At 43.1% G+C, this 57,671-nt stretch carries 39 protein-coding genes and 1 pseudogene (1 of these 40 running past the window's edge); 16 read left to right on the forward strand and 24 right to left on the reverse strand.

Annotated elements, in window-relative coordinates:
- The 8 genes and pseudogenes from ABD930_RS00005 to tssD form a co-directional block, all read right to left on the reverse strand.
- Positions 1-280: pseudogene (locus ABD930_RS00005) on the reverse strand (nucleotide sugar dehydrogenase); the annotation flags it as partial.
- Between the two features lie 321 nt (positions 281-601).
- Entirely contained in the window at positions 602-1,750 is a 1,149-nt protein-coding gene (locus tag ABD930_RS00010) for a glycoside hydrolase family 88/105 protein (protein WP_345229611.1), read from the reverse strand.
- Positions 1,751-1,795: 45 nt separating this feature from the next.
- Positions 1,796-3,937, reverse strand: coding sequence for a glycogen debranching protein GlgX (gene glgX, locus ABD930_RS00015; RefSeq protein ID WP_345229612.1), 2,142 nt, complete (start codon positions 3,935-3,937; stop codon positions 1,796-1,798).
- An 87-nt stretch (positions 3,938-4,024) separates the two neighbouring features.
- Entirely contained in the window at positions 4,025-5,515 is a 1,491-nt protein-coding gene (gene scpC / locus ABD930_RS00020; RefSeq protein ID WP_345229613.1) for a succinyl-CoA:acetate CoA-transferase ScpC, read from the reverse strand.
- A gap of 222 nt (positions 5,516-5,737) precedes the next feature.
- A complete protein-coding gene (locus ABD930_RS00025) occupies positions 5,738-6,274 on the reverse strand; it encodes a hypothetical protein (protein WP_345229614.1) in 537 nt (178 codons plus the stop codon).
- Between the two features lie 204 nt (positions 6,275-6,478).
- Positions 6,479-7,279, reverse strand: a complete 801-nt coding sequence (locus ABD930_RS00030; RefSeq protein ID WP_345229615.1) for a universal stress protein — start codon at positions 7,277-7,279, stop codon at positions 6,479-6,481.
- 184 nt (positions 7,280-7,463) lie between these two features.
- Positions 7,464-8,324 (reverse strand): DUF808 family protein, encoded by an 861-nt coding sequence (locus tag ABD930_RS00035; RefSeq protein WP_345229616.1) that lies wholly within the window; start codon positions 8,322-8,324, stop codon positions 7,464-7,466.
- Between the two features lie 332 nt (positions 8,325-8,656).
- Positions 8,657-9,181, reverse strand: a complete 525-nt coding sequence (gene tssD, locus ABD930_RS00040) for a type VI secretion system tube protein TssD (protein ID WP_345229617.1) — start codon at positions 9,179-9,181, stop codon at positions 8,657-8,659.
- Between the two features lie 347 nt (positions 9,182-9,528).
- On the opposite strand from tssD, the gene ABD930_RS00045 reads away from it, so the two are divergent.
- Positions 9,529-11,079, forward strand: a complete 1,551-nt coding sequence (locus tag ABD930_RS00045; RefSeq protein WP_345229618.1) for a family 43 glycosylhydrolase — start codon at positions 9,529-9,531, stop codon at positions 11,077-11,079.
- 56 nt (positions 11,080-11,135) lie between these two features.
- Here ABD930_RS00045 and ABD930_RS00050 read toward each other — a convergent pair whose 3' ends face one another.
- The 11 genes from ABD930_RS00050 to ABD930_RS00100 all read right to left on the reverse strand — a co-directional run bounded on the left by ABD930_RS00050 (position 11,136) and on the right by ABD930_RS00100 (position 30,088).
- Positions 11,136-12,323 (reverse strand): glycosyltransferase WbsX family protein, encoded by a 1,188-nt coding sequence (locus tag ABD930_RS00050; RefSeq protein WP_345229619.1) that lies wholly within the window; start codon positions 12,321-12,323, stop codon positions 11,136-11,138.
- A gap of 66 nt (positions 12,324-12,389) precedes the next feature.
- Positions 12,390-13,586: a glycoside hydrolase family 99-like domain-containing protein gene (locus tag ABD930_RS00055; RefSeq protein WP_345229620.1), complete on the reverse strand. Its 1,197-nt coding sequence runs from the start codon at positions 13,584-13,586 to the stop codon at positions 12,390-12,392.
- 41 nt (positions 13,587-13,627) lie between these two features.
- Positions 13,628-15,421, reverse strand: a complete 1,794-nt coding sequence (locus ABD930_RS00060; protein ID WP_345229621.1) for a RagB/SusD family nutrient uptake outer membrane protein — start codon at positions 15,419-15,421, stop codon at positions 13,628-13,630.
- A gap of 10 nt (positions 15,422-15,431) precedes the next feature.
- On the reverse strand, positions 15,432-18,839 hold the full coding sequence (locus ABD930_RS00065) for a TonB-dependent receptor (RefSeq protein WP_345229622.1): 3,408 nt from the start codon (positions 18,837-18,839) through the stop codon (positions 15,432-15,434).
- 211 nt (positions 18,840-19,050) lie between these two features.
- Positions 19,051-20,232 carry a FecR family protein gene (locus tag ABD930_RS00070; RefSeq protein WP_345229623.1) on the reverse strand — a complete coding sequence of 394 codons (1,182 nt, stop codon included), beginning with the start codon at positions 20,230-20,232 and terminating at the stop codon, positions 19,051-19,053.
- A gap of 83 nt (positions 20,233-20,315) precedes the next feature.
- The gene (locus ABD930_RS00075) at positions 20,316-20,873 is read right to left on the reverse strand and encodes an RNA polymerase sigma-70 factor (RefSeq protein WP_345229624.1); all 558 of its coding nucleotides are present in this window, start codon (positions 20,871-20,873) and stop codon (positions 20,316-20,318) included.
- A 208-nt stretch (positions 20,874-21,081) separates the two neighbouring features.
- The gene (locus ABD930_RS00080) at positions 21,082-22,335 is read right to left on the reverse strand and encodes a glycoside hydrolase family 76 protein (protein WP_345229625.1); all 1,254 of its coding nucleotides are present in this window, start codon (positions 22,333-22,335) and stop codon (positions 21,082-21,084) included.
- Between the two features lie 275 nt (positions 22,336-22,610).
- Positions 22,611-24,116, reverse strand: a complete 1,506-nt coding sequence (locus tag ABD930_RS00085; RefSeq protein WP_345229626.1) for a SusD/RagB family nutrient-binding outer membrane lipoprotein — start codon at positions 24,114-24,116, stop codon at positions 22,611-22,613.
- A 15-nt stretch (positions 24,117-24,131) separates the two neighbouring features.
- Positions 24,132-27,368, reverse strand: a complete 3,237-nt coding sequence (locus ABD930_RS00090) for a SusC/RagA family TonB-linked outer membrane protein (protein ID WP_345229627.1) — start codon at positions 27,366-27,368, stop codon at positions 24,132-24,134.
- Positions 27,369-27,927: 559 nt separating this feature from the next.
- Positions 27,928-28,116, reverse strand: coding sequence for an RNA polymerase sigma factor (locus ABD930_RS00095; protein ID WP_345229628.1), 189 nt, complete (start codon positions 28,114-28,116; stop codon positions 27,928-27,930).
- Between the two features lie 130 nt (positions 28,117-28,246).
- The gene (locus ABD930_RS00100) at positions 28,247-30,088 is read right to left on the reverse strand and encodes a carbon starvation CstA family protein (protein WP_345229629.1); all 1,842 of its coding nucleotides are present in this window, start codon (positions 30,086-30,088) and stop codon (positions 28,247-28,249) included.
- 209 nt (positions 30,089-30,297) lie between these two features.
- Here ABD930_RS00100 and ABD930_RS00105 point away from each other — a divergent pair, with 209 nt between their 5' ends.
- The 4 genes from ABD930_RS00105 to ABD930_RS00120 are packed head-to-tail and all read left to right on the forward strand — an operon-like array spanning position 30,298 to position 32,858.
- Positions 30,298-30,723 (forward strand): hypothetical protein, encoded by a 426-nt coding sequence (locus ABD930_RS00105; protein WP_345229630.1) that lies wholly within the window; start codon positions 30,298-30,300, stop codon positions 30,721-30,723.
- Between the two features lie 2 nt (positions 30,724-30,725).
- A complete protein-coding gene (locus ABD930_RS00110) occupies positions 30,726-31,370 on the forward strand; it encodes a hypothetical protein (RefSeq protein ID WP_345229631.1) in 645 nt (214 codons plus the stop codon).
- On the forward strand, positions 31,367-32,215 hold the full coding sequence (locus ABD930_RS00115) for a sensor histidine kinase (protein ID WP_345229632.1): 849 nt from the start codon (positions 31,367-31,369) through the stop codon (positions 32,213-32,215). The genes ABD930_RS00110 and ABD930_RS00115 overlap by 4 nt, the downstream gene beginning before the upstream one ends.
- Positions 32,199-32,858 (forward strand): response regulator transcription factor, encoded by a 660-nt coding sequence (locus tag ABD930_RS00120; RefSeq protein ID WP_345229633.1) that lies wholly within the window; start codon positions 32,199-32,201, stop codon positions 32,856-32,858. Before ABD930_RS00115 ends, ABD930_RS00120 begins: the two co-directional genes overlap by 17 nt.
- A gap of 16 nt (positions 32,859-32,874) precedes the next feature.
- Here ABD930_RS00120 and ABD930_RS00125 read toward each other — a convergent pair whose 3' ends face one another.
- Positions 32,875-33,807 (reverse strand): hypothetical protein, encoded by a 933-nt coding sequence (locus tag ABD930_RS00125; protein ID WP_345229634.1) that lies wholly within the window; start codon positions 33,805-33,807, stop codon positions 32,875-32,877.
- Positions 33,808-33,975: 168 nt separating this feature from the next.
- Between ABD930_RS00125 and ABD930_RS00130 the strand changes: the two genes are divergently transcribed.
- The 5 genes from ABD930_RS00130 to ABD930_RS00150 all read left to right on the forward strand — a co-directional run bounded on the left by ABD930_RS00130 (position 33,976) and on the right by ABD930_RS00150 (position 43,653).
- A complete protein-coding gene (locus ABD930_RS00130) occupies positions 33,976-34,572 on the forward strand; it encodes an RNA polymerase sigma-70 factor (RefSeq protein WP_345229635.1) in 597 nt (198 codons plus the stop codon).
- A gap of 64 nt (positions 34,573-34,636) precedes the next feature.
- Entirely contained in the window at positions 34,637-35,725 is a 1,089-nt protein-coding gene (locus ABD930_RS00135) for a FecR family protein (RefSeq protein ID WP_345229636.1), read from the forward strand.
- A gap of 55 nt (positions 35,726-35,780) precedes the next feature.
- Entirely contained in the window at positions 35,781-38,759 is a 2,979-nt protein-coding gene (locus ABD930_RS00140) for a SusC/RagA family TonB-linked outer membrane protein (protein WP_345229637.1), read from the forward strand.
- Positions 38,760-38,781: 22 nt separating this feature from the next.
- On the forward strand, positions 38,782-40,488 hold the full coding sequence (locus tag ABD930_RS00145; RefSeq protein ID WP_345229638.1) for a RagB/SusD family nutrient uptake outer membrane protein: 1,707 nt from the start codon (positions 38,782-38,784) through the stop codon (positions 40,486-40,488).
- Positions 40,489-40,848: 360 nt separating this feature from the next.
- A complete protein-coding gene (locus tag ABD930_RS00150) occupies positions 40,849-43,653 on the forward strand; it encodes a bifunctional aconitate hydratase 2/2-methylisocitrate dehydratase (protein ID WP_345229639.1) in 2,805 nt (934 codons plus the stop codon).
- Between the two features lie 129 nt (positions 43,654-43,782).
- Here the strand turns inward: ABD930_RS00150 and ABD930_RS00155 are convergent, their stop codons facing one another.
- The 4 genes from ABD930_RS00155 to ABD930_RS00170 all read right to left on the reverse strand — a co-directional run bounded on the left by ABD930_RS00155 (position 43,783) and on the right by ABD930_RS00170 (position 48,794).
- Complete coding sequence (locus ABD930_RS00155) at positions 43,783-44,277, reverse strand: hypothetical protein (protein ID WP_345229640.1); 495 nt, start codon at positions 44,275-44,277, stop codon at positions 43,783-43,785.
- Positions 44,278-44,390: 113 nt separating this feature from the next.
- Positions 44,391-44,615, reverse strand: a complete 225-nt coding sequence (locus ABD930_RS00160; protein WP_345229641.1) for a hypothetical protein — start codon at positions 44,613-44,615, stop codon at positions 44,391-44,393.
- Positions 44,616-44,715: 100 nt separating this feature from the next.
- On the reverse strand, positions 44,716-45,048 hold the full coding sequence (locus tag ABD930_RS00165) for a hypothetical protein (protein WP_345229642.1): 333 nt from the start codon (positions 45,046-45,048) through the stop codon (positions 44,716-44,718).
- Positions 45,045-48,794: a DUF6443 domain-containing protein gene (locus ABD930_RS00170; protein WP_425571085.1), complete on the reverse strand. Its 3,750-nt coding sequence runs from the start codon at positions 48,792-48,794 to the stop codon at positions 45,045-45,047. The genes ABD930_RS00165 and ABD930_RS00170 overlap by 4 nt, the downstream gene beginning before the upstream one ends.
- Between ABD930_RS00170 and ABD930_RS00175 the strand changes: the two genes are divergently transcribed.
- The 6 genes from ABD930_RS00175 to ABD930_RS00200 all read left to right on the forward strand — a co-directional run.
- On the forward strand, positions 48,694-48,960 hold the full coding sequence (locus ABD930_RS00175; protein WP_345229644.1) for a hypothetical protein: 267 nt from the start codon (positions 48,694-48,696) through the stop codon (positions 48,958-48,960). The two genes, ABD930_RS00170 and ABD930_RS00175, sit on opposite strands and share 101 nt — an antisense overlap.
- Positions 48,961-49,803: 843 nt before the next feature.
- Positions 49,804-50,400 (forward strand): RNA polymerase sigma factor, encoded by a 597-nt coding sequence (locus tag ABD930_RS00180; protein ID WP_345229645.1) that lies wholly within the window; start codon positions 49,804-49,806, stop codon positions 50,398-50,400.
- Positions 50,401-50,465: 65 nt separating this feature from the next.
- Positions 50,466-51,647: a FecR family protein gene (locus ABD930_RS00185; protein WP_345229646.1), complete on the forward strand. Its 1,182-nt coding sequence runs from the start codon at positions 50,466-50,468 to the stop codon at positions 51,645-51,647.
- Between the two features lie 181 nt (positions 51,648-51,828).
- Positions 51,829-55,194 carry a TonB-dependent receptor gene (locus tag ABD930_RS00190; RefSeq protein WP_345229647.1) on the forward strand — a complete coding sequence of 1,122 codons (3,366 nt, stop codon included), beginning with the start codon at positions 51,829-51,831 and terminating at the stop codon, positions 55,192-55,194.
- A 41-nt stretch (positions 55,195-55,235) separates the two neighbouring features.
- Positions 55,236-56,672, forward strand: coding sequence for a RagB/SusD family nutrient uptake outer membrane protein (locus ABD930_RS00195; RefSeq protein WP_345229648.1), 1,437 nt, complete (start codon positions 55,236-55,238; stop codon positions 56,670-56,672).
- A 165-nt stretch (positions 56,673-56,837) separates the two neighbouring features.
- Positions 56,838-57,671, forward strand: the 5' portion of a protein-coding gene (locus ABD930_RS00200) for a BNR-4 repeat-containing protein (RefSeq protein WP_345229649.1). 639 nt of this gene lie beyond the right edge of the window; 834 of the gene's 1,473 nt are visible here — the first part of the coding sequence; the start codon lies at positions 56,838-56,840; the stop codon falls past the right edge of the window.

The raw sequence follows: 57,671 nt of genomic DNA on the forward strand, positions 1-57,671 counted from the left end.
GCGTGTTTACCGAGATGAAGACCATGTCCGCTCCCGCTATCGCTCCGTCTACGTCTGTCGAGAAGAACAGGTTCCGGCCACGGGCCTCCGCCACCACTTCGCTCAGCCCAGGCTCGTAAACCGGTATACCGTTCACGTCAGGATCGTTCCAAGCCGCTATCCGTGACTCGTTCAGGTCTACAACCGTTACCTCGATGTGCGGGCATTGCTTCGCTATTACGGCCATCGTCGGGCCACCTACATACCCCGCTCCTATGCAACAGATTCTTTTTATCGTCATGTTTTAAACTAAATATTATACATTATATATTAATTAATTGCCAGTTTTCTTGATCATTTATCCATCATGAAAATCTCTCCTATTTCAGGGATCAAAGTAAGACCACCCAAATTTCTCCAACGAATTAAAATAACCGATTGCTTATCACCGCTAAACGTTAAACAGGTTGAATATCACTAAAATTTGCTCGGGACCCAAAAAATTTAAAATGCATACCAAAGAGGCTTTTTTGAGCACCAATATGGCAACAAAAACCGTACCTAAACATCTAATTTCAAGCGTTACTAATAAATATAAATGCTTAAACAATACCGATTAGCCTTATAAAGCAAGAACTTCACATCCCGCCAGCAAAAAAGCTCCTACCGCATACACCTCTGTGTCATCATAGCTCACATGGCCGGGCGCGGCTCCTATTTGCTGGGCATACCCTAATTTACCACCAGGATGTACTGCTTTTGTTAAGGCCTCCCAACCTTTCCATACTAGGGGTGCATATTGCGTTTTATTCAATAATCTGTGGTTTATACCCCATGCTAGGGCATAGGTATAAAAAGCCGTGCCACTAGTCTCTTTAGCAGGATAACTATCCGGATCCAGCAAACTGGCGCGCCATGTACCATCGGACTGCTGTAATGAGGCAATTTTAGCAGCCATTCCTAAAAACAGCTTTTCCCACTTTCCGCGATCGGGATAATTTTTAGGCATATTTTCCAATACACGTACTAAACCACCCATTACCCATCCATTTCCTCTTGACCAGAACACTTTCTTGCCATTTTTTTCCTTTTTATTTAGAAAACTACCATCCCGAAAATAAAGTTGCTCTGTAGGATCATATAAATAATCGGTGGTTTTCCACCATAATTTATTACACAAATTTAGATAGGCGTCATTTCCCGTCACTTTGGAAAGCATAGCAAGCGTAGGTGGCCCCATGAAAAGCGCATCACACCATGCCCATTCTCGCAAACCGATATTATTTTTCCATTCCAATGATTCGGTATGTGGTCTTGCCAATAAAGTATCGGCTAAGGCCTTTACATCTTGAATCATCTTTGGATCATGGTATTTTAAACAGAGCTGGCAATACAGCTGCCCAACACAATAATAATCGGCATGGTATCGATTTTCATTAGCATAGAGCATCCACTTATATTTATCCCCTACATTTTTCATAAAATCATAGTATGCTTCATTCTTTGACAATGCTGCATAGTTCACTAAACCAGCATAGAACGCACCATTGGTCCAGTCACGCTCAGGATGTCGCCAGCCATTTTTGGTTATACTGTCTATCTGCCAATCAGCCACCTTCTTCATCAATTGGATTATGGTATCACGGGATTGGTTAGTTGCGTGATCTGGTGTAACCGTTTTCCGCGCAGAGCCGCAGCCGTAACCAGCCATTAACAGCCAGCAGAAAGCGAAAGTAAGCCATACGTGATATTGAAATTGTTTCATCATCATTTTCTATTTAAAATATAAGGTAGTTTTACATATAAAGTTTTGGAATCAATCAGAAAAACTGGTTGGTACAAACGGTGCATGAAAGAGAACAACCGAACGATCTGCTATTACCACTTGGGTTCCGGGTTCATATAAAATACCTTCTATTTCCGTAGTCGCTGTATCTAAAAGCTTACTCCATTTTTCTCCATATCGTTCATCTGGGAGTTGATAGGTAATCGCTTCATCATGGGCATTAAAAATCACATAAAAATGATCATCATATATTTTATTTCCCTGCAAGTCTACCGATTGAATTCCACCCCCATTCAAATAGACCGCTAACGATTTCGCAGCATCATTGTCCCAAGCTTCGTCAGGCATAATCAGTCCTTCCGGCAAAAACCAGACAATATCTTCAACCTCATTACCTTTAATTTTCTGACCGATAAACCATTTTCGACGGCAAAAGGTAGGATGCTTTTTCCGAATTTGTATAAGCTTTTTAGTGAAAGTTATTAATTCATGATCGGCACTTTTCCAGTCATACCAAGACACCTCGTTATCCTGGCAATAGGCATTGTTGTTGCCGTTTTGCGTTCGGCCTTGCTCATCCCCGCCTAAAAGCATCGGAATACCTTGCGAAAGAAATAGCGATGTCAAAAAATTCCGCCGTTGCTTCGCCCGAAAAGCGATGATTACTGGATCATCCGTTGGACCTTCTGCGCCACAATTCCACGAACGGTTATGGTTTTCACCATCGCGGTTATTTTCTCCATTGGCTTCATTATGTTTTTCATTATAAGACACTAAATCATACAGTGTAAAGCCATCATGTGCTGTTATGAAATTAACACTTGCGGTTGGTGTCCGGTCATCGTCCCGGTATAGATCAGAACTTCCGGTAAAGCGGGAAGCAAATTCGCCCAGCTTACTCTCCTCACCCCGCCAGAAATCACGTATACAGTCTCGGTATTTCCCATTCCATTCAATCCATCCTGCTGGAAAATTTCCGACTTGATAGCCTCCCTCACCAATATCCCAAGGCTCAGCAATTAATTTCACTTGAGATATTAATGGATCTTGATGAATGATATCAAAAAATGCACTAAGCTTGTCTACATCATGAAATCCACGTGCCAAGGCCGATGCCAAATCAAATCTAAAACCATCGACATGCATATCCGTAATCCAGTAGCGCAAGCTATCCATTATCAATTGTAAAACATTGGGTAAGTTCGCATTTAACGTATTCCCAGTACCCGTATAATCAACATAATACCGCCCATCTTCCGTAAGACGATAATACGCTCGATTATCGATACCTCGAAAACTAAGCGTAGGTCCCAATTCATTCCCTTCGGCGGTATGATTATACACAACATCCAAGATCACCTCTATCCCGGCTGCATGTAAGCACTTCACCATTTGTTTGAACTCGGTTACCTGTTCGCCATTCACTCCACTGGCACTATATTTTACATCAGGTGCAAAAAAACCAATGGTATTATAGCCCCAGTAATTGCTTAATCCATTATCCTGCAAATGCCAATCACTTACAAAATAATGCACAGGTAATAGTTCAATGGCAGTAATACCTAAATCTTGCAAATACTGAATTGTTACCGGATGCCCAATGGCAGCATAGGTTCCCCGAATATTTTCTGGAATATCGGGATGGGTAAAGGTAAAGCCCTTGATATGCGCTTCATAAATAATGGTCTGATGGTGCATGATCTGTGGTTTGGTATCTCCTTCCCAATCAAATATACCGTCAATTACAACTGACTTGGGCACGTATGGCGCGCTATCCTGTTCGTTAAAACTTAGGTCTTTGAACTCCTCATTACCTATCTGATAACCGAAAATCGACTCATGCCAATTAATCGTTCCGGCAATTGCCTTAGCATAAGGATCTATCAGTAATTTATTTGGGTTGAATCGATACCCTTCTTCCGGCTTATAAGGTCCATATACCCGATAACCATAGTGTTGCCCTGGCTTCGCATCAGGCAAATAAATATGCCAAATATCATGTGTTCGTTCTTTTATCGCAATACGTTCCTCTTTGGCATCCGATCGTTCGGAATCAAAAAGGCATAATTCCACGCCTTCGGCATGTTTGGCAAATAAAGCAAAATTTATCCCTTTACCATCAAATGTGGCCCCCTGTGGATAGGGAACACCTGGATAAATCTTTCTTTCCATATGAGTATAATTTAAGATAACAACAGTTCAACGAAAATAAAAACAAAAAGTAGGAAAACATGATACGTCATAATGGCTATAGGCCAATTATTTCATACTGCCTGTTTCGCGAAAACGCGTATGCCAACTGAAAGCTTCCTCCAGCAAATGCGGCGTGTGCCCACCACGTTCTTGCTTGGCCCTTTCAAAATACGATTGTAATGCCTCCCGATAGTCAGGGTGTACACAATGGTCAATAATCACCTGCGCCCGTTCTCTTGGAGCTAAACCTCGCAAATCCGCTAGTCCCACATCGGTAACCAAAATATCTACATCATGCTCGGTATGGTCTACATGCGATACCATCGGCAAGACATGGGAAATTTGATTTTCCTTAGAAGCAGCCTGGGTAACAAAAATACTAAGATAAGCATTGCGTGCAAAATCACCCGATCCGCCAATACCATTCATAATATTGGTTCCACTAATATGTGTAGAATTTACATTACCATAAATATCAAACTCAATAGCCGTATTAATGGCAATCACCCCAAGACGTCGGATGAGCCCTGGGGTATTGCTGATATTCTGCGGACGTAATACGATCCGATCTTTATACTTTTGTAAATTACCAAAAACCCGATCGTAACAGGCCGAAGAAACGGTAATGGAAGATGCCGAAGCGAAAGTCAACTTGCCACTATCCAGCAAATCAAAGGTGCTATCCTGTAATACTTCAGAAAACATCCGTAGGTCATAAAAATTACTGTTCTGAAAACCCGAAAGCACTGCGTTTGCAACTTTACCAATACCCGCCTGCAAGGGTAACAAACGATCCGTTAATACGCCCTTCTTAACCTCTTGTTCAAAAAAGTGAAGCAAGTGTTGGGCGATTGCCGTTGTTTTTAGATCAGGCGGAGCAATATCAGCCGGACTATCCTGTACATCAGAAAATACAATCGCTACGACCTTTTGTGGATCTAAACGAATCGACCGTCTGCCAATCCGATTTTCCGGTGCCACAATAGGGATAACATTGCGGTGGGGATAATCTTCCGGTTGAAAGATATCATGCAATCCATAAATCTCTTCAGGCACCTTGGTATTGATCTCAATAATCACCTGCTTGGCTAACGCGGCAAAGGTAACAGAATTACCAACCGATGTAGTGGGTACTAGGCTACCGTCTCGTTCAATAAAAGCGGCTTCAATAATCGCAATATCCACAGGTGGTAAATTTCTATTATGCAGCAGTTCTGCACTTTCGCTGAGATGCTGATCAATAAACAGGACACTTCCATTGTTGATGGCTTTACGTAAAATGGGATCCACCTGAAAAGGCATCCGCTTGGCCAAAATGCCCGCGTTGGCTAATTTACCGTCCATCCCATGTCCCAAAGAGGCGCCCGTAACTAAGGTAATTTTAAACGGATCAGGCCGTACTTGCTTTGCCAACGCATCCAATACCAACTTACTATCGCCAGCTTTGGTAAATCCACTGGACCCAACCACCATACCATGTTTAATAAAGCTTGCCGCTTCTTCGGCTGTTGTTACTTTGTCTAGAAGCTGTGTTGCTTTTATTCGTTCGTATTGCATATGTTTCTGTTTCGATCAAAATGATTGTGATACAATACTAACAATTCAGCAACACTTTATAGCTTTGTTTTAGTAAAAAAATTAGGCGGTTATATACCATTTAACCTCAACGTCATTGCGAGGCTGTCTGAGCATGCGTGATTCATGTCTTTTGTTCACCATGACAACATCTTTTGTATTGGTCATGATTGGTATATAATCACCATAAATAAAGAAAAACGATTATATTCCAAAAGTAAAAGCAGCTCTTAAACCAAAGAAACGGTAAGTAGCAGCTTCTTTTGACCAACCTTCAAAACGGATACTGACATCCAGCCCATAACGATTGGCTAAAGGTAAATTTATGCCGATAGCAGGTGCATAAGCAAAAGCAGTACCACCACCTTTTGCCGTACTAAAAGAGGCCCCAATTTCTGCACCTCCATATAATTTATCAGAAAAATAATATTTCCCACCTGCCTTTAAGGGAATAGAACCGCTGCTACTCGTTTTTTCCCCCACCGCTTTTAATAGGTCTTTAATTTCTTTCTTATACGCAAAGGTTAAATAACCGATGGAGGCGGTAAGGTTGAATTGCTGTACCAACTGGTATTCTCCTTGAAGGCTTAACCCATACCCTAACTGATAAGCGTCTGCAGCATCTCCCATAGGAAGAGCAACTTCCGGTCCGATACTCAGTTTATTCTTTGCTCCTAATTGTGCATGGCACATCGCTGCGATGCCCATCACCATAATCGTACAAAATAATACGTTCTTCATTTCAGTCTAATTAATACTATATCGATTTTCGGCACAAAACTATTTTTTCCCTGATGACCATGGGATGATTTACGATCAAAAGAGGAAAAAGCAGTACCAAAAGACTGTTAATGACGATGAATGGTGTTCCTGGTAATTAAAAAGTGTAGTTCCCCACTTTTTGGATATCTTCTACAAATAATTATTCAAGGTTCGTTTTTGCTCCTAAATGGGTATAAGCAATAAAGGAAGATGTTTATAGATTTGGGCATTTTCTGAGGGATTATCTGTAAACAAATGATTAAAAAAATGATATTTACGATGATCTATTGCCAATATCCCTTCTTTACCACCTGCCGTTAAACGATCAATAGTGCTTTCGGCCTCCTTTTTATTGCTGTTATATAAGCTAGGGAGCTGATTTTTGACATAATGAGAAATCGTTTCCACAAATAATGTCCGTACCATTTTATCATCCATATCTGGCAAACCCTCTGTCGAAACATGTAATACGGCCACATGGCTACCAAGCGGCCTGGCTAGCGCAATCAATTCGTTGATAACATTGATCTTCATGTAACGAACATCAGAAACATAGAGTATATTTTTTATGGGTTGGAAATGTACCTGCTCAGGGATAAGCAATAAGGGATAGGTAATATGTTCTACCATAGCGCGTACTTTGTTTCCAAATAGATAGCCAGTGTGGTTTTTACCATCTGTTGCGCCCATAATAACTAAATCAACTTTCAATTCAGTAATCAATTCTTTTACAGTAGCGTTAAAATCACCGTCCTCTACACGGCATTTGATCAGCGGCTTAGGCATTGTCTTCGGCGCCCATTCCCTCAGCTTAACGCTCAGTGCATCCAATTGGTGCATTACTGCCTCCCGATCAACTTGCACACCTTCTTCTACATAGGTTAAGACCATTACCGCCTGAAGCTGAGAAGCTAGTTGTACGGCATAATGTAGTACATTTTCCTTCCCTTCAGCCAAATCGGTCATTACAAGTATTGTTTTCATGGTTATCCCTATTTATTTATACAGTTAAAGATATCGTTATTTTCGCATTTCCAAGGTGATCAATGGCATATTTTTTAGTAATTCTAATCAGTTTCAGCTGCTCACAAATCCTATCCGTTATACGTTTATGTTTTACGTTTTAAGCATCCCGCGAAATCCAGCACTTTAACATAGAACTTGCGACTTATAATTTACCACTTATAATTTTACTAAGCGTCAGCAAGGCCACAACGGTTAATCCCGCGATCAAACCGAAAGCAAATTCCTTGACTAAAGCAGGTATACCCGGGAAAACAGCATGTAAATAGCCAATATTGTGCACGAAAATACCCCCAGAAACTAAAAGCAAGGCAATGGTTCCGACAAAACCCAATATCTTAATGACCCAAGGTAACGATTTAATCAGTATATGACCGAGTTTTGAAAAAAATCCACGATCATGAGCGTCCTTAATAAGCTTAAAACCAACATCATCCATCCGAACAATAAGGGCAACAATACCATAAACACCGACGGTGGCCAAAAAAGCAATAACGGAAACAGTAACGAGCTGTATCGATAAACTTTCTTCTAAAACGGTACCTAATGCAATAATGACAATTTCTATAGACAGAATAAAGTCCGTTGTCACAGCTGATTTTACTTTAGCCTTTTCAGCAACACGGTCACCTTCTTCGTTTTTTACCATCACTTCGTGCCCTGATTTAGAACGATGAAAGCAATAGTCAATAATTTTCTCCACTCCCTCATATGCCAAGTAGAACCCTCCCAAAACTAAAATGACTTTTATAGCTAACGGAAAAAAAACATTGAGTAATAAGGCTATCGGTATAATAATAAGCTTATTGATAAAAGAACCCTTAGTTATAGCCCATAGCACAGGTAATTCACGTGAAGCTAAAAAGCCTGTGGCCTTTTCTGCATTGACGGCTAAATCATCGCCTAATATCCCTGCTGTCTTCCGCGCTGCCACTTTACTGGTAACAGCGATATCATCCATCAACGCCGCGATATCATCTAAAATTGCAAAAAATCCTGAAGCCATATATGTTGCATTCTTGTTACTGCCGTAAAAATAGTCCTTTTTATGTTACTTTCTTCTTCCGTAACAAATTAACCCAAGAACGTCGTGGGGGCATGCTGATAACACCCCGCTATCGGCTACGTATCAGCACAGACCATATATGGAGAAAAGATAAAATAGTGGCGTAATATTCAGTTTCACTTTCTCAACCAATACCTTCAAATTACGGCATCACCATTTTTCTTTCCAAATAAGTACCATATTAAGTGAAAGACACTTAGGAAACTTAAATTTTGGATTCTCCCCATAAAACACGAATACGGTGTTTTTATGGGGAAGACTCCAAATTGTCATTATAGTTTCATCACGACAGCGGTCGGCAAGACCTTATTTTTCGGTTTTTTTACCTGCGCATCATACATAGGTACCTTATCAACGGTCAAATTATTCACATAAAGTGTCAATTGTGTTGAAGAATAATCATAGCTGCCACCTGCGGTGAAACTTTCGGAAGTCGAATTCGCAATTCCGCCTTTAAACGCAATTGTTCGTAGGGGTTTTTCTACACCTTCCATCTCTACCGTAATAAAACCATCTAACGTATTCATTTCCCCTCCGATCCATCTCAATAGAAAATCATCGGCATTTTTTTTCAGTTCTAAACTGATCACATAGGCGTTATCCGCCAAATAACTCGCCTGAAGACTATCATTTACCTGCCTTTGAAAAGAATAAGCGACACTTGCCAATTCATAGCTTTGCGTCTTTTTTGTTTTCGGATTGGATAGCTTCAACAGAATTTTCCGATCACCTTGTTGGCCAAATGCAGCAACAGCAAATAGCATACATAGCAGTGTGTTCAATACCTTACGTTTCATTTTTTCATTGTTTAAATCAACGATCATAGGTAATGAAAGTAATATCCTATAATTAGCTATTCAGTACCTGGATCTACGGAAGCAAAGTTATCCGCAAAAAGGCCATAACCCAAAAAATAAGAGACTACAGTAAGTCTACCTTTACCTAATAGCAGCAACTACAAAACGTCTACAAAAGCACCAATAAACACCTTTGAACCGCATAAGTCTACTACCAAAACGATGTACTTCTTATCCTATTATAGGATATTGTATAGCATTTGTCCAAAATATATAAATCATATGTCAAAAAACATAAATCCTCCCTTTCCGTAAATTACTACTTTTGCTAGTAAAAAACAATCAACATGTGGTACTACCTTAGTTGTCTCTCTTTTCTGTTCTGTATATTCCAAGGAAACCTAATTGCTCAGAACCATGCAACTGTCGTTAATTTTGACGAGAATGGTCATCAAGTAGTGAAATTTACGGCTGATGGCGAAGCCGTTGACGCTCATGACGGTGAGATAGCCTACTTTGATGGTGTTTATTACCTATACGGCACCAGCTATGGTTGCGGTTTTGCCTGGAATGAAAAAGAAGCCCCTTTTTGTGGGTTCAAGGTTTATGCTTCTTCCGACATGGTGCATTGGACCGATAAAGGTTTTTTATTCGATGCCAACACGTCTGTTTGGCAATGCCGTTGTGATGGAAGCACTTATGGCTGTTTCAGACCTCATGTCATTTTTAATAAACAAACCCAAAAGTATATCCTCTGGGTCAATGTATACGATAACCGTGTTGGCTTTCGGGTGTTTACCAGCACCTCTCCCACAGGTCCTTTTAAGGAAGAAGCAGAACCCACACTCGCCGTCAACAATGATGCTCCCGTTGCAGGTCTCAACAATGGCGACCATGACACCTTCGTAGATGATGATGGCACAGCATACCTCGCTTATACAGACTGGCGAACGGGAGGAACAATTGTCATTGAAGAACTGAATAAAGACTATCTTTCGGGTACAGGAAGACATGTTAAGACAGTAACGAAAGGGAAGACTGAAGCACCTGGCTTATTCAAACGTAAAGGGATTTACTATATCACTTATTCTGATCCAAATTGTGGTTATTGTTCAGGCACGGGCACTTCTTACCGCACAGCTAAATCTCCGCTAGGACCATGGTCGACAGGCATCAAAATAAGCGACAACTCCTGCGGCGGACAACCTTCCTTTGTATCTACACTTGCCTTACCTACTGATACCGTATATTTATATGGCAGCGATTTATGGAATAATGCCGCCAAAAACGAAGCATTAGCCAACTTTTATTGGTCTCCATTGGAATTTGATCAAGATGGTGCTATCCGTCCAATGCGCTGCGTTGATCAATTTCAACTACCTCTACACCAAGCTGCTGATACCAAAAAGACGAAACACAATCCATCTTCCAGTACCATTTCATCAGGTATAGCCGGTTTTCATATCCGTTGTGGCATCGATAAGGATACCCAATGGCTACAAGGTTTCACTGCTACATCCAACGGTATATTAGATGAGGTTTCCATTACCACCTTTAAAAATGGATACCCCGATGCCGATTTACTAGTAGCCATATATCGGCTGGGAACAGATGTTACACCACAAGGCGAAGCCTTGTATACCCTATCGGTATCTGCAGACTCCCTTAAATGGTCGCCAAATTATTTCACTTTTCAACCACGTATACCTGTTAGTAAAAATACGCGGTATGCCATCGTTTTAAAATCAGCTACCCAAAAAGGTTGTTATGGACTTGCCTCGCGACAGCTGGTTAACGATGAAAAAGATAGCGCAGCCCACCGTTCAAGTCAAAACACTGCTTTTTCTGAAGAGAAAAATCAGTTGCTTATGTTCCGAGCGCAGATCAGTAAAAAATAAATATGCTATCCTATTTGTGAGAAAATCCACGAGTAGGACAGCATATAATACACCTTTTACTTTAAAAATACCTTCTTCACCGCTTCTAAATAGCCGTAACCGTATAGATTATCCGGTTGTAGGTAACTTGTCTCCGTCCATTCATTCCAGCTGTTGATGGTAATTAATGGTGCTTGGTCTGGATGGGCATCAACATAATCTTTTGCCATCCTTAATGCTTTTTCGAAATTAGCTGGCGTATTGTTTTTTACAACGGCGCTCTGTCCTGTACGCGGACTGTTATCCCAACCCACGCTGATATGCGGATAATAGGGAAATTCATACGTTGCATCAATACGTGCCCACTCCTTTTTCACATTTTCGAGGATATCCAGGTAATCTTTATTCACATCGGTAAAATGTACAAACTGATAATGTGTTGCACTGGTGAACCCCAACTTCTTAACAAACTCATTTTCGGGAGCCTTTCCTTTCCCTCCATCAAAGCCACTGTAGTTTACATTTTGTGACCACATGGTTAGCTGTAGTTCCAAATCTGGAAAGCCTGCTTTCTTGGTTTCTTCTTTAAACCACTGAAGCGCTTTAACCGTTTGTTCTATTCCCCCAAGACCTTGTATCAACTGTGGTACATCGTAAATCATAAACACCGGTTTACCATCAATTTTATAATATTGCGGTAGCTTAAAGTATTTCTCAATATTTCGTTTACAAATTTTTTCAAATTCATCCCGACTTACCTTCCCCGTCCATATCACATTGTCTTCATGGTATTTATTGAGCCGCGTATCCCATGTGTTCACCACTTCATGATTAGCCCACATCAGGTAAAACTTCATTTTATCTTTATTCTCAGCCTTTAAAAAGCCATTATCTAATGTCGTTTCCATGAATGGCCGACCATCATACCAATACCAGTCGAAAATAAAAACGTTAATACCATGTTTAGTGGCTTCATTAATCTCCATACTCATAATTGCTGGATCAGCTTCGTTAATCGGCCCCCAAGCCGGCTTCCTGTTCCAGTAATGCCCCGGATACCGTTCCTGCATCGTGGTAACGGTTTCCCATTCGCCATTACCTTCTGGCCAAAACGGCCGAAGTCTAGGGTCATCGTTAGCATAAGCTGGATACAAAAACGCAGCAACATCATAACGTTGCTTTCCATTCGAATGCTGCTGCCCATAGCTTTGTGAAATTCCTAAAATAGTGTAGCAGACTAAAACAAAATGAATTCTTTTGAACATATAATTGATTTTTTAATGGATTCTACTATAGGTATTTGATTATGTGCTTATAATTGGACTATTTATTCAACGCTTAAGAAATACTTTTCGCACCGCTTCCAGGTAACCAAAGCCATATTTTTTCTCCGGCTCAAGCATACTACCTTCAGCCCACTCATTCCAGGCATTAATAGTAATCAGCTTGGGTTGATTAGGATGTCCGTCTATATAATCTTTTGCTTGCTGCAAATAGTATTGAAAATATTCAGGCTTAATATTTTTGACGAAAGGCTGTTTTTCCGTAGGAAAGCGTGGATTGTTATCCCAGCCGATTGATACTTGGGGGCAATACGGTATATCAAATGTTTTATCCCACTCCGCCCAATGGCCAATGGCTTTTTTCCCCCAGTCTAGGTAGTCGGTACCTGGAGACACAAAATGTACCCATTGATAATTGGTCATGCTCTTGAAACCGAAATAATTTAAGGTGGTATTTTGAGTCTGCGCATGATCGCTGGGAACACCGGCTAGACCCGAAGGAACGTTACCCCAAAGAATGGACTGCAAATGCAAACCCGGAAATCCAGCCTTTATTGTTTCCCTACGAAAATAATCCAAAGCCTCTTTCGCTTGAGGAGCGCCACCCATACCATTAATGAATGTTGAAAGCTCGTAGATACTAAATACAGGCTCGCCATTTATTGTATAGTAATTTTCTTTTTTAAAGTAATCGTTAATGATGTGCTTGATCATTCCTTCAAACGTCTTACGGTCTACCCCTCCGCGCCAATATATTTTACTTTTATCCGGATCGGCTGGATCAAGATAAGCGGGCATATCATGATTGGCCCACATCAGGCAAAACCGCATATCATGGGTATTAGATGCTTTCAGAAAACCATCGTTTAATGCTCCTTCCAAAAAAGGTCGGTTATCGTACCAATACCAATCAAAGATCATGACGTTCACACCGTATTTCACGGCTGTCGCAATTTTCTTTTCCATCGCTTTTGGATCTGACTCATCCTCATATCCCCAAAGTGGCACTTTAGGCACCTCCTCATCAGCAAATTTTGGCTTAGCTTTGTAAATGGCTTCCCATTCTCCCTTTCCATCCGGGAAAATATGAATATCCTTAAATCTCAGTTCAGGATGGTAGCCCGGCCAATAAAATGCGGCAATATCGTATGTCGTATTGCCCGACTGCGCACCGACCTTTAAAAAGAATAGGACCAATTGCAAGGGTACCAGCAATAGGATCATTTTTGTTTGTATGGACATCATTGTTCTTTTAAAAATAAACATTTGTTTGTCTTATGGATCTATTAATAACCTGGATTTTCAACTAACTTCGGATTATTAGCTGTTCTGCCATTGGTAATCGGCAAATAATAATTCTCGTTTCTAAACTGTGGAATATTCGATGCACCGTCCACATTATTGATAATTTGTATTTGATATTTTCCGGAAGCGGCATCGAGAATATAACGAATACCTGACCAACGTACCGATAGCTCTTTTACCGCGGTACGCCATCTTCTAACATCCCAATAACGATGGCCTTCAAAAGCAAGCTCCACTTTGCGCTCGTTATGGATTTGATCACGACTTACACTGTTTAAAACAGCGATACCTGCCCGTGTTCTAATTTGGTTAATCGAACTTAACGCATCAGCGGTATTCCCCAATTCAAAAGCAGCTTCCGCATGGTTCAATAAAATTTCGGCATACCTAAAAATCAGCCAATCCTGTGCAGAAGTGGCCCAACCACTATTGGCTCCTGCCATATTATCGTGGTTTTCGTCCAAGTATTTTAAGACCCCTATCCCCGTTCCCTGATAATCCTGTTCACCAGTTGCAGGGATGCCATTATAGGAGCCATCTGTTTTGATCGTTCCATTTGGCAATCGTATACCTGCATGAAAATCCAACTGACTGCCTTTCCATAGGGTATTTTGGGTATAAAAGGTAGCATAAAAACGAGGATCTCTACTACCCCACAATTCTTCGGTTGTCAGCAACTTATTCGGTAAGGTATTTCGATCCAATTTTCCCGGGCTTCCATCAACATACTCAAAAGATTCGGCAAACTCCAAGTACGCTTGCTCATATAAACCACGGGCCCACGCTTGAGGTCTAGGACAATTGAAAAAATCCACACACCAGCCATTTCCACCACTCATTTGGTTCATACTATCGTGCCGCTTGGCAAAAATAACTTCACTGTGGTTTTTAACTAGAAAGATATTTCTAAAGTTGGTTGTTTTATCGGCATCGGCATTATAAAGAGCATATTTACCGCTCTCGATAATCGCCTGTGAAGCATCATACGACTGCTGATAATACGTTTTGGCCAAATTAGCCGGAATGCCGACTACGCCATTTAACTCGACTGAACCAAATTGGGCAATACTGCCTGCGTACAAGGCTGCCCGGCTTTTTAAAGCAAGTGCTGCATACTTCGATGGCCGGCCAATATTGTCACCATTTACAACCTCTGGCAGATCATTAGCACAGGCGTCCATTTCGGAAATGATAAAATCGTAAACCTGTTGCTCTGTTGCTCTGGGTGGATAAAGCTCGTCTTGCGGATCGCTTATCTGCTGAACGGCTGTGATCAAAGGGACACCTCCATATCGCTTAACCATAGCAAAATAACAAAAAGCCCTTAAAAAACGTGCCTCCGCTAGTTTCGCTTTAATCTCCTCTTCCGATAGTGGCGAAGCCGGCAGCTTCTCCAAAAATTCGTTGATCTTACGTATTACGCCATAGCCCCACCAATCGAGTAGACCTCCATTGATGGTCAGGTTGCCATATTTGTACGTAAATGCGTTGCTTGGATTCCAATCTCTCCATTGCGGAAAACTTTCGTCTGAAACATCATTAATATCAAAGGCATTCCATGCCGCATCTCCTTGTTGCCCAATTCCACTACAGTCGTTTCCCAGAAAGGTCATCTCTGCATAAACCTGAGTAAGGTAAGCATTAATAAGTGCTGGGTCTGTAAAAACATCCTCATCTGAGATAATGCTAAGCGGACGTTTATTAAGCACATCTTTATTGCAGGAAGTGAAAACCCCCAGACTAATCAAAACTATTATTGATATGATTTTCTTCATGATTCGTAACTTATAAGGTAACATTCACTCCTAATGAAATGGTTCGCTGTTGCGGATAGTAATATCCGGCTTGTCCGGATGGTGCTTCTGGATCGACACCGTATTTTTTCAAAGGGTTAACCGTCAATAAATTAGTACCTGCGAGGTACACGCGCACATGGTGTATACCAGCGCCAGCCAGTATGCCTTTTGGTAACGTATATCCTAGCGCTAAGGTCTTCAAACGCAAGTAGCTTGCTTTTTTAAAATAAAGATTAGAGAATAAGCTATTCGATGAGGCACCTGAAATCCGGGGAGCCGCATCGACCGAATTATGCTCTTCTGTCCACATATTTTCATAAAAGGCTTGCGAATAATTGAGTCCTCCATTATACAGGTAAGTGGTGCTGTAGTAATTAAACGCCCCCTGTAACAATGATTGCAGGTCAAAATTCTTATACTTAAGGTTAATGGTAGCTCCAGCCATCCAATTCGGCACCGTGCCTGCATTAACGGGCTTCTGATCTCGAAAATCCAGCTTGCCATCACCATTCAAATCAACGTATTTGACATCACCCGGCCGTAAAGCCGCATTGCCGCCCGGATAAGTAAAAGCCAAATTGTCGATTTCCTGCTGACTGGTAAACAAACCTTCTGCCACATAACCGACCATGACGTTTCCACCAGCATCGACAACATCAGCCCATCTTCCAGAAACCTTATTCAACCTAATTTGGTCCGGATCCGTGTAGACCGGTTCTTCATAATGATCCCACTTCGCACGCGACCAAGATAGATTTGCCGTTAGCTCATAGCTCAACTCGCCCATATGCCCTCGAGTACCTAAGCTTAATTCAAAACCACGGTTATTCTGGCTATTTAAATTTTCTTCTGGAAGCGTTGCACCGAATGAATTAGGAAGGGACAATATTCTAGTTGCCGGAATGCCAGATAACGTACGATAAAATGTTTCAGCGGTACCGAATAATCGTCCTCTCCACAATGAAAAATCAATGCCGACATTGTAGATTTTAATCTTTTCCCATGTCAGATTGGGGTTAGGTAAACCCGTAGATGCAATGCCAACCTGGGTACCATTACCGATCAGCCACTGTCTGTCAATTTGATAACCTGTTAGGTATCGAAAATCACCCACATTATCCACACCAGAGGTACCATAGCTCGTTCTCAATTTTAATTCGTCAACAAAGGTTAAGCTTTTTGCGAAATTTTCCTGATCTATCTTCCATCCGAGGGAGATGCTCGGAAAATATCCCCAACGACGATCAGAAGGAAACTTAGCCGATGCGTCTGCACGCAAAGTCGATTCCAAAAGGTATTTATCTTTATATGTATAATTTAAACGACCAACATAGCTTACACGTCCCATTTCCGTTGCCGAACTGTTTGCCTGGCTGGTTTGCACCGCACCGGCATATAATTCTTCAATAGCGGGCGTCAAAAAATTATCCCTACCAGCGGTAATACTATGTGTGTTATAATCAATCACCTCATATAATGCCAAGGCCGAAACATGATGGTCACGATTAAACGTATGATCATAGTTTAAGGAAAGCTGCCCAGTAATATTACGGCTTTGATCATCGCGATAAATCAGTCTCGCTTGCGTGCCAAGCGAACCTGCCAAGGTATAAGTATCTGTGGCATAATCGTACGTATAAAACTCAAACGGCTTGGAAAAATTCTTATTGGTCAAATAAGTTTTATCGTAATTGATAAATGCCTTGGCACTCAAGCCTTCAATAGCTCGTATCTTGTAATCCGCAATGAAGGTTCCTTTTAGGTTTTGAATATTGTTTCGGTCGTAACCGGCAATCTCTTCGTCAGATATTAATGCAATACTTCCCACGCCCTGCCCATTGGCATATGCATGTTTCGTTGGGTCGGGCAATGTTGATGGGTAAATCGGCAAGGAATTCCACAAATCTTGCCATAAGGTATTAATCCCTTCTCCTTGGCCGCGTACGGATTGCGATTTAGCCTCATTAACCGCAGATAGGTTCAACTGGATCGTTAAATTATCATTTACTTTAGCGTCCAGATTCGATTGAAGATTATACCTTTTGTAGCCACCCCCATTTTTCCGCCATATCGGATCCTGGTTCGTATAACCGAAAAACCCAAAATATTTGATGCGTTCACTTCCACCTCGTACCGACAAATTTTGCTGTGTTTGGGGTGCCCAAGGTCGGGTAGCTACCTTTTTCCAATTGGTATTGGGATAAGCTGGATCGTTACCGGCGTAGAACTTTTGGATTTGTTCATCCGTATAAGGCGCAGGTTTTCCCTGATTGGTGTAAAAGAGATTCGTAATTTCTGCATACTGGCCAGCGTTAACAGGATCAGTCATGGTCGTATTGCCCTGCAAGGTATAGGATGAATTCAGCGTAATGTCAGGTTTACCATCCCGCCCACGTTTGGTGGTTACCAATACGACACCATTGCCCGCGCGGGCACCATAAATGGAAGCAGCTCCATCTTTTAATATGCTAATGGTCTCAATCTGGTTCGGATCAATATTATTGAAATCCGACTCCACACCATCCACAATCCAAAGCGCCTGTCCAAAACCACGGATGTTAATAGCAGCCTGATCAGCTCCGGGCTGCCCACTCGACTGCTGCGAAATCAATCCGGGCAAGCGACCTGCGAGGGTATTAATCGTACTGCTTGATGGGGCTACCGTAATATCTTCGGTTTGTACCGCAGCTACTGATCCGGTTAAGTTCGCCTTTTTTTGGATACCATAGGCTACCACCACCACATCATCCAATAGGGATATATCGGAAACTAACCTTACCGAAACATTACGTTCCTCACCAACGGTAATTTCCTGTGTCTTATAACCAACCATGCGTACCAGCAAGACAGCCCCCTTTGGTACCGCAATCGCGAATCGCCCATTTTCATCTGTCGTCGTACCTGCCGAAGGCCTGTCTTTCGGGATGACCGAAACACCAGGTAATGCCACACCAGCTGAATCGGTAACCTGTCCCGTGATGGGACCTTGCCGCTCTGTATTACTGGATTGAGGTACATGCTGAGACATAGTAGATTGATCTAAGGTTTTTTTATGTAATACGATCAGTTCATCTAAAATTTCGTATCCGTAAGGTTGGCCTTGGAATAATTTCGTTAATACCTCTTTAATATTCGCCTTATCCACCGAAATGCTTATTAGTTGGGTGTATTGCACTTCTTTCTTGTTATAAAAAAAGGTGAAATGGCTCTGGCTTTCAATTTTACGTAGCACTTGGCCAAGCGTCGCGTTTTGCTCTTTGAGTGTAATTTGCTGTCCGAAAGCATGGGCATTAAGCTGTATGCAACAGACCGTGAGCAGTAAAACCGTTAGATTTATACGCATAATCAGTTCTTTGTTCACCCGTGATAATAAACACGGTAATAAATTAAAATCCATAAATTTGTGTGGTTTTGGGTTTAAAATTCGGTTCAATTGTTCAAGATGAAATCGACTTATGCCGGATATTCCGGATAAGGAATGTACCCAAGCTGTTTGCTGGCGGTGCTCGTAACACCGCCAGCTTTAGTGCTGGGACCATCCATCATTTCTACGTTATTCTTTCTGCTTCATGGGTTTGGAATTTATAGGTTCATCATTCGTTTTTTCTTTATTCAGCCTTTATTAATAGGCGGCGGTTTCCTATCAGCTCAAAGTTTACACCGGCTGTTTTAAGGGCCTTTAAGGCGGTTGATAGGTTTACCTTTCGGGGAATCCTTCCTACAAACCGGTCATCGGTATTCACCTTTTCATACTGTATATCTATATCATACCAACGCGCAAACTGCTTCATCACCATATAGAGGTTGGCATCTTCAAAATCAAAGTACCCGTCTTTCCAAGCCGTGAATTGCTCCGGTTGCACCTTTTGAACATGCAATCCAGCACGAGTGAGTACCGACTGGTTTCCAGGCTTTAACAGAACTGTCTGTAATGTTGTATCGGTTGTGTTGACCTGTGCATCATTACTCACGCGTATTGCACCGTTCACCAAAGTGGTTTTAATCGCAGTCTCGTCTTCGTAAGCATTAATATTGAAAGCAGTACCGAGCACTTCAACTCGTTGACCTTGGGTAAGTACTTTAAACGGCATAAGCGATGTGCTTTTACCTGGTTTATAGCTGGCTACTTCAAAATAAGCCTCTCCTGTCAATTCAACAATCCGTTCTTTACCATTAAAGTACAAGGGGTATTTCAAGCTAGAGGCAGCATTCAACCAAACTTTTGTACCATCAGCCAGAAGAACTTGATAAGTACCACCTTTTGGGGTTTTTAGCTGTAATTGAGCTGCAAGCGCTCCCTTAGTGACGACGGTTGATCCATCCGCATATCTAATATCCTCATCAACCACGATGCCTTGCTGCTTATCCCTCAGATTAATCGACTTTCCATTACCAAGAATCAAGGTTGCCTTATTCCCACCGGCTTGGATAGTATTTAGGTTTTTGGGAGCCTTTACTTGATGGAAATACCCGACTTGTTTATCGTAAATTAACCATATCGAAACCAGTAAAAAAGCTGTTACCGTTGCCGCCCATTGTATACTTAGTCTTCTTTTTCTCTTGTTAGCCGATGAACTTTTCATATTCTTTTTGATCTGCGCTAACATACGGTCACGAATTTCTTCCTCACTTGATGCGAAGGTCTCGGGTATGGGTAAAGGCTTATTCAGCTCTTGTTGATACCATTGCGAAAACGTCATTTTTTCCGTTTCCGTGATGGTTCCTTGAAGCCACTTGGATGCTAATTCCTCAAATCGTCTACTATCCTTCATGATGGGTTCTTTGCTCATAGGTATCACCAGTCAAGCAAATCCCTTAGTCGATTTGGATTTTTTTTAGCGATGGATAATGTTTCTGTTTTATAGTAGCTGACCTAAAGTAAGGTCATCATAAAGCCCGCTAATTTGGTACGGAGTATTTTGAATGCTTTGCCGAGGTGAGCCTCCACCGTTTTCTCCGAAATTTGCAATTCTTCGGCTATCTGTTTTTGGGAATAGCCAGCCTCCCGGCTCAATTTAAACACTAAGCGGCATTTTTCAGGCAATTCCTGAACATACTTCGCCAGTTCCTCACATAACTCATTAAAAGCCAAGGTATCCTGAGTTGAATTATCCAGGTGTTCCGAAAAAACTAACGAATCAATATAACGTTGCTGATTATAATATCGGTCTAATGTCCGTATAATACGATATTTGACTGAAACGGCTAGGTAGCTGGATAAATCAGCGGTAAGAACCAATGTAGAACGACGCCTCCATAAAGCAGTAAAAATGTCTTGAACCACTTCTTCCGCTTCCTCTAGGCTACGGAGTTTATGCCCCGCAATGACGAAAAGTTTTTTCCAATACCGTCGGTAAATTTCGGTAAAGGCCAATTCATCATCGTTCTTTACTAAAAGAAACAGTTCTACATCGGTAGTATTTTTATACATCGTTTATATGGCAGCAGCAAATGGTTATTTACAATGGTTATTCACTAAACAGGCAAATTTACCTAATGGTTCTTTGCACGGCTAGCGTTGATACAGTCGCATCAAATATGGGTAGAAAATTTAGCACTGGCAACCTGCTCTATGCTGCATGGATAAACGACAATTTTTTAAGGCCGTCCTGTCCTACTACCAGAAACGGCCTTGTATTTTATAAACCGCTTGCTTCTAAAGATGCCAATCTTGCCAACATCTCCACACAAGCACCTTCATGTAGAATTTCCCATTTATCTTGTGTAGTACCTCCCCGGAAATCACCATTGAGCAGATTAGTTCCTGCATTACGGCAATCCGATAACCACGCATGGGTAAGTGTTTTCTCATAGGCCGTAATATAGGTTCTATCGTTATCTATCTTATAGAGCTCGATATACCCTCGTAATAAAATCGCTTGAAACCACACATGCCCCGGTGTTAAAATCTGGAATGTTTCGTTAAAGATAGGAGAGGTAAAGGAAGTAAACCATTTAGTATACGCTGCCTGTGCTATGTTTTGGGCATCGCTAAGGTATTGTGCGTCATGCGTAATCGTATACAACAATGCCGCTGCTTGCATAGGCTGGCCGGCATTATACGTATATTTATTCTTATCAATCACCAGTTCGCTATTCGGGTCGTTTTCATCACTCAAATGCACATTGTCCCAATAAAGATAATCGTCTGGATCCTGCAAAGTGTTCTTCACCCAACTATACAGGTGTTTTGCACTTTCCAAGTAGCTGTTATCCTGAGTAGCCAAATAAAGCTTAGCCGCTAACACCGCAGCAGGAGCAGTAGAACAGGTATTTTTAGAATTGCCTCCTTCCTTCCAATATACACCACCACCCATCAGTGAATCGGTACCCGACTGTATAAAATTCCATACCAGCTGTGCTCGATCTAGGTATTTGGTATCATTTGTTAAGGTATATAGATCAACCATATCCAAGCCAACCCAGATATTATCGTCATAATAGCGTTCATCCCCTTCACCGGGGTAAACAGCATACGCTTCTGGTCCGCCATCCCTCGTATTCCGGAACATGTCGATGGCCGTTAACAAACGACTGTCGTATGCCGTTTCATATTTATTTTTATACGTTGGAAAATTTTCTGCTGCCTCTTTTAAGGCTGTATAACCTGAAAAAGCTGCACCATGTCCCCATATCACCGCTGCACCATCCCAATAGCCATCACTTTGTGGATAGGTGCTGCTCCAAATATCACGGGGTTTTCCGTCTAAAAACAACTGGGTGATCGATGTCATTAACGTATCCGCTCTTTTTAAAAAAATCGGCGTATCGATCGCAACGGATAGCTCATTTGCAGCCATCTGCTTATTTTCACTTAAATCAACTGTCTCCTTTTGACAGGACACCACACCAAACAGCATGATTAGTCCTGCAATGCATGTTAATTGTTTCATTATTCCTAAGTAGATTTATATAAATAATTGAATAGTAGGCAAAAGATGTGCTATATAAAGACAAAGAATTGGTTAACGTGATAGTATACTTCATAGCATTATAATTGGTCAAGGTAAAACGAACCTATAATGCTAAAACGATTTAAGTTTATTTTTGTTTTAGGCCAGATTGATTTTTATGCTACTAATAATAACAAACATCAGGGTATTTCCTGCGTTTGCCAAAGTCAAACGCAGGAAATACCCTGATGTTTAAGGTGTAATTATGCAAATGATTATTTAACACCGGTGCGTGTATCCCACCACATTTGCTTTCCCCAAACATAATCCGATACCTCACTCAGCGGAACATTGAGGTTTTCTTTGTTATAGAGGTATTCATTATTGGGATAGGGAAGCCGGAAGGGCTGATCGTTATGTGCATTGCCATATATGGATCCTTTAGAAGGATAATTTGTAGACGGAATACCTGTTCTACGGTATAAAGCCCAAGCTTCAAAATTATTCTTAAACAAGGCTACCCACTCGTCCCACCAAATGCGCTCCTTCGTATTATTCCATTTGCCCTTATCTGCAAGATAGGCCGCTGCCGCGGAGGCACTGATGCCATTATCTTCCATAGACAGGTTTACGGCTTTTTCATACGCTTCCTGAGCGCTGATACTTACATTATAACCCAGCATAGCCGCCTCTGCCATGATGTAATAGCTTTCGCATGATTTAAAGAAGGGAGTAAAGCCCGCAGCATTCTTCATATAGCGGTCTCCTATCCACGAAATACGCGCTACTACAGGAGGAGGATTTTTTGCCCCATTCTCATAACCGCGATATTCCCCGTCCGAAGCAGTATTGGCCACACTGGCAATACGCGGGTCTTCCGTTTCTTTTAGGTAGTCGATAAAGATATCCGACATACCAAAGTTATTGACCCGCGAGTCTCCTGTGTAGCCCGTTGCATACCATGGTTCATAATAAGGAGCGGCTCCTGGCCAGTACAAATAACAGTTATCTGCATTCACATCAATAAATGGGTATTTGTCTGGATTTGTTGCAATTTCCTCTATCGTACTTTTAGCTAGGTCAGGGGCTACGCCGGATACACGCATCGCCATCCGTAGCCGCAAAGAATTACAGAAACGTTGCCATTGTTTCATTTCCTTTTCCACATCTTCGTTATCATTTTTATAAATCAGGTCGCCGTCTCCAACGTAATCCGTACCAAAACCGGCAGCCATTTCATCCGCAACTACTTTTAAACTATCCATAATAGCCGGATAGATGTCTTCCTGCTTATCATACTTAGCCTTCAATATCCCGCCTTCATCCTCACCACCTTTTAAGGCTTCCGTATAAGGCACATCCCGCCAACCATCTGTCAGGTATTGCCACATATAACATTGCCATAGCCGTGCAACCAAACGAGTATTTTTGTAAGCTTCTGCCCCCTCTGCCGTCTTGGCAAGCAAATCCTTTAATTGTGTATTGTTATAATAACAAGCGTACCAACGGTTACCATAGGTATTATTGGTTGGGACAAGCCCAGCCATATAATCTAAATACTGTATTTTCACAATATATCCGGCAAAAGTACCATAACCATCTACATCTCCCCCAAATTGCTCACCGGTATTCCGGATAACGTTCGCCAACATATTGGTTGGCGGTACATCCGGCAATGCATCCGGATCTGTATTGACTTCATCAAAAGACTTCGTACATCCGCTTACCACAGTAAACCATGCAATGATAGCAATTGCTTTGAATCTATTTCTTATTTTCATGATTTCTTCTCGCTATTAAAATGTAACCCCTAACTTCAATCCGATACTCCGGGATGTTGGTACCGATGCCTGTTCGAAGCCCACACCCCGACTGTCGCTTGACACGCCGCCCGTTTCTGGGTCAAGCCGTAAGGTATTGGATTTATCTACCCAAAGTAAGGCTAAATTTGATCCAACAAGGGATATGTTGGCCCGTTTTATCCCTTTAAATCGTTGTAGGTATCGCTGCGGAACGGTATAGGTGATGGAAGCTTCCCGTAATTTCAGAAAAGATCCGTCAAATACATACATCTGATCAATACCTCCAGTTTCATACCATGTTTGCGCATCGGTAGCAATTGTATTCTCTACCCATGAGCCATCCGCTGCCTGCATGGCAAAACGCTCTTCGGGCATCACATCTACACCTGCAATAATTTGCCGTTCGCGAATACCGTTTTCCGCCGTAATAGCTGCCGTACCTGCTGCATAACTATGGCTCATGGTTTGCGACCAGATATCGCCTCCTTTACGCATATCCAGCATAAAGCCGAAGGTGAAGTCTTTAATGGTAAAATCATTACGCCAACTCAGTAGGAAATCTGGATTGATATTCCCTATATCCTGACTATCCTTACTTCTAACTAAGCCAGCGGAAGTTACTTTTATCGCTCCCTTCATGGGACCATCTTCAACACGGTCATACCCAGGACCCACTAACATTCCCCAGGCTTCTCCCTTTCTGGCCATTGTAGCAATGCCCCAAGTCCAACCAATTTGGTAATCTTCTAGTTCCAACTGTGGATACAGCTCAATGATTTTACTCCTGTTTTTGGAGAAATTTACCGTACTCCGCCAATTCAGGCCATTTTCTTTTTTCAAAATATCGCCATACACTAGTAATTCAATACCCTTGTTTTGTACTTCTCCCGCATTTAAAACCATCCGATTAAACCCTACCACATTGGACGTAGCTACATTTAGGATCTGATCGGTTGTTTTTTTGTAGTAATAGGTAAAATCGGCGTGCAACCGGTCATTTAAGAACCCTAATTCCGTACCCACTTCCCACGTAGTAGTATTTTCGGGTCTTAGGTTCTCGTTTGGATAGACCATACTTTTGTACATTTGTGCTACACCATCAAAGGAATTGTTTTGGGGATAATAATATAATTGATTCTGATAGGCCTCCGTTCCCGCACCTATCTCGGCCCAACCAGCTCTTAATTTCCAAAAAGACAACACTGGCCCACTTAAGCTTGGAAAGGTTGTCGTTGGCAACCAACTTAAACTAACCGAAGGATAAAAGAAGTCGTCCTTAACCGTTGAACTCCAATCATTACGCGCACTGGCATCGACGTATAATTGGTCTCGCCAACCTAAAGATGCCGATGCATACACGGAATTAGACCGGACATGCGTATGGTCCATTTCGGTAATAGCGTCTCCTTTCTTATTGGCAATGGTATAAACACCCAATACGGTTAACGCGTCCGCACCTTGCATCGTTCTTGACCATTTCGCATCCCGATAGTTGGCTCCTGCCATCGCAAACAAGTTGAAATCGTTCAACTGTTTATTGAAAGAGGTAATAAAATCCAAGTTCAATTCGGTATTATCCTGTTTGATGTCCCTGAACATCCCTTCACGATAAGAAGTGTTGTAGTAATTTTTTTCCAAGGCTTTTGATCCATAGTAATCAAAACCTGCCCTACCTTCAAACTTCAAAAACTCAAGGGGTTGATAATACAAGGAGGTTTTTCCAAAAAATCTATCCCGCTGATAGCTATTGGTATTTTCATAAACATTAAAGAATGGATTGATATGATAGCTCGTGTTCCAGTTATAATAGGTATAATCGCCTTTCTCATCCCGCTGGTCCCAATTGGCCTTTAAACTGGCCATATTCACTTGACGGCCAGACCAGATGAATCCGTTAATCGGATTATTCCCTTCATAACCCTGGTTGAGCATATTATCGCTTTCTGTTCTGGAATAGTTACCCATTACATCATATGAAACTTTATCGCTGATGCTCATGTTATTATTCAGTTGCAGACTATACCTCCGTTGATCGGTGTTCGGAACGGTACCTTTCTGATCACGATAAGACAATGATGCTCTGGTACTCGACTTATCAGTACGCGACAATACGGATAGGTTATGGTTCATCGAATAACCCGTCCGCAAAAATTCCTTCACATTGTTCGGATGCGAAACCCAATCCGTTGCTTGACGCACGCCATCTATTACCGGACTATCAAACTGGGGTAATTTTAAACCAATGTCTAAACGGGGGCCCCAAGATTCATCAAAACCATCATTAACACTATTCTCGTCTTCTCCCGTACCATCAACATAGGCAAAACTATTCTGGGCAGCATAGTCCTGATAGCTCAAACTGCCACCATCCAAACCATAATGGTATTCATCGCCGTCGTGGCCCTGACCATACAAATTTTGCAACTTTGGATAAGTATAGGCACGGTCCAGCGTAAAATTACCATCATACGAAATGCTCACCCCATTGTTTGCATTTTTTCCGGACTTGGTGGTAATTAGAATAACACCATTCCCTGCACGCATCCCATAAAGGGCAGCCGAACCACCTTTTAAAATATTAATCGATTCAATATCTTCCGGATTGATATCATTCAGACCCGAACCGTAATCAACACCTTTATAGGTATTGTCACCGGAACGTTGGCTATCCCCGTTAATCGGAACCCCATCTACCACAATAAGCGGTTGTTGCTCCGCCTTCATAGAAGAGTTTCCACGAATGGAGATGCGGGCAGAGGCTCCTACTGTTCCGCCAAACTGATTGACTTGGACCCCTGCAGCTTTGCCGGAAAGCGCCCCTGTAACGCTTAGCTGTGCAGATTTCGTCAGATCCTCCGATTTAACTTCTTGCACCGAATATCCCAGAGACTTCTTTTCCCGTGAAATACCCAAAGCCGTTACCACCACCTCATCCAATGTTTGATCTTCGTCTTGCAAAACGATTTCCAAATTGGTCTGATTGGAGATCGATATTTCCCTGGTTTGGTAGCCGATAGCGGATACTTTCAATTTTCCTGGAGAGCTGTAGGTAATCGAAAACTCTCCTTGAGGCCCTGTGGAGGTACCGGATCCATTTTCCAGGGATATGGAAACCCCAGGAATTGGGTGTTTCTCCTTATCGACAACCCGCCCACGCAATACTGTTTGTGCGTAAACGCTGGCCGACAAGAAAAAACTAAAAAGCAAGAGTGTAAAGCTTCTTTTTTTCATGTTTTTGTGTGTTTTTGTTAAATTGGGTTAAACTTTTTTGAATTATTTCAAAAGCTACAGTCAAATATACCCTACTTTAATGGTCAACGTTACCCATATTTTAACCTAAAACGACTGTATTTTAACAATAAAACGGAATACCAATCCAAATTTTTCACAAAATTTTACACAAAAACACAATTTACCCACGCCTTAAACAACAAACAAAATCACACAAACAAAATAAACAGCCAAATAATCAAATATAAATTGGTAAAAAAAACAAAAAACAATATTTTTTTCAAAAAAAGCACACATACTACAAAAAACAATGCAACAACATAAACAAATAGTGTAAAAAACACACCAAAAAAGTATAGATCTCCAAAATATACCTATAAAAAGCAACACCGAAGCCACAGGAATCCTTCCATTACGTTTGTTTGGTATCCTAATATGTCGATATACCATCGCTTGATATACCCTTTTCACTTACCTCTCTGCTAAGGTGATTTTTATAAATCAAGCGCAATAAAGCCTATTGATAGAACGCTTTTAGAATTCGGCGTACGGCAATGATCTAATCCCTACGGTGCCAAATATTCACAAAAACATCTTGCACTAACTCTTCCGCAAGCCAGCGGTCACGTGTTAAACGATACAGAAATAAGGCTAGCTTTTGATGGTAAGTGTTAAAGAGCTGCTTAAATGCTTTACGATCTCCGCCAGCTACTAATGACAATAGTTTTTGATCATTCCATAAATTCATAATTGGACCTCAACAATAAATAATGGGAAAGGTAAGTTGTTACATCGCAAAGATAACCAGTGTCTATAAATAAAACAAATCTATGCCTCCTGGCTGTTTCGTCCAAGTCTATCCTATTTAGACAAAAGCATCAACGCTCCACCAGTTCCTTAACCGATTCACCATAAAAATCGATTTCCTGATGATTTAGCTGTAGCAAGTGATACCATTTTCGAAAAGCGCCAACAAACACGACCAGCATTAATAACATGGCCAACGCTGCTAGGATGGCTAGTAAATATTGTCTATTGGGTAAGTAGCTATCGGTAATTTGAAGATAGCCCGCCCAAAAAGTAGTGCACGCCATAAAGACACCCGGTATGGCCGCGCACAGCGCATGTTTACCCCGATTTAGGCGAAGAAGCATGGTCGTACAAACAATTAGTCCGCAAGCAGCCAGCAGCTGATTGCTGATCCCAAATAACGGCCAGATGCTACTCACATTACCGGTATACACCAAATATCCCCAGGCAAAAGTAAAAAGTAGGCTACTGATCACAATTCCCGGTGTCCAATTTTTATCGTGGAACTTCGGCCAAACACCGCCCAACATTTCCTGTAAGAAAAAGCGGCCTACACGTGTCCCTGCGTCAATCGCGGTGAGTATAAAAACAGCCTCGAACATGATCGCAAAATTATACCAATAGGCCATGAGCGTATCCATCCCCGGAATCTTATTAAAAATATGCGCCATGCCCACCGCCAGTGAAACCGCTCCTCCCGTCCTTCCATGGAGGTCTAGCCCAATTTTCTCCGAGAAATAGTCGATTTCCACACCATGTAAATTAGGATGAGCTGCCAAAAAAGCGTCATATCCTTCTTTCGGCGTATTGATGGCAAAATAATCTCCAGGCACCAACGTACACGCAGCGATTAAAGCCATCAAAGCAACAAAACCTTCTACTAACATAGCGCCATAACCCACAAACAAAATTTCACGTTCATGGGCAATCATTTTGGGCGTTGTGCCTGTGGCAATCACGGCATGAAAACCGGATATAGCACCACAAGCAATGACAATAAAAATAAAAGGAAGTACCGGTCCGGCAATAACAGGGCCACCTCCGTGAATAAAAGAAGTGAGCGCCGGCATTTGTAAGGTAGGATGTATAAAAATTACACCTATCGCCAACATGACAATGGTGCCTATTTTGAGGTAAGTGGATAGGTAGTCCCGCGGCACTAACAGCAACCATACCGGTAATACTGAAGCAGCAAATCCATATGCCGGGATAGCCAAAGAAATGGTTTTCAGGTCCCAACTAAACCATTGATTGATCGCTTCATGCTGCATCAAGTTATGGCCGCCAATAATGCCGGCCAGCAGCAATACTCCACCAAGTATACTCGCAAAAAGCACGCTATTGGCCCTATACCGCATGATCAGGCCCATAATAACGGCTATGGGCATCGTGATCAATACCGTGAAAAGCGACCATGATGCTTCGTGCATTGCATTGATACAAGCCAAGGAAAGACCGGCAAGCGTTAAAATCAAGATAAATAAAATAGCAAAACCCGCTACCGTGCCTGTTACCTTTCCGATTTCCTTTGAGGCAATTGTAGCCAAACTTTGTCCTTTGTGCCGTACAGACGCAAACAAAACCACCATATCGTGTACCCCGCCTCCCAATACACAACCGATCAGTATCCATAGTGTGCCCGGCAGATAACCAAACTGTGCCGCCAACACTGGGCCTACCAGTGGCCCTGCGGCAGCGATAGCGGCAAAATGGTGACCAAAAAGCACATGTTTGTTAGTAACCACATAATCCTTACCATCGGCAAACTCAACAGCCGGTGTAGCATAATGATTACTTAATCTCAATGTTTTATTCGCTATATATATACCATAAAAACGATAAGCAATAGCAAAAAGTAGAATAGAAGTAAAAACTAAGGTTAGTGCATTAACGCCGTTTAACAGTTCCATGAATAATAAGCAGTAGATTTATAAAGCGGTGAAGCTACAAAATTAAAACGGAAAATGAGGACCTTTTTTTCTTCTTCTTTTTCCCTAACCATACAAATAAGCCGGTGAAAGGTAGGCTAGCGGAAAAAGATAAGAAAGCCAAGAAGGAACAGGGCATTTGCAAAATGCAAGCGATTCGTTACCTTTACCTATCATAAAACACATAAGCCATGCAAACACGTACAAACCGCAAACAAAACCGTATTCCGCTTAAAAAAGCTCAAAAGTTAACAAAACGTTGGCGTAAATTTCTGAAAAAGCAGAGCGGCGACTATGTATTTAAAACCTTGAACCGAGGTGCTTTTATACCCTTTGAAGATATTGATGCGCTGCGCCAGCTGGAATGGAAAGATAAAAATATTATTGGGGTTCGTGCCTATTTTGCACTAGAAAAGGAAAAAGGCCCAGATGATACCCCACTTCACCACGTGAAGCTTATTTTAGTTCCAGTGGAAAAAGATGGGAAAAACGGCCGGGATGTGTTGGAAATAACTACAGGAGAAGCAGGCGAAGATGCCAAAGGAAAAAAATCAAGCATTTATGATTTTACTACGCCTTGTCCTGACTGTTGTGATGACGACAGTCCGCTTTATTAGCCATGCCCAAGCCATATTTGCTTTATACAGCTATAGTTGTACCTATTAGCGTTTTACTGCCCATTAGTTCGGGCATTAGAAACTATGCGTACACCGACCGGCCGTTAAGAATTATGTTAAGCTATCTTGTTTTCGCAGGGCTGCTTAATTTCACCGCCTCCGTATTAGCTTTTGGTGGGCATAACAACCTATGGCTATTACATGTTTACTCTGCCATAGAGATGGCCCTCATCTCCCTGTATTTTTATTTCCTCTATCAAGAAAAATGGATGAAACGGGTGATTCTTTGGATAGCAATTGTTTATGTTATTTTTTGTATCGTAAATGCACTCTTTTTACAATCTATTAACTACTTCAACACCTATACCAGACCCTTGCAATCCCTGCTAATACCGCTGTACAGCATGATCTATCTGTATCGCGGAATTGGCAGTTTTTTCTCCAACCATAAGCAAGAGGCGCACTACTGGATACAGATTGGTTTGATCATTTATTTTCTAAGCTCCCTTATACAGTTTAGTTTATCGAATATTTTTTTAGTCCATTTCGACGTATCCATCCGTCAAGCCTTCTGGATATTCCATGCCACCATGGTATTGGTTATGTACCTATTGTTTACCAAAGCTTATCAAACCTGTAAAAAATGAATGATAACGCTGTTGTTTTAATCGCCATTATTTTCATCGGGCTCACCATAGCCCTTTGCGGATTTTTTTTTCTCTTTCACAAGAGTCAGCAAAAAATTGCCAGACAGCAGAAAAAACTACAGGAAGAAAAACTGCTGCATCATCAAGCATTGATCAAAGCGTCTGTTCGCTCCCAAGACCAAGAGCGTCAACGCATTGGTAGAGACCTCCATGACAGTATGGGCAGTGCCATAACCATGCTTCATTTACGTATGAGCTATTTTGAAGAACAACATCCACACCGATCACCGGAATTGACTAGCTTTTTTAACGATTTTCGAAGTCAACTCGATCAATTGCTACAATCTTGTCGCCAAATCTCGCATCAGTTGTCCCCAGAGATCCACCGTTTGTATAGCCCTAGTGAATCCTTGGAAGAGCTCTGCCAAAAAGCTGCTGCCCAGCATCAGGTAGACCTATCCATGACGGATGGTGCGCGACAGGTATTGGACGAATTCCAGGAAGAACAAGCCATCAATCTGTATCGGATTTTAGAAGAGCTGCTCCATAATACCTTACGACATGCACATGCCAACCGCATCCATATCCAATTGATGCATGAAGCCGATCAGCTATGGATAACTTATCAAGACAATGGTAAAGGTATTGATCCTGAAAATACAATTGCTGGTCACGGCATGCAACATATCGAAAGTCGGCTCCTAGTATTAGGTGGTCAAAAAGAGACGACACCCTTTACCGATGGCGGTTACAGACTACAATTCTCCATTCCGGTTGACCAACCGATATCGGCAGACCAACAGTTAACCATCACCCAAACCAAAAGCTATGCAGCCTCCTATTAAACTCGCCGTAATAGATGATCAGCATTTGCTACGGGATTTACTTGTAAGCACCCTATGTTTAGACCCCAGTTTGGAGGTCGTGCAAGAAGCTGCCAATGCTCATGATTTCTTAATCAGCCTCTCCAACGCATCTTCTTTACCTCATATTGCCCTACTTGACATGTCTATGCCTGGCATGAACGGCATGGAGTTAACCAAGGAACTCCAGCAAAGCTATCCTGAAATCCGGATCATGATCTTAACCGTCAATTATAGTCCATTACTTGTAGCGAAACTTATCGGCTTGGGTGTTTCTGCCTACCTACACAAAAATTGCCCTATTGCTACCCTTAAACAGGCAATCCACAGCGTATTTCAGCATGGGTTTTATATGGATCATGCCACCTTGGAGGCCCTTCGTCATCATCGTGGTCAAAGTGCCGGTGATACTTCCATTCATACACTCAGCAAACGGGAAATTCAGGTTCTTCAGCTTATTTGTCAAGAATTTACCGCAGCAGAAATAGCTGAAAAACTCTTCATCAGTATCCGGACGGTCGAAGGACACCGCAATAACCTGTTACTTAAAACGGGTTGCCGAAATTCCGCAGGTTTAGTCGTTTACGCGATTAAACATCAGCTTTTCGACTTGTTAACCGACTAATTTATCGCGAACAATATTAACCTATACCATGCATGCGCATGGCAATAAAACGTTTGGCCAACGGTTCATCACTGGCATCAAACAGATCAGCGACCGACAGCGATAACACATCTGGAGGCTCGGGTATACCGAAATCCGAAAAATTCAATCGCCCACAAAGCTGCTCCAATAACTCTTCTACTTGCTTATAACTTCTATAAAGTGCTGATAAATCATTCAAGCTCTTTCGAACAAACTGTATAACCATATCAAACTCCTGCTTCTTTGCGTTTACGCTAACCCCTTCTTTCTGCCGCATTAAAGCCAAATACGTTGCCTGCCGCTCGCGCATAGCCACCAGCTGATGGTTAATATCGGTTATTTCCAGACCGGTAAAGGCCAATTGTTGGGCTAAACCATCTTCCTCTTTCACATCTGCATCCGTTTCCCGTGCATAAACAGCAAATAAAACATCACCAATTCCAGTCGCTTTTTCAGGTAAAGAGGCCTTGTTTGTTGGAGACACCTGATAAGAAATGCCACAAAATAAGGTTAATTTACCAACCAGCGGCAGATCTACCAAAGCCAGTTGTAAGCCATCGTGATGATCGGTTACCGCTTGGGCATATGTCGCCGTCAAGGCAGCTTTAATACGTTGCATAATTAAGGTACCATCCGTTGTCAGGTTCTTCATACGACTATCGGTATGAAAACGCTTATTCCGTGGCAGCTCAACCAAGTCGGAGCGCCATGCATCCACCAGCTTAACCAGTTGGTTCAGGCATACCACCACATTCTCCGCTTTGAAACGATAAGATTTGAACAACAAATTGGTGTACGTCCATCCCTTGTGATCATAATAGCGATGTACCATTTTTTGCAACGCATAGGACAAACTATGTCGATGCCAGTTTACACATGCTGTTAGCATAATTGATCCTCCTTTAGGAGATCGCATTGATTGTTCCATAATGAGTCTGTGTTTCATAAAAGCCATGGATACAAATCTAGACGTGCTAACCGTCTTTTTTTAGCGTATAAACACCCAACTTGGTAAACCCGTATTTCTACCTATTTTAGGTAGGGTTTTATTTGCTGTTTTCTTTTTTAACTTTGTCAAGTCACAAGTATAGAATTTATGCATGAAGATGCAGCAGAAAAAAAGGAGATCGCCAATCTTTTGCTTGGTAAAGTAGGCTCGTTTAACGACGTATACCAAAAATATAGTCGGGCGGTTTACCAAAATATCATGAAAATTGTGAAATCCAGTGACCATGCGGAAGATATTCTACAGGATGTATTTGTTACACTGTGGCAAAAACGGGAAACGTTAGACCCTAAAAAATCAATTGGCGGTTGGTTATTTATGGTAAGTTATCATAAATCGATCACCTTTCTTAGGCATAAAATCAAGGAAAAACTTTCACATGTCGAATCCCTAGAGGCATTTGAGCAAATTGCATTGGAAGAAACAGTAGATGAAGAGCACTTTGAAAAGCAGCTTGCCATTATAGAAGAGGCCGTTAATCGTCTTTCTCCACGAAAACGAGCCGTGTATCGCATGTGCCGTTTCGAAGGAAAAACAAAAGAAGAAGTGGCCGAACGCATGGGAATCACACCCGAATCTGTGAAAGATTATCTCAAGCAATCGAATAAAGCTATTCGATTGTATATTACCTCTACCTACCCTTACGGCACCGCTGGTATCGTTTTACTGCTGTGCTACCTTAGCTAAAAAATTTCTTTACTTTTTTTATCCCCCTATCCTACCTCGTTGCGTATTTACAATACAACGAACCATGGAAGATATAAATCATTTAATAGAAAAATTCTGGCAGGGCAAAGCTACTACAGCAGAAATGGAATATCTGCTGGCGTGGCTGGATCATCATGGAAATGATTGGAAAGAGACACTCAATAAAGCTTTTTTAGAAGATATTGATGTGTCTACAAAGCCTCAATGGCAAGATGAACAAGCGCAGCGGCTTTGGGTCAGAATTAATCAGGCAATTGAAGAGGAAATCAATCTGAAACTCATCACAGAAAAAAAACGGAAAGCGTATGCGTGGTCCATGCGTGTAGCAGCCTCCCTTATATTAGCTCTTATAGCTGCTATCATTCTTTTTCGATTACAAACAGGCACAAAAGAACAAACGGTGTCAACTCAACCAGCAAAAATATTTAAAACGGTAAACCGCGATACAACTACCATAGCGCTAAGCTTGCCTGATCAATCAATTGTCAAGCTATCAAGTGCATCGTCCATACGTTACCACGAAGGTTTCGGAATCAGCAATCGCAATATTCAACTGGAAGGAGAAGCTTATTTTAAGGTACACAAGCTGGATACATTACCTTTTACAGTCTACGCAAACGGTATCGTGACGACAGCTCTCGGGACGGAGTTTGTGGTGCAAACAAAAGGGCAGGAACAAGTTGCTATACGATTGGTATCGGGCAAAGTAGTAGTGAGCTCACAAAAAAACAGTGGCCTGCAAATGAACAATATTTACCTCAAACCCGGGGAGGAACTCAATATAGACAAGAAAAAAGCACTTGCCAAACTAAGTACTATAAGACAACCTGCGCCTGTACATAGCCAATCGGCAAATCAGACAGAACGTTTTGCACCAAAAATACCGCTACATTTCGAGAAAGAGCCCTTATCACAGGTATTTGAACAACTCTCTGCCCGGTTCCATCGCCATTTTGTGTATGACGAAGAAAAACTAAAAACCATTTTCTTTACTGGTTCTTACGCTCCTGATGACAAGCTATTTCCTTTGCTAAAGGCTGTTTCCAGAATGAACGGTTTGGACTGTATACAGCGAAATGGTGTCATTTATATTTATCCTTTAAAAGAAACGCCACCTATTCCAACACCTTGATACTAAAAACAACGCTATATAACCTTCTTTTTTAACAACCTTTTATTATTAAACTATGGTAAAAAATGTAAACTATGAATCATTTGTTCGCATGTTTCTGTTATGGACTTGTTTATGCAGTTCCATATGGGCTTGGGGACAGGAAGGTGCTCAGGTAAGGGGCACGGTATTAGACGACAAGGGAAGCCCTTTAGAAGGCGTAACCGTATCGGCGCAGCAAAAAGGAGGTGTAACCTCCCAAACCACGTTAACCGACAAGCAAGGCTTATTTGTACTGAAAGGACTAAAAATAGGTGATGTCTATGACGTGCACTTTTCCAGAGTAGGTTATGAACCTTATCAAGAAAAAAATTTCATCGTCCGATCTGGCGAACAGAACTCCATGTTGATCCGTTTAACCCTCTCCACAGACGTATTAGACGAAGTGGTGGTCGTGGGTTATGGTACCATGAACAAAAAACAAGTTACAAGTTCCATTACATCGGTTTCCGGAAAAGATCTACCTATGGGTGTTGGTGGATCGAGCATTGCCACAGCGATGCAGGGTAAAGTTGGCGGATTGATCATCTCGGGCAACGCGAGTCCAAATTCAGGCAATAACTTTCAATTACGGGGCGTAGCCTCCGTAAACGCAGGTCAAACACCGCTTGTGGTTATCGATGGTATGCCCGGCGGTGATATCCGCTCCGTTATGCAAGAAGATATCGAGTCTATTGATGTTTTAAAAGATGCTTCGGCTGGTGCTATTTATGGTACAAGGGCTGCCGCCGGTGTTATTTTAATCACGACCAAACAGGCTGCCAAAAATGGTACAACAAGCTTTAGCTATACGAGTGAAACCTCGTTAAAACAAGTTTCTAAGCGGCCGGAAGTCCTTACGGCCGATGAGTATCGTGCCTATAACCGCGGGACAGACTATGGTTCTTCTACCGATTGGTTCGACGATCTGTTGGTTGATCATCCCATTTCGCAAAAACACCTCATTAACATTCAAAGTGGGGGAGAAAAGGCCCAACTGTATGCCACCTTAATGTATAACAACAATAAGGGTGTGGCCGTAGACGATGCACGCAAGGATTATGCAGGGCGTATTAACACTAATTTCAATTTACTAGATGGATGGCTTTCCATCGCTTCTCATGTAGATTATCGGCAAGCCCGCAGAAATAATAATATCCCCAATTTTCAACAAGCTTTACGAAATAACCCTACCCGTTCTCCCTATGACCCCAGTAGTCAAACCGGCTATAATATATGGCTAAACGAATCGTTGGATTACAATGTATTAGCCGATTCCAAGCTGTACGATTACGATGGATTGGATAAATGGTTTAAACCTGACGTAACCGCCAAACTAAACATATTACCGGTGCCGGGCCTATCTGTTAGTCAAACATTCGGTTATGAACATCGGCAATGGGAGCTGCATGAATATCAATCGAAATACCACCGCGACGAATTGGAGAATGGCCGAAAAGGAACCGCCCATCTTGAATTTAGCAAGACAGAAAACTTCTCATCCGAAGGTTATGTCACCTATGACAGAACCTTTAACAAGCATGCCATCAACGCAGTAGGAGGCTACAGTTACTTTGAATACAATGGAGAAAAATTTGGCATGACCAATTATAATTTTTCCAATGACGCCATTGGTGTTTGGAACATTGGTGAAGGATCCTTTTTGGATGATGGGCAAGCGGATATGTCATCCAACAAATCCATTACTGAACGGCTTTTCTCCTTATATGCACGTGCCAACTATGCATATGATGATAAATACTTATTAACCGCCACCATCCGTCACGAAGGCTCATCCAAGTTTGCCATCAACAGCCGCTGGGGTAATTTTTGGTCTTTATCCGGTGGATGGCGTATATCCAAAGAAGCCTTTATGCAAGATGTTTCGTGGTTAAGCGACCTGAAATTGCGCTTAGCGTATGGTATCACAGGGAACAATAATTTTGGAGCCGATTATGCCGCTACGCTTTACGGATCAGACGTTTATTGGTTATTACCAGATGGTACATGGGCATATTCTTACGGTAAAACCAAGAATATTAACAATGACTTGAAGTGGGAAGAAAAACGCGAATGGAACGTCGGTTTAGACTTTGCACTCTTTAATAATCGGATTACCGGTCGTTTCGATGCCTACAGGAGAAAAGTCGTTGGGCTTATCTATAACGTACAGGTACCCCAACCTCCTTATACAGAGCAGAAAATGTATGAAAACATTGGCAACCTGGAAAATAAAGGATGGGAATTTGAGTTAGGCGGCACAGTGGTACAAAACAAAGATTGGAACTATCATACCAGTCTCAATCTCAGCAGTAATAAGAGCAAAATCCTGACGCTATGGGGTAATCAAACCTATTACGATTATGCTGATTTCCCGGCGCCGGGAAATCCGGGCACAGCCATCCGCATTGAGGAGGGAACCGATATTGGCAGTTTCTATGTCTGGAAAAGCGCCGGGTTTGACGAAAACGGCGATTTTCTCCTCTATAATAAGAATGGAGAGGTCATACCTGCCAGTGAAAAAACAGCCGCCGATAAGCAGCATATCGGCAACTATATGCCCAAGATGATCGTTGCTTGGAACAATCAACTTTCCTGGAAAAACTGGGATTTATTAGTCAATATGCGCAGCTGGATTAACTTTGATGTATACAACACCATCAATATGTATTTCGGATTGAAAAGTGTAGACAACCTGAATGTGCTTAAAACAGCTTATACCAAATACGATCATATTACTGGTGAAAAACAGCTGAGTGATTACTTTATAGAAGATGGAACTTTCCTGAAAATTGATGCTGTTAGTCTCGGCTATACCTTACCACTTAAGAAATATGTCAAAGCTTTTAATAGACTACGCATTTACGGAACCGTGACCAACCTAGCCACCATCACCGGCTATAGTGGTTTGGATCCTGAAGTTAATATCACAGGGCTCGACGGTGGGATAGAATGGTTTAGTGGTCTATATCCGCCAACCCGCACGTATACCCTTGGTGTGCAACTTAGCTTTTAATATGGTAAAAATTATTTGAGCAATGAAGACAAAAACAATTATACACTTACGTAATCTGATCTTGGTCACCATCCTTGGCATGAGTGGCTGCAGTATTGACCCTTCCTACTATTCTGAAGTGGTTCCAGAAACCTTTTATGATTCCCAAACGAGCGTTTGGCAACGCTTTAACCGACCATTCACCCACTGGAGATGGTACGTAGCCAGTGATGCCGCCCGTTGGAACATGCAAGAGTTGGGAACTGATGAAATGTGCTTACCCACCCGTGGTAGTGATTGGTATAATGGGGGTGTTTATCAACAATACCACTACCATCAATTTACACCTCAGCTAGGCGATCTATACAATGGATGGTATGGCTTTTCCATGGGTGTAGCACTTGCATGGGATACCATGGAAGATATTGAAGAGCACGTAGACTTTGATGCCCTGGGTTTTGAACCTGGTATTCGCGAATCTATGAAGGCACAACAGCAAACCCTAGTAGCTTATTTCTATAAAGATGGTTTAGATTTCTTTGGCGGTGTGCCCCTTTACACGACCACCCAGTCGGAGGTAAAAGGTCGTAGTACCGCCGCTGAGACCTTTCAATTCATAGATTCCTTATTAGATGCGGCCATTCCTAATTTACCCATAAAAAGCACTTTAGGCGGTATGGAAACCGGTAGCATTAGCCAGGCTGCCGGAGCAGCCTTAAAGGCTCAACTCTATTTTAATGCCAACGCCTATATTGGTGAGGATAAATTTACGGAATGCGCACAAATTTGTCAGGACATCATTAGCGGAAAATATGGCACCTATGCCCTTGCAAATGATTGGACCAACATTTTTGGTTTCAAAAATGAAACATGTCCTGAAATTATTTGGACGGTACCCAGTGAAAATAGCAAGCTCGAAACCGATGGTGGCTATTATTCTACCATGCATCATTATAACCTTAAGAATTATTTAGGCGGTATTGATGCTGGTGCAAACAATGGTTACTGCCTAACCCCATCCCTCAAACCCAGTGGCAGTGTGTATACTGAATTCAAACTAGGAAAACCTTACGCTAAATTTGAAAGCGCCGATGTGCGGAAGCAGCCTTACGTATACACCGGAACCGAACAATATAAGGGTATGTTTATTGTAGGGAAGCTAGTCAATCCCCTGGATGGGGGAACCTGTCTCGGAAACCGGGAATATAATGGCGAAATTATCACTATGGTAGATCAGGTTGCACCATTTAAAAAATTAGGAAAAGATTATCAAGATGTGGCTAGTCTGCCCTCTAAAATTTCAACAGCAGAAGAAAATTCAGGTGTACGCCTAATGAAACGTAGCCCCATGCCAACCTACGCTGATCGTTTACTTCGGTACAATCCCGACGTTCCCATTATACGGCTTACCGAAATTTATTACATGTTAGCCGAATGCAAGATGCGTGCTGGAGATTTAACAGAAGCAGCCAACCTCATCAACCAAGTGCGTAAACGTTACTTTGCCAATGGGGTAGATCCCAACCCCGTGACGGCAGCTAACCTTGATAAATACCGCATGTTGGATGAATGGATGATTGAATTTTTAGGCGAAGGGCGTAGGCGTACTGACCTCATTCGATGGAATGCCTATACGACAGAAAATTGGTGGGATCACTCAGCAACGAATGATCCGAATAAAAATCATTTTCCTGTACATGAAACGATTCTATCTTCAAACAATCTCATCAAACAGAATGATGGTTATTGAGTGTTCATCTTCAATTTAATCTCAACATCATTTTTTATTGGTCGAAATGGTATATAACTACCATAAAAAATCCCTAGTCATAAGATTAGGGATTTTTTTATATCGTCAAAATACTGCTATTTTTTTATTCCTAATTATTCTAACGTTTGATCTACCTCATACACCAATAGCAAAAAATGCATCGGCTTATCCAGTAAAATGTATGGATGCATCGAGCTTTGCCGCCGTTGAAGAGCCTGGGAAAAACAGGTATACTATTCCAAATCCATAGAAACACCGTTTACTACTCCTTAGTTAACTTTGCGTAGATTTTTGTAAATTTGGCAAAATTTCATCCCCTTTTGAATTAAAGATTAATTTATGAGCAGATATACTGAATATCTCACGCAGATTACCGATAGAGAAACCCTAGGGCTTCATCCATTGCCGATTGATGATGCTGAATTGCTATATGAACTTATTGCGCAAATCAACGCTGTAAATCATGAACACCGAGAAGATTCGCTCCATTTCTTTATTTATAATGTATTACCCGGAACCACGGCTGCGGCTCGTGTAAAGGCAAAATTTTTGAAGGAAATCATCCTTGGGGAAGCTATCGTAAAAGAAATTTCGCCCGCGTTTGCCTTTGAGCAACTATCCCACATGAAGGGAGGGCCCTCTATTGAGGTATTATTAGATCTCGCATTGGGCGATGATCACACGATCGCAAAAAGGGCAGCCGAGGTACTGACAACACAAGTTTTTCTTTACGACGCGGATACCGATCGTTTGGCGAAAGCCTTCGAAAATGGCAACCCAATCGCCACAGCTATTTTGGAAAGTTATGCAAAAGCCGAGTTTTATACCAAGTTACCCGACATACCTGAAGAGATTGAGTTAGTGACTTTCGTTGCAGGCATCGGCGATATTTCTACGGACTTACTCTCTCCGGGAAGTGATGCACACTCCAGATCAGACCGTGAACTTCATGGCCAATGCATGTTTGAGCATAACAAAGCACAACAACAGGCATTACAGGCACTTAAAGAAAAACATCCGGACAAAAGGGTCATGTTGGTTGCCGAAAAGGGCACCATGGGCGTCGGCTCTTCCAGAATGTCTGGTGTAAACAACGTGGCACTTTGGATTGGTAAACCAGCAAGTCCCTTTGTACCCTTCGTAAACATTGCTCCAGTGGTGGCCGGAACCAACGGTATTTCTCCGATATTTCTGACGACCGTTGGTGTAACGGGCGGAATTGGCATAGACCTCAAAAACTGGAGGAAAAAGTTCGATGAAAACGGTAAGCTGGTAGTAGATGCTGAAGGGCAACCCGTTTTAGAGCAAGTTTATTCCGTGGATACAGGAACTGTCCTTACCATTAATACCAAAACCAAGAAGCTATATAAAGACGGACAAGAGGTTATGGATGTAAGCTCCTCGTTCACGCCGCAGAAGATCGAATTCATGAAAGCCGGAGGTTCTTATGCCATCGAATTTGGCAAAAAACTACAGACTTTTGCTGCGAAGACCCTTGGTATTGTTGCTCCAACGGTATATGCTCCGTCCAAAGAAATTTCAAATGAGGGTCAAGGTCTTACCGCGGTTGAAAAAATATTCAATAAAAATGCGGTAGGAACCTCTGGCGCTACCTTACATGCCGGCTCTTATGTTCGCGTGAAGGTAAATATCGTTGGCTCACAGGATACGACAGGATTGATGACTTCTCAGGAGCTAGAGGCGATGGCCGCAACGGTGATCTCACCAACAGTAGATGCAGGCTATCAATCGGGTTGTCATACCGCATCCGTTTGGGATAGTAAATCGCAACAGAACATTCCCAAATTGATGAAATTTATGCATGACTTTGGCCTCATTACGGCTAGAGATCCGAAAGGTATCTATCATTCGATGACCGATGTTATTCACAAGGTGCTAAATGATCTTACGGTGGATGATTGGGCGATCATTATTGGAGGCGATTCCCATACCAGAATGTCTAAAGGGGTTGCTTTCGGTGCAGATTCGGGTACGGTGGCACTAGCCTTGGCCACAGGCGAAGCCTCTATGCCCATTCCTGAATCGGTAAAAGTGACGTTCAAAGGCAAAATGAAGGACCATCTGGATTTCCGTGATGTCGTGCATGCTACCCAATTGCAGATGTTAAAGGAATTTAATGGAGAAAATGTATTTCAGGGAAGAGTAATCGAAGTGCATATCGGCACCTTGCTCGCAGACCAGGCATTCACCTTCACCGACTGGACGGCCGAAATGAAAGCCAAAGCATCTATCTGTATTTCCCAGCCCGATACCCTCATCGAATCATTGGAGATCGCAAAGAACCGAATCAAGATCATGATCGAGAAGGGCATGGATAATGACAAACAGGTACTTAAACGCCTCATTGATAAAGCCAATAAACGGATCGATGAAATCAGATCAGGAGAAAAACCACCATTAGCACCTGATGAGAACGCGCAATATTATGCAGAATTTGTGGTCGACCTGGATCGTATTGACGAGCCCATGATTGCAGACCCTGACGTACATAATGCCGATGCCTCAAAACGGTACACGCATGATACCATTCGGGACCTTTCGTATTATGGAGGTGAGAAGCCTGTTGACCTTGGTTTTGTTGGATCGTGCATGGTGCATAAGGGAGATATCAAAATCGTGTCTAAAATGCTCAAAAACCTCGAGGAACAATATGGAAAAGTTGAATTCCACGCGCCCTTAGTAGTTGCAGCTCCTACGTATAATATCATTGATGAACTTAAAGCAGAGGGTGATTGGGATGTGTTGGAAAAGTATTCCGGCTTTGAGTTCGATGATGCTTCTCCAAAAACGAGTGCCCGCACCAAATATGACAACATCTTGTATTTGGAAAGACCCGGTTGTAATCTGTGTATGGGTAATCAGGAAAAGGCAGAGCAAGGGGATACGGTTATGGCCACCTCTACCCGTCTTTTTCAGGGACGTGTGGTTAAAGATTCGGACCGCAAGAAAGGAGAGTCCTTATTGGCATCTACCCCGGTGGTTGTTCTTTCGGCCATTCTTGGCAGAACGCCCACTATTGAAGAATATAAAGCCGCTGTTAAAGATATTCAGCTAACGCAGTTTGCACCACCTATTAAAAAATTGACGGAGCGCCCTTTAGCCACTGATCAGATTTCTTTTTAGATTGCTCAACTATTTATTAGACGATAAAGATAGGTAAAATACGTTTATATCTATTCCCATCAACGGCATATGTTATATGATTATTGGTACTGGGCAAATTTAAACCTCGGAACGCCTATATGAAAGCTCTTATTTGGCGTTCCAAAAAATATCCTGCCATTTTTCAATAGGTACCTTTTGCAATTCATCATCAGGAAATTCAGCTTCTATCATGGTGAACATACCATCGCTTTCCTGCATCAGCATCAATATTGTTGCATTTTTTTGATAGAATTGATAAAGCCTTCGACTGTTGTTGGCTTTTTCTACTTTTTTGAGCAAGTTCAATCGACTTTCCGGAAGGTAATTTTTAAGATTTTTCTCGATCCCTTCGACCACCCCATTGCTATCCATCAATTTTGAGCTCGTTTGGGTGATTATAATCTCAAAAGGCCGGGAATTATCGTTTGCATTCACCATCTCGTAGTAGGTTGTTAAAAACCCTTCATCCGACTCTTTTCGGATATCCACATGATATGGCTCAAATAGGGACGTATCTAACTGAAGCGATTGGGCATAGGTGGTGCAAAAATTGGCACACCATATGATAGACAAAACGATACCTGTATATAAGGACATTTTCATTGGTACAAAAATAATCCTGATCGGCTTTTTGATTATTATAAAAAGTTAATGCTTCTTCCGAAGACGAAAAACTAAACCCTTTCAAATATTTATTTTGAACGACTTGTTTCATATTATTTTCCACCTAATAATTTAATAGTTATTAATTTATTTCCTTCCCAAATACTTTCTACTTTAAGTCCTCCTCTTGGTCCCATTAGCAGAGACTCTCTCAAATAACGTCCATTAGATTGTAGTATTCCCTTGGTTCCACTATATACACCTTCCAAATGACTGCTTAATAGAGACCTTCCTGCAGCATTATCGAAAATACCAACACTTTCAAGTTGCCTTAACATTCCTGTTGAACGTTCGATATTGTGAGCAGACCCTGTAGCTTTACCAAATATGTACTCTAACTTAGTACCTATGTTAGCTCCCGTCTTAGCGGCATTTCTATTAGTTCTCTATTTCTCCTTGTATTTCTTTCAATATTTCTTTCAATTGTTTCCCTTCCTCATAGTAATTAAAAACTTCTATAAGTTGGCTGAAAGATTCTCCCTCCCACGCATTTTTGGAGTAATCAATGTTTGAAATATATTCCTCCATTGTTTCTCTACTAACTTCTTCCCCCATTAACTTATAAACCTCCTTTTCATAATCTACTAAATTAATTATTGGAGCTGGCCAATCATTAATTGCTGCAAGAAGTATATTTATTATCTCCTTTATAACGCCTGTTAATTTTTCCGATTCTTGAATCTTTTCAAGATAACTCACTGATAAACTCATTGTCCTAAATTTTTAAAGGCTTTTTGATGCCAATAGTTATACTTAGTTTTTACATCAAATACTTGTCCTGTAGTATTGTTTCGGAAATAATGTGTTTCTATTTTACTTCCTTTCTGTATCCCTGCTTCATAAACTTTCACCCAATCTCCTTTTGAGGTAGCATTTAGTTTATTTAATAATTCAGTATTTTTAATTGGAACGGTTACCTCACCTGCTGCCTTATAACTCTTTCCCATTACGTTTACAACTGATTTCTCAAGTTGAAGTCCCGTCTTAGCAGCTACGCTCTCAACGGTATTCACTACTTCTACAGTTTTAGGAGCAGCTTTTGAACCGAAAAAATTCGTTAAATAAGAGTATGAAACTTCAAAACCTGAAATTACCACTTCCCTCCATAATGCCATCTCAAGCAGGGCTTTATTGATTGGTATTAGCCCTTTCATATATGCCCGTGCTTGAGCATCTCTCTCTTCGGGACTTAGTTCAGACTTTGTATGTTTTTTCTCTCTTTTATCATCATCTTGATCACTACCTTCAGACCCTGCCAATTGCATTTTCAGTTGCCGGAACATTTCCTGTGCCTGCTCCCCATAAAATGTTTCCTTCCCATTCGGATCCACAAACTTTATGGGGTTGTCAAGCGCATAGTTATAGGGAGAATACTCACGCATGTTCTCCGCCAAGGGATCCACACTTCCCCACCTGCCAATAATAGGATCGTAATAACGGGCCCCGTAATCGTACATGCCCAGCTTGTCCTGCAACTCCTTCCCGTTATAAAGATAGTTATTTTTCGGTGATCCCGTTGCAAGTTTTGCCAGGTACTGCAACCCGTATGGGTAATAGTCCGTACCAAGGGTGGCCGATGTGGCAACACCCGTACCTCCTGTGAAGCCCGAACGGCTGTTGCCCAGATGGTCCTTCAGGATATATTCATAGTCGTATTTATTACTGCCCGCGTTCAGCAGCCTTCCCTCTTCCATCTCTACCAGCTCAATACTGCCCCCACTGTACTCGATACCATCGATGTAGTCCCTGGTCTGCCCGTTGATCCCGTTCACGCTCCGAAGCTTCCTCCCGCTTCCGTCATAGGTATAGCTAATCGTGGTTCCGTTAACCGTCACGCGCTGCGGCAAGTCTAGGTAATTGTACACCGTGGCCGTAATGTTCTTGCCCGTGTTGGCCGTGTTCACCCGCGTTTTCAGGTTGCCGTTCGCATCATACGTATAAGTGCTGCTGCCCGGAAGCATATAAGCCGTGGAGGTGTTCGTGCTCCGGTCCCTCACCGTGTCCAGCTGCCCCAGGCTGTTGTAGCTGTAAGACAGGCTGTCAGCTGTCGCGCCGTTGCTGTCCCTGCGGTTTAGCGTGGTGATGTTGCCCATCAGGTCATAGGCAACGCCCTCCCGGCCTCTGCCACCCGCCATCATACCCCAGGTCAGCCGGTTCACTTTATCATAGCCATAGCTGTACGTGCCGCTCACCGTCGTGCCGTCCGTATGCTTCCGGCTGTAGAGCTGGTAGGCGATATTCCCGTTATAATATTTGGTGGTGCCCGTATTATAGCGCAGCTCCTGGCTGAACAGTGCCGCGTTTGCCATGCGCAGCCAGCCCCGCTCGTTGTAGCTGTAGGCGATGTCCTGGCCAAAGGTACTGCCTCCGTCCGCACTGTGCAGCTGCTTCGTCTTCAGTTGGCCCACCTCGTTGTACACGTTCCTTGACACCAGTATCCTTGCCCCCTGTACCGTACCACTCTTCACTGTCTTCCACGTATCGGTTAATCTATCCCGATGGTCATAGCTGTATTCCGTGGTAACAACCAATGATGCCGTTGCACTGCCTGCATGGTGCTCACGGGTGCTCTTCTTCAGCTGATGGGTAAAGGTGTATTCGTTTTTAATATCGTCATAGTTGTTCGTGTTGTAAGCACCTCCCTTGTAGTGCTGGCTGAGCGTGCGTACGTTATCCCCTCGTTCATCGTAGTAGTACACCGTCCACAGGTAGGTGTCTGTTGTCCCCAGCACCTTGGTCTTCTTGGCAACCGGCAATCCCTGTGTCATCTTCGAATAGGCCGCCTCCGCGCTTTTGTCCAGGTTCGATGGCAGGTCGGGGATACCCGCATAACGGTCGTAATAGTTCACCTCCAGCACATCGAAGTACTGCACATCGGTGGGTACCGCCCGGTGGGTGTAACCGTGCAGGTTCCCACTGGCCGTGGAGCGCTCCTCCCACTGCGGAATGGTCTGTTCTTCGATGATCTTTGCTATGCTTGCCTGGGTCGCCGTACGGTTCTTTTCCATACCGCTGATAACCACCCGGCCCAGCCCATCATATTTATAGAAACGGTGGTAACGGGTATTGGCCGAGGGTTTGGAAAATCCATCATAACTCTCCAGTGAATCCCTTGCGTTCATGTGGATGACCAGCTGATCCATCAGGTTGTAATTGAAGTACTCCATCCCTTTGCCTGGCACCTTCCGGTGGCTCATCCGGTTCCGTCCATCGTACCGGTACTGGTAGGCATAGCGGTCCAGCCACTCCGTCAGTGCCGTCCCTGTGGGCAGCGTCGCCCGGTCCGGGGTGCCCCCAGGGGGCAGCACATACGTCAGGTTCCCGAAATCATCATATACATAGTACGTGCTCAGCATCTCGTTGGTCACCGTGCTTCCCGATGTCCGCTGGTTGAAGGTCCTTTTCAGCACCATACGGCCCTGCTTGTCCGTATATTCCTCACTCGTCCCCAACCGGGCATTGAAACCCGTTGCCGTGGGGTCCCAGTTCTCGTCCTTCCTTACCGTAACATACAGCTGGTTCGATCCGTACGACTGGCTGGCCGTCAGTTCCAGCTTCGGTGTTCCATTACTTTCGCGCCCCACCCGGTACAGCATCACCTTGCGCGTCTTCTCCACCGCACTGAGCAGTTCGTTGTTGTTGGTGGTATATTCTGTAACCACCGTGTGCCCCGTGGCCGTTGTCCTGGCAGCGGCAGGCTGCCAAACCTGACCCGGTGCGCCCTCTTCCAGCACCCGCTCCAGCGGGCTGGCCTCGTACACCGTCTTCGCAAAGGAAGGGGTCACCCCGCTTACGGCTGGGATGGTCACCGTTCCATAGTTACTGCCGCTGTTGTAATAGGTTGCCTGCGCTGTTACCGAGCTGGTCTTGTACGCCCCACCGGCACCCGTGGCCGTGGCATAGGGCAGGTATTTTTTGTCCTCCCTCCCGAAGGCATCATAGGCATGCGGCACGACCATGTCCTTTGCCGCCCCCGGAGCTGCCTTCACCGAGATCTCCTGCTCCGGCCGGCCCAGTCCGTCGTAATAGGTCACATCCTGCATCGCCTGCGTGGTCGTGGGTGCTCCCGGTACCGAGGTAAACGCCTGCAGGTAAGTGGTGGTATGGATATAGTTCCGGTTGCTGCTCAATATAGATGCCTGTACCACCGCGAAGCTAACCGTAGTGATGGCATTGCCCGCCGCATTGTGGGCCGTGATGGTATAGGTGGTCAGGGCCTTGGCCGCCGTGGGCGTGCCGCTGATCAGCCCGGTAGTTTTGTTCAGCGTCAGTCCTGCCGGAAGGGCTGGGCTGACCGAGTAACCCTGCCCTTTGCCCATCCTACGGATGCGCTGGTTCCACGTGTCGGCCACATAGATGTTACCAGAGGCGTCCGTGCACACCCCTTCGGGAGCATTGAAGGTCGCCGATAGTGGTGATCCGTTGGCAGAACCCGCCGTGCCCGTACCGGCAAACACGGTAACCGTGCCCGTAGCGCTCGCCTTGCGTATCCGGTGGTCAGTTGATACAGCCAGCAGGCTCCCGTCGGACATAAGCCATATATTGGTTAACTGCCCAAAACCACTGGCAAAGGTGCTCTTGGTACCTGTGGGGGTTACCTTGGTAATCTGCCCGTTACCGTAGTTACCCACGTACACATTGCCAGAAGCATCCACGGCCACCCCTTTGGGATAGGAAAAACCCGTGGCCAGCGTGGTTCTTCTTTCAATCTTCAGAAGCGCTAATCGCTTTCTTATAAATAGTCCTGCTTATCATACAGCTGATATCATCCATTCTCCTCTCCTTTTGATGGATTTCTATCTCAACAATTCCTGTAGAACATATAAGGTGCTCAGATCCCTATCGAGATAATGCTTCTATACTATTAAGTGTTACCTAGCTATGGCCACGTTAAGCAGGAGGGGTATCTGTGAAAAGGCTAGGGTAAGGGAATAATAAGTATTATCCAGTACTTCCATTAGTGAGAAAGCCTTGGGCCTTCGGTTCAGTGTCGATTGTCGGTTCATTTGTTTTAATGTCTATCGTGTGTAAATCTATTCCATCATGTATATTCTCCCATTTAGCATATACCTATAAAGCAATACTTCAAATACAGCGCTTTAGCATCCACGCATATGTAGCGTCAACGCTATGAGTAATAGCTACTTTTCGAAAAAATAGGTAATGTCTTATTTCGTCAACTAAGTTGGCACAAGGATAAAAAAGAAAATTTAATGAAACGAAATTTTTACACAGAAAGGCTCCCAGCTTACACCAAATTGCAAAAAGGTGATTTTGCGCAATAAAAAACGAACTGTGCAAAGGTTTGCAAATACCAATCAAATTCTATAAGTTTGTCTTGCAGGTATACAGCACCCATAACCAATATGAACCCGACATGATTAACATAAACATTAAACACACAGGTAATGATTATGTTAATCATCAAAGGCTCCATCTGACAAATGAAAAACAAAAAATAAACAGATGAAACCATTAGCTGTCGAAGAATATGATGAGCCCCATTTGATTGTTGCCCTCCAATCGGGGGATAAACAGGCTTTTAAAAGCCTGTATGAACACCTGCACCCTGCTGTTTACCGCTTTATCTATGCCATTTTAAAAGACCAAAACCATAGCGAGGAGATTCTTCAGGAAACCTTTATTACGCTATGGGCGAACCGGCATAAGCTGGACGCCCAACAAGCACTCTACCCCTATTTGTATATCGTTGCCCGACGCTTAACAATCGATGCTTTTCGCAAAGCCAGTACGGAAAATAAATTTAAAGAACGCTTGCAATACGCCGTGAGCGATACGAGCAATCACACGGAAGAACAATTATTATTACGCGATTTACGGCAATGTATTGACGAGGGAATGAAACACTTACCACTGCAGCAGCGCTTGGTTTTCCAGCTCAATCGCCTAGATGGTTTGTCCTATGACGAAATTGCCAAAAAACTCCAAATATCCCGCAATACCGTACGCAATCATCTCGTCAGTGCTTTAAAAACCATGAAGGTATTTATTTCAAAAAACGACATCACCACTCTTTTTTTATTTTTTTTCCTTTTCCACTAGTTCAATCTCCCTTCCCATCCGTATCTATATATAAAGGGGATAAAACAGTCCCTTGCTAACCAAAGATGCCCATTAAGGAAGAAAGATTCATTGCTCTTTTAACGGCTTATATTCATGAGCAAATCAACGAAGCCGAATTCGAGGAGCTGATAAACCTGGTGCAACAAGCGGATACAGACCAGGAAGACGAACAACTGGCGAGCTTATTTGATAAAGCTTGGCAGCAGGCGAACCAACAGCTCCCGATAAAATTGGATGCCGAACGTGTCTTCCGCAGGATAATGACCGCCCCACAGCTGAATACGCCCGCCCAAACGAAAAGACCTAGGATCTGGTTGATTGCCGCGAGCATCGCTGCCTTGCTATGCCTCGCCGCTTTACTCTATAGGCAATCTATCTCGCAGCTACCTAAAAAAACTAGAGAAAGGCTGTTAACGCAAAAAAAAGAAGCACCGGTATCGGGTAAAAGAGCGGTTATGTTAACCCTATCGAATGGTCATCAAATCCCTGTCAGCGCCCTTGGCGAAGGCGTCCAGACGCTTCAGTCCGGTGGTCGAGTACAACGTAATCAAAATCAGCTGATTTATACCGAAGACCAGCATGTAAAGGCTAATGCATCACCTGCTTTTCATACTATTACCACGCCAGTCGGCATGGATTACACCCTTACCTTATCTGATGGTACCCATGTACAACTCAATGCCGGTTCTTCCATTACCTATCCCATCGCCTTTCATCAGCAGGAACGAAAGGTTGAACTTCAAGGTGAAGCTTATTTTGACGTCGCCAAACATCCTAACCAAGCCTTCTTAGTGCAAGCTAAAGGCACACATATCCGCGTATTGGGAACCGCTTTCAATGTCAAAGCCTATCAAGAAGAGCGATACGTTGTCACGACCCTACTTACCGGGGGTGTAAAAGTGCAGTCTAAAGTACTTCGGCCTGGACAACAGGCACTCAGTAATGAGGATGGGAATCCCATAGCTGTTCGGGAAGTGGACGTAGAAGAAGCAACGGCTTGGCGTAAGGGCTATTTTGTTTTTGATCAGGATGACATTAAAAAGGTCATGAATACCTTAGCAAGGTGGTACGATATAGACGTGGTCTATAACGGAAATTTAGCGGGCAAAACGTTTGGCGGAACCTTATCCCGATATACGGATTTTCACCAGCTCTTGTATGCAATAGAGCGAACGGGATCAGTTAAATTCACCATAGAAGGAAGGAGGGTTATCGTGTCTCCCTAAAGAGAAAGGGCTTTGACACATAAAGTCAGGAACGCTTGGAACCGCTCCTGACCGGTAGCATCAAATGCCTGGATTTAAAAAACGTACGAATCATTTAATAAACCATCACCAAATGTATAAAAAAAACACTGCATTTCCCCGCAGATGGGAAAGAAACGCCTTATTCAAACTTATACGTATTATGAAGCTCGCAATCCTCCTCTTATGTATCAGTTTATGGAAAGTAAATGCCGCGAGCTACGCCCAGCAGATTAACCTTCATAAACAGGATGCCAGCATCACGACCATATTTAAAGAAATTCAAAAGCAGACCGACTATCATATTTTTTATGACGCGGAAATGCTTCGTAACAGCATGCCCGTTAACCTACAACTTCAGCGTGCATCGATCCAAGAGGCCATGGACCAGACCCTAGCCAACCAAGGCTTGAGCTATGAGATACTGGATAAGAACATTATTATTAAAAAAGCAGCACCAACGCCAACGATACAAGAACGAACCATCACGGGTACAGTTGTCGATGCCAACGGAAAGCCTTTACCCAGTGTGACGGTACGCATCAAAAATGGGCGCTTGCAAACCAGTACTGATGCATCCGGCCGGTTTAGTCTAAAAGTGCCTTCACCGGAGCACATTATCGTGTTTAGCCTCATCGGCTATGGTACGGAAGAGCGTACTGTAAATACCGCACAAGAAATCCGGGTGCAATTACGAGAACAGGCGGCCGACTTAAATGAAGTCGTTGTAGTAGGTTACGGCACACAAAAACGAACCGATATTACCGGGTCCATTGTCTCCGTGAGTGCTAAAGACATACAGGATATACCCGCCCCTAGTATTGACGCAGCAATGGTGGGCAAAATGGCCGGCGTACAAGTATCCCAGACAACCGGCACACCCGGTGGCGGCCTATCGGTAAAAGTGCGCGGTACCGGATCCATTGGTGCGGGTAATGAGCCTTTATATGTTATTGACGGTTTCCCCATCACCGCAAATTATGACCAGGGTGACAATCCGCTAAACTCCATCAATACGAGTGATATACAATCGGTAGAAGTGCTAAAAGATGCTTCAGCAACCGCTATCTATGGCTCCAGAGGGAGCAATGGGGTCATCATCATTACGACTAAAAGTGGGGAGTCTGGAAAAATGAAAATCGACTTAGACACCTATACCGGTTTGCAAAAGGTGACCAAGTATATCGACGTCATGAATGCACAGGAATTTGCTTCCTATATCATTGATTCACGTAACAATGCCTGGGTAGACATTGGCGGCGACATAAATGCGCCCAATGAAGAACGTAGCGCCATCTATCAAATCCTACCGGCACTTCAAAATCCCGAAGCACTCGGAGAAGGCACTAACTGGCAAAAAGAAGTCTTTCGCACCGCACCCATGCACAATGTTCAGCTTAGCTTTTCTGGAGGTAATGAGCAGATCAACTATATGACTAGTGCTGGCTATTTTAAACAAGATGGTATTATCCTGAACTCCGATTTTGAACGTTATTCTTTTCGCGTTAACCTGGATGCCAATACCTCCAAAAAATTCCGGATAGGTTTAAACTTGAGCCCAACGTATACCGTCAGCAACCCTGTAACGGCCGAAGGTCATTTTGGGAGTGGCGCCGTCGTACTGAGCGCCTTGATGATGCCGCCGAGCTTGCCTGTTTATAATCCCGATGGAAGCTATACCTCAGGTATTTCGCTGGGAAACGGTTTCAGTAGCTTGGAAAACCCAGTAAAAGTTGCTCGTGAGCTGGTCAATCACCGCACCAGCTTCCGATTGTTAGGAACCACCTTCGCCGAATATTCCTTTACCGATGCGCTAAAATACAAATTATTAGTCGGCACCGATTTGCAGAACATGAAGCATAACACCTTCCATCCATCTACTGTTGGGCACGACGGAACCCCTGCGCCGGTTGTTCCGAGTGCGAGTTATAATGCACAAGAGTCTTATAATTGGTTAATTGAACATACACTCAGCTATAATAAGTCCTTTGGAGCGCACCATATCGATGCCTTAGCCGGATTTACTGCGCAGAAAGTACGGGCCGATCTGGCCGAGATCAATGCCACCAATTTTCCGAACGACCTGGTGCAAACCATCAATGCAGGGGTGGTTTCCAGTGCCAATACTACCGCGCTGGAATGGTCCCTACTCTCTTATCTGGGCCGCGTTAATTACGACTACGCCGGTAAGTACCTCTTTACGGCCACCCTCCGAACCGATGGCTCTTCACGCTTTGGCGCCAATAACCGCTGGGGCGTTTTCCCTTCCTTCTCTGGTGGATGGCGCCTTTCCCAAGAGGATTTTATAGCCGATATAGACGCCATTAATGAGTTAAAATTGCGGGCTAGTTATGGTTTTACCGGCAATAACTTTATTGGCAATTATGATCATATTGGTTTACTCGATAATAGCAACTACGTATTTGGAGGCGGCGGGGGCAGCATCGCCAATGGCCTAATTCCCAATACCATCAGTAATGCCAACCTCAGCTGGGAAAAGAATAAACAGCTGGATCTAGCCCTCGAGCTGGGTTTATTTAACGGACGCTTATTCTTCGTTGCTGATTATTACAACAAGATAACTTCTGACCTATTATTGGGTGTACCCGTCCCTTCACTTACTGGTTATACAATAGCCACCCAAAACATTGGCCGTGTAAAAAACCAAGGTTGGGAATTTGACTTGCGTAGCCAGAATTTAACCCAAGCACTTCAATGGACCACCGACATTAACTTCTCGTTTAACCGAAACAAAGTACTTGCCCTCGGGCCCAGCGGCGAGCCTTTATTTGGCAATTATCAGCTTACCAATAGCCACATCACCGAAATAGGAAAACCCATGGGAAATTTCTATGGCTATCAGGTGATCGGCATCTTCCAAAATCAACAAGAAATCGATCAGAACCCCAGCTTTTCCGATTCAAAACCTGGTCAATTCCGTTTTGCAGATGTTAACGGTGATGGGAAATTGAGCGTAGACGACCGCACTATACTTGGTAATCCACAGCCCGACTACGTTTTTGGTATCACCAATACCTTTAGCTATAAAAATCTCGAATTAAGCTTTTTGATACAGGGCGTTCAAGGTAATGAAATCATGAATTTAGGTCGCCGTTTCTACGCCAACTTTGCCGGGACCGCCAACGGGTTAAAAGAGCTGAACAACCGCTGGCGATCGGAAGAAGATCCCGGCAATGGGTTTACGCCTAGAGCAAACCGCGATTTATCCCGCTACAGCAGCAGCAATGCCAGCGCCAACATATCCTCCACACATATCGAGGATGGCTCATTCATCCGTTTACGTAATATATCCCTGGCGTATAATTTACCCAGCAATATCCTCCAAAAATGGAAACTGCGGAACGTCCGCATTTACGCTCAGGCGCAAAACCTGTTCACCATCACCAATTATACCGGTTATAATCCGGAAGTAAGTGTAAATGGTATCAGCTCCTTAGAACCGGGAGTTGACTACGGAGGGTATCCCATTGCCAAAACGTTCACCTTTGGGTTAAACCTTGGATTCTAACGATTAACCATTAGAACAAAATAATGAAACAACATACGCTGATGAAAAAAATTATCTTATATAGTACCTGCCTTATCTTGCTGGCCAGCTCCTGCAAGAAAGGATTTCTAGACCTAGCGCCCATATCCGACACCAATACGGTCAATTTCTATCGCACCGCCGAGGATATGCGCAATGCCGTAAATGCCGCTTATGCCACATTGCAAAGCAACGGACAATACAATGCTGCCCTATATGCCATCGGCGAAGTAGCATCCGACAATACCGAAATCTTAGATGCCCAATCAGGGATTGATATCAGCCAGATCGACGCTTTTACTACCATTACCAACAATGGCATGCTCAGTTCGATGTGGAATGCACATTACAAAGGTATACTCGCCTGTAATGCCGTGATTGACCGCATTCCAGCGGTGGAGATGGACGAAACCTTAAAAGCCCAATACGTGGGTGAATGTTTATTCCTGCGATCACTCATGTATTTCAATATGGTTAGAACCTTTGGCGACATCCCCTTGGTCACCAAAGAAATCGTGGATGTACAAGAAGGTTATGCATACCCCCGTACCCCACAAGCAGATGTGTATGCACAGATCATTGCCGATCTGGAACAAGCCACGGCTACACTGCCCAACAGCTACGGGTCAGCCGATATCGGTCGTGCAACGGCTGGAGCTGCCAAAGGTTTACTCGCTAAAGTCTATTTAACCTTGCAAAACTGGCAAGAAGCGGCTAATCAAACAAAGGCCGTGATGGATCTGGGTATTTATCAGCTCATGCCCACGTACGCGAGTGTATTTGCTATCGCCAATAAAAATAATGTAGAATCTCTTTTCGAAGTACAATATAAAAAGGGCGGATTCGGGCTCGGCAGTCCATTTAACAATGCCTTCGCACCCCGCTTATCCGGACAAATTGTAACGACTATCGGTGCTGGGGGCGGACAGAATCAGCCTACTGCCGACATGGCTAATACCTATGAAGCCGGCGATCAAAGACGTGCTGCCTCGATGGCTGATGGCTATCAAGACGGCGGTAAGTTTGTGGCCGTACGCTATATCACGAAATACCTCGATCCCGCTCCATTTGATGCCGGCGATGCCGACAATAATTGGCCGGTATTACGTTATGCCGATATTTTACTGATGCGCGCAGAAGCGCTTAATGAGCTTGGGTATACCCCTAACGGAGAAGCCTTTGAACTGCTCAACAGTATCCGTAAACGTGCAGGATTAGTCGCCCGTAGTAGTACCGAACTCGGCGATCAGGAAAGCTTCCGAACAGCCCTCGAACATGAACGACGGGTCGAACTTGCTTTTGAAAACCATCGATGGTTCGATTTAGTGCGTACCGGGCGCGCTGTGGAGGTACTCCGCGCTAAGGGAATAGCTATAAAAGACCATCAGCTGGTATTTCCGATACCACAAACGCAGATTGATATCAATCCAGATGTGCTTAAGCAAAATCCGGGCTATTAATAGGCATTAAGCTTTAGGCAGTAGGCTTTAGGTGTTAACTATTAAATTAACCATTAAATAAAAATGAACCCGACATGATCAAAATAATCATTGCCCTGTGTGTTTAATGATTATTTTGATCATCAAAGGCTCCATCTGACAAGTGAAAAGAAAAAAAATAAACAGATGAAAAAATATAATATTGTCATGCTCATCACCTTGATGAGCACTCTCCTCTCCTTCTCGGTTGAAACGTGGGCGCAAGAGCATGTGCATCCTGATGCGCAGTTTGCTGAAGCGGACATCATCGGACAAAAAGCAAACGGTTTCAAGGGCATCTGGTATATGAATCAACCCTCCAATGATGAATACGCGTATAAATACAGCGGTGGTATGGCCACCTACCCTGCCAACCACCGGCCTTTTGCCATCTATGCCCCTCAGGTGCAGAAAACATTTTTCTGTTTTGGCGGAAGTGATGACGAGAACAGCACCTTATACCACAATGTCTCCTACTACGATCATAAACGGAAAAAGCTCGCAAACCCAACCATTGTTTTAGATAAAAAAACGACGGATGCCCATGACAATCCGGTTATTTCGCTAGACGACAAAGGCTATATTTGGATTTTCTCCACCTCTCACGGTACTTCTCGTCCATCGTATATATCGAAATCTAGGAAGCCCTATCAAATTGATCAATTTGAACCTATTCAGGCAACCGAAATGGTTGATGGTGAAGCAAAGCCCTTTACTAATTTTTCTTATTTTCAGGTTTATCACGTTACAGGGAAAGGGTTTATTGCCTTATTTACCAAATACAATAACAAAGGGCACCGGGTTATTGGTTTTAACACCAGTGCCGATGGGCGCAGCTGGGGGCAATGGCAGGTATTGGCGCATATTGAAGATGGGCATTACCAAGTGAGCGCCGAACGAAACGGAAAGATTGGGGTTGCCTTTGACTACCATCCTAAAGGTAAAGGATTGAATTACCGCACCAATTTGTATTACCTGGAA

Origin of the sequence: Olivibacter ginsenosidimutans (genome assembly GCF_039542865.1) — a bacterium.
In the GTDB taxonomy this organism is placed as follows: Bacteria; Bacteroidota; Bacteroidia; order Sphingobacteriales; family Sphingobacteriaceae; genus Olivibacter; species Olivibacter ginsenosidimutans.

Bases quoted from the DNA above. Each gene is read 5' to 3' on its own strand.
- ABD930_RS00135 (WP_345229636.1), top strand. From the start codon at position 34,637: ATGGAAGATATAAATCATTTAATAGAAAAATTCTGGCAGGGCAAAGCT.
- ABD930_RS00065 (WP_345229622.1), bottom strand. From the start codon at position 18,839: ATGGATTTTAATTTATTACCGTGTTTATTATCACGGGTGAACAAAGAA.
- ABD930_RS00085 (WP_345229626.1), bottom strand. From the start codon at position 24,116: ATGAAAATAAGAAATAGATTCAAAGCAATTGCTATCATTGCATGGTTT.
- ABD930_RS00160 (WP_345229641.1), bottom strand. From the start codon at position 44,615: ATGTTAAGGCAACTTGAAAGTGTTGGTATTTTCGATAATGCTGCAGGA.
- ABD930_RS00075 (WP_345229624.1), bottom strand. From the start codon at position 20,873: ATGTATAAAAATACTACCGATGTAGAACTGTTTCTTTTAGTAAAGAAC.
- ABD930_RS00010 (WP_345229611.1), bottom strand. From the start codon at position 1,750: ATGATGATGAAACAATTTCAATATCACGTATGGCTTACTTTCGCTTTC.
- ABD930_RS00055 (WP_345229620.1), bottom strand. From the start codon at position 13,586: ATGATGTCCATACAAACAAAAATGATCCTATTGCTGGTACCCTTGCAA.
- ABD930_RS00090 (WP_345229627.1), bottom strand. From the start codon at position 27,368: ATGAAAAAAAGAAGCTTTACACTCTTGCTTTTTAGTTTTTTCTTGTCG.
- ABD930_RS00025 (WP_345229614.1), bottom strand. From the start codon at position 6,274: ATGAAGAACGTATTATTTTGTACGATTATGGTGATGGGCATCGCAGCG.
- ABD930_RS00120 (WP_345229633.1), top strand. From the start codon at position 32,199: ATGCAGCCTCCTATTAAACTCGCCGTAATAGATGATCAGCATTTGCTA.
- ABD930_RS00130 (WP_345229635.1), top strand. From the start codon at position 33,976: ATGCATGAAGATGCAGCAGAAAAAAAGGAGATCGCCAATCTTTTGCTT.
- ABD930_RS00185 (WP_345229646.1), top strand. From the start codon at position 50,466: ATGCCCATTAAGGAAGAAAGATTCATTGCTCTTTTAACGGCTTATATT.
- ABD930_RS00180 (WP_345229645.1), top strand. From the start codon at position 49,804: ATGAAACCATTAGCTGTCGAAGAATATGATGAGCCCCATTTGATTGTT.
- ABD930_RS00105 (WP_345229630.1), top strand. From the start codon at position 30,298: ATGCAAACACGTACAAACCGCAAACAAAACCGTATTCCGCTTAAAAAA.
- scpC (WP_345229613.1), bottom strand. From the start codon at position 5,515: ATGCAATACGAACGAATAAAAGCAACACAGCTTCTAGACAAAGTAACA.
- ABD930_RS00100 (WP_345229629.1), bottom strand. From the start codon at position 30,088: ATGGAACTGTTAAACGGCGTTAATGCACTAACCTTAGTTTTTACTTCT.
- ABD930_RS00050 (WP_345229619.1), bottom strand. From the start codon at position 12,323: ATGTTCAAAAGAATTCATTTTGTTTTAGTCTGCTACACTATTTTAGGA.
- ABD930_RS00190 (WP_345229647.1), top strand. From the start codon at position 51,829: ATGAAGCTCGCAATCCTCCTCTTATGTATCAGTTTATGGAAAGTAAAT.
- ABD930_RS00125 (WP_345229634.1), bottom strand. From the start codon at position 33,807: ATGGAACAATCAATGCGATCTCCTAAAGGAGGATCAATTATGCTAACA.
- ABD930_RS00030 (WP_345229615.1), bottom strand. From the start codon at position 7,279: ATGAAAACAATACTTGTAATGACCGATTTGGCTGAAGGGAAGGAAAAT.
- ABD930_RS00140 (WP_345229637.1), top strand. From the start codon at position 35,781: ATGGTAAAAAATGTAAACTATGAATCATTTGTTCGCATGTTTCTGTTA.
- ABD930_RS00095 (WP_345229628.1), bottom strand. From the start codon at position 28,116: ATGAATTTATGGAATGATCAAAAACTATTGTCATTAGTAGCTGGCGGA.
- ABD930_RS00045 (WP_345229618.1), top strand. From the start codon at position 9,529: ATGTGGTACTACCTTAGTTGTCTCTCTTTTCTGTTCTGTATATTCCAA.
- ABD930_RS00115 (WP_345229632.1), top strand. From the start codon at position 31,367: ATGAATGATAACGCTGTTGTTTTAATCGCCATTATTTTCATCGGGCTC.
- ABD930_RS00110 (WP_345229631.1), top strand. From the start codon at position 30,726: ATGCCCAAGCCATATTTGCTTTATACAGCTATAGTTGTACCTATTAGC.
- ABD930_RS00145 (WP_345229638.1), top strand. From the start codon at position 38,782: ATGAAGACAAAAACAATTATACACTTACGTAATCTGATCTTGGTCACC.
- ABD930_RS00060 (WP_345229621.1), bottom strand. From the start codon at position 15,421: ATGAAGAAAATCATATCAATAATAGTTTTGATTAGTCTGGGGGTTTTC.
- ABD930_RS00035 (WP_345229616.1), bottom strand. From the start codon at position 8,324: ATGGCTTCAGGATTTTTTGCAATTTTAGATGATATCGCGGCGTTGATG.
- ABD930_RS00070 (WP_345229623.1), bottom strand. From the start codon at position 20,232: ATGAGCAAAGAACCCATCATGAAGGATAGTAGACGATTTGAGGAATTA.
- ABD930_RS00165 (WP_345229642.1), bottom strand. From the start codon at position 45,048: ATGAGTTTATCAGTGAGTTATCTTGAAAAGATTCAAGAATCGGAAAAA.
- ABD930_RS00195 (WP_345229648.1), top strand. From the start codon at position 55,236: ATGAAAAAAATTATCTTATATAGTACCTGCCTTATCTTGCTGGCCAGC.
- glgX (WP_345229612.1), bottom strand. From the start codon at position 3,937: ATGGAAAGAAAGATTTATCCAGGTGTTCCCTATCCACAGGGGGCCACA.
- ABD930_RS00150 (WP_345229639.1), top strand. From the start codon at position 40,849: ATGAGCAGATATACTGAATATCTCACGCAGATTACCGATAGAGAAACC.
- ABD930_RS00080 (WP_345229625.1), bottom strand. From the start codon at position 22,335: ATGAAACAATTAACATGCATTGCAGGACTAATCATGCTGTTTGGTGTG.
- ABD930_RS00175 (WP_345229644.1), top strand. From the start codon at position 48,694: ATGTTACCAGAGGCGTCCGTGCACACCCCTTCGGGAGCATTGAAGGTC.
- tssD (WP_345229617.1), bottom strand. From the start codon at position 9,181: ATGAAACGTAAGGTATTGAACACACTGCTATGTATGCTATTTGCTGTT.
- ABD930_RS00155 (WP_345229640.1), bottom strand. From the start codon at position 44,277: ATGAAAATGTCCTTATATACAGGTATCGTTTTGTCTATCATATGGTGT.